The organism is Nitrospira sp. CR1.1, from assembly GCA_014055465.1.
GTDB lineage: Bacteria > Nitrospirota > Nitrospiria > Nitrospirales > Nitrospiraceae > Nitrospira_A.
On sequence record WIAF01000015.1, the window covers coordinates 1 to 57,671 of the forward strand.

The 57,671-nt window shown below is 55.0% G+C and carries 52 protein-coding genes and 1 pseudogene; 32 read left to right on the top strand and 21 right to left on the bottom strand.

The window, feature by feature from the left end; translation table 11 throughout:
* The 6 genes from GDA65_18675 to GDA65_18700 all read left to right on the top strand — a co-directional run.
* Window positions 1-881: hypothetical protein (locus GDA65_18675; GenBank protein MBA5864710.1), on the top strand; the 881-nt coding region annotated here is incomplete at its 5' end.
* A 100-nt stretch (window positions 882-981) separates the two neighbouring features.
* Window positions 982-1,614: a hypothetical protein gene (locus GDA65_18680; protein MBA5864711.1), complete on the top strand. Its 633-nt coding sequence runs from the start codon at window positions 982-984 to the stop codon at window positions 1,612-1,614.
* 100 nt (window positions 1,615-1,714) lie between these two features.
* Complete coding sequence (locus GDA65_18685) at window positions 1,715-1,975, top strand: hypothetical protein (protein ID MBA5864712.1); 261 nt, start codon at window positions 1,715-1,717, stop codon at window positions 1,973-1,975.
* A gap of 70 nt (window positions 1,976-2,045) precedes the next feature.
* Window positions 2,046-3,203, top strand: coding sequence for a hypothetical protein (locus GDA65_18690; GenBank protein MBA5864713.1), 1,158 nt, complete (start codon window positions 2,046-2,048; stop codon window positions 3,201-3,203).
* 11 nt (window positions 3,204-3,214) lie between these two features.
* Window positions 3,215-3,571: a hypothetical protein gene (locus GDA65_18695; protein ID MBA5864714.1), complete on the top strand. Its 357-nt coding sequence runs from the start codon at window positions 3,215-3,217 to the stop codon at window positions 3,569-3,571.
* Window positions 3,572-3,663: 92 nt separating this feature from the next.
* Window positions 3,664-3,816 (top strand): hypothetical protein, encoded by a 153-nt coding sequence (locus GDA65_18700; GenBank protein MBA5864715.1) that lies wholly within the window; start codon window positions 3,664-3,666, stop codon window positions 3,814-3,816.
* A 123-nt stretch (window positions 3,817-3,939) separates the two neighbouring features.
* Here the strand turns inward: GDA65_18700 and GDA65_18705 are convergent, their stop codons facing one another.
* Window positions 3,940-4,755 carry a hypothetical protein gene (locus GDA65_18705; GenBank protein MBA5864716.1) on the bottom strand — a complete coding sequence of 272 codons (816 nt, stop codon included), beginning with the start codon at window positions 4,753-4,755 and terminating at the stop codon, window positions 3,940-3,942.
* 376 nt (window positions 4,756-5,131) lie between these two features.
* Between GDA65_18705 and GDA65_18710 the strand changes: the two genes are divergently transcribed.
* Window positions 5,132-7,477 carry a PAS domain S-box protein gene (locus GDA65_18710; protein ID MBA5864717.1) on the top strand — a complete coding sequence of 782 codons (2,346 nt, stop codon included), beginning with the start codon at window positions 5,132-5,134 and terminating at the stop codon, window positions 7,475-7,477.
* Window positions 7,474-8,193 carry a response regulator gene (locus GDA65_18715; protein ID MBA5864718.1) on the top strand — a complete coding sequence of 240 codons (720 nt, stop codon included), beginning with the start codon at window positions 7,474-7,476 and terminating at the stop codon, window positions 8,191-8,193. The genes GDA65_18710 and GDA65_18715 overlap by 4 nt, the downstream gene beginning before the upstream one ends.
* Here GDA65_18715 and GDA65_18720 read toward each other — a convergent pair whose 3' ends face one another.
* The 9 genes from GDA65_18720 to GDA65_18760 all read right to left on the bottom strand — a co-directional run bounded on the left by GDA65_18720 (window position 8,194) and on the right by GDA65_18760 (window position 15,551).
* Window positions 8,194-8,442, bottom strand: a complete 249-nt coding sequence (locus GDA65_18720; GenBank protein MBA5864719.1) for a hypothetical protein — start codon at window positions 8,440-8,442, stop codon at window positions 8,194-8,196. It abuts the gene before it with no gap.
* 74 nt (window positions 8,443-8,516) lie between these two features.
* Window positions 8,517-10,091, bottom strand: coding sequence for a DUF4942 domain-containing protein (locus GDA65_18725; GenBank protein MBA5864720.1), 1,575 nt, complete (start codon window positions 10,089-10,091; stop codon window positions 8,517-8,519).
* A 223-nt stretch (window positions 10,092-10,314) separates the two neighbouring features.
* Window positions 10,315-11,370, bottom strand: a complete 1,056-nt coding sequence (locus GDA65_18730; GenBank protein MBA5864721.1) for a hypothetical protein — start codon at window positions 11,368-11,370, stop codon at window positions 10,315-10,317.
* Window positions 11,371-11,428: 58 nt separating this feature from the next.
* On the bottom strand, window positions 11,429-12,340 hold the full coding sequence (locus tag GDA65_18735; GenBank protein ID MBA5864722.1) for a hypothetical protein: 912 nt from the start codon (window positions 12,338-12,340) through the stop codon (window positions 11,429-11,431).
* An 11-nt stretch (window positions 12,341-12,351) separates the two neighbouring features.
* Window positions 12,352-12,555 carry a hypothetical protein gene (locus GDA65_18740; protein MBA5864723.1) on the bottom strand — a complete coding sequence of 68 codons (204 nt, stop codon included), beginning with the start codon at window positions 12,553-12,555 and terminating at the stop codon, window positions 12,352-12,354.
* Between the two features lie 21 nt (window positions 12,556-12,576).
* Window positions 12,577-12,894, bottom strand: a complete 318-nt coding sequence (locus tag GDA65_18745) for a hypothetical protein (protein MBA5864724.1) — start codon at window positions 12,892-12,894, stop codon at window positions 12,577-12,579.
* 34 nt (window positions 12,895-12,928) lie between these two features.
* Window positions 12,929-14,524: an AAA family ATPase gene (locus GDA65_18750; protein ID MBA5864725.1), complete on the bottom strand. Its 1,596-nt coding sequence runs from the start codon at window positions 14,522-14,524 to the stop codon at window positions 12,929-12,931.
* A 50-nt stretch (window positions 14,525-14,574) separates the two neighbouring features.
* Window positions 14,575-14,796, bottom strand: coding sequence for a hypothetical protein (locus GDA65_18755; protein MBA5864726.1), 222 nt, complete (start codon window positions 14,794-14,796; stop codon window positions 14,575-14,577).
* Window positions 14,797-14,840: 44 nt separating this feature from the next.
* Window positions 14,841-15,551: a hypothetical protein gene (locus tag GDA65_18760; protein MBA5864727.1), complete on the bottom strand. Its 711-nt coding sequence runs from the start codon at window positions 15,549-15,551 to the stop codon at window positions 14,841-14,843.
* 159 nt (window positions 15,552-15,710) lie between these two features.
* Here GDA65_18760 and GDA65_18765 point away from each other — a divergent pair, with 159 nt between their 5' ends.
* Window positions 15,711-17,120, top strand: coding sequence for a TraM recognition domain-containing protein (locus GDA65_18765; protein ID MBA5864728.1), 1,410 nt, complete (start codon window positions 15,711-15,713; stop codon window positions 17,118-17,120).
* On the opposite strand, the gene GDA65_18770 is transcribed toward GDA65_18765, so the two are convergent.
* The 6 genes from GDA65_18770 to GDA65_18795 form a co-directional block, all read right to left on the bottom strand.
* Complete coding sequence (locus tag GDA65_18770) at window positions 17,089-18,204, bottom strand: hypothetical protein (GenBank protein MBA5864729.1); 1,116 nt, start codon at window positions 18,202-18,204, stop codon at window positions 17,089-17,091. The genes GDA65_18765 and GDA65_18770 overlap by 32 nt on opposite strands.
* Window positions 18,201-18,731: a hypothetical protein gene (locus tag GDA65_18775; protein ID MBA5864730.1), complete on the bottom strand. Its 531-nt coding sequence runs from the start codon at window positions 18,729-18,731 to the stop codon at window positions 18,201-18,203. Before GDA65_18775 ends, GDA65_18770 begins: the two co-directional genes overlap by 4 nt.
* A gap of 65 nt (window positions 18,732-18,796) precedes the next feature.
* Window positions 18,797-20,908 carry an AAA family ATPase gene (locus GDA65_18780; GenBank protein MBA5864731.1) on the bottom strand — a complete coding sequence of 704 codons (2,112 nt, stop codon included), beginning with the start codon at window positions 20,906-20,908 and terminating at the stop codon, window positions 18,797-18,799.
* Window positions 20,909-21,717: 809 nt separating this feature from the next.
* Complete coding sequence (locus GDA65_18785) at window positions 21,718-22,947, bottom strand: hypothetical protein (GenBank protein ID MBA5864732.1); 1,230 nt, start codon at window positions 22,945-22,947, stop codon at window positions 21,718-21,720.
* 380 nt (window positions 22,948-23,327) lie between these two features.
* The gene (locus GDA65_18790; protein MBA5864733.1) at window positions 23,328-24,005 is read right to left on the bottom strand and encodes a hypothetical protein; all 678 of its coding nucleotides are present in this window, start codon (window positions 24,003-24,005) and stop codon (window positions 23,328-23,330) included.
* Between the two features lie 22 nt (window positions 24,006-24,027).
* Entirely contained in the window at window positions 24,028-24,378 is a 351-nt protein-coding gene (locus GDA65_18795; GenBank protein MBA5864734.1) for a hypothetical protein, read from the bottom strand.
* 265 nt (window positions 24,379-24,643) lie between these two features.
* Between GDA65_18795 and GDA65_18800 the strand changes: the two genes are divergently transcribed.
* Window positions 24,644-25,318, top strand: a complete 675-nt coding sequence (locus tag GDA65_18800) for a helix-turn-helix domain-containing protein (GenBank protein ID MBA5864735.1) — start codon at window positions 24,644-24,646, stop codon at window positions 25,316-25,318.
* A 102-nt stretch (window positions 25,319-25,420) separates the two neighbouring features.
* Here GDA65_18800 and GDA65_18805 read toward each other — a convergent pair whose 3' ends face one another.
* The gene (locus GDA65_18805; protein ID MBA5864736.1) at window positions 25,421-26,755 is read right to left on the bottom strand and encodes a hypothetical protein; all 1,335 of its coding nucleotides are present in this window, start codon (window positions 26,753-26,755) and stop codon (window positions 25,421-25,423) included.
* Between the two features lie 38 nt (window positions 26,756-26,793).
* Window positions 26,794-27,930, bottom strand: a complete 1,137-nt coding sequence (locus tag GDA65_18810) for a hypothetical protein (GenBank protein ID MBA5864737.1) — start codon at window positions 27,928-27,930, stop codon at window positions 26,794-26,796.
* A 102-nt stretch (window positions 27,931-28,032) separates the two neighbouring features.
* On the opposite strand from GDA65_18810, the gene GDA65_18815 reads away from it, so the two are divergent.
* Complete coding sequence (locus GDA65_18815; GenBank protein ID MBA5864738.1) at window positions 28,033-29,877, top strand: AAA family ATPase; 1,845 nt, start codon at window positions 28,033-28,035, stop codon at window positions 29,875-29,877.
* Between the two features lie 549 nt (window positions 29,878-30,426).
* Here the strand turns inward: GDA65_18815 and GDA65_18820 are convergent.
* Window positions 30,427-31,569, bottom strand: a pseudogene (locus GDA65_18820) (transposase).
* A gap of 362 nt (window positions 31,570-31,931) precedes the next feature.
* Here GDA65_18820 and GDA65_18825 point away from each other — a divergent pair.
* The 17 genes from GDA65_18825 (at window position 31,932) to GDA65_18905 (ending at window position 51,895) form a co-directional block, all read left to right on the top strand.
* Complete coding sequence (locus GDA65_18825) at window positions 31,932-32,744, top strand: hypothetical protein (protein MBA5864739.1); 813 nt, start codon at window positions 31,932-31,934, stop codon at window positions 32,742-32,744.
* On the top strand, window positions 32,734-33,522 hold the full coding sequence (locus GDA65_18830) for a hypothetical protein (protein ID MBA5864740.1): 789 nt from the start codon (window positions 32,734-32,736) through the stop codon (window positions 33,520-33,522). The genes GDA65_18825 and GDA65_18830 overlap by 11 nt, the downstream gene beginning before the upstream one ends.
* 373 nt (window positions 33,523-33,895) lie before the next feature.
* The gene (locus GDA65_18835) at window positions 33,896-34,741 is read left to right on the top strand and encodes an OmpA family protein (protein MBA5864741.1); all 846 of its coding nucleotides are present in this window, start codon (window positions 33,896-33,898) and stop codon (window positions 34,739-34,741) included.
* 113 nt (window positions 34,742-34,854) lie between these two features.
* Window positions 34,855-35,175 carry a hypothetical protein gene (locus GDA65_18840; protein ID MBA5864742.1) on the top strand — a complete coding sequence of 107 codons (321 nt, stop codon included), beginning with the start codon at window positions 34,855-34,857 and terminating at the stop codon, window positions 35,173-35,175.
* A 78-nt stretch (window positions 35,176-35,253) separates the two neighbouring features.
* Entirely contained in the window at window positions 35,254-35,535 is a 282-nt protein-coding gene (traL, locus tag GDA65_18845; protein ID MBA5864743.1) for a type IV conjugative transfer system protein TraL, read from the top strand.
* 5 nt (window positions 35,536-35,540) lie between these two features.
* Window positions 35,541-36,122 (top strand): hypothetical protein, encoded by a 582-nt coding sequence (locus GDA65_18850; GenBank protein MBA5864744.1) that lies wholly within the window; start codon window positions 35,541-35,543, stop codon window positions 36,120-36,122.
* Window positions 36,123-36,132: 10 nt separating this feature from the next.
* Window positions 36,133-36,906 (top strand): hypothetical protein, encoded by a 774-nt coding sequence (locus tag GDA65_18855; protein MBA5864745.1) that lies wholly within the window; start codon window positions 36,133-36,135, stop codon window positions 36,904-36,906.
* Between the two features lie 20 nt (window positions 36,907-36,926).
* Window positions 36,927-38,213, top strand: coding sequence for a hypothetical protein (locus GDA65_18860; GenBank protein MBA5864746.1), 1,287 nt, complete (start codon window positions 36,927-36,929; stop codon window positions 38,211-38,213).
* A gap of 20 nt (window positions 38,214-38,233) precedes the next feature.
* A complete protein-coding gene (locus GDA65_18865) occupies window positions 38,234-39,019 on the top strand; it encodes a thioredoxin fold domain-containing protein (GenBank protein MBA5864747.1) in 786 nt (261 codons plus the stop codon).
* 38 nt (window positions 39,020-39,057) lie between these two features.
* Window positions 39,058-39,789: a TraV family lipoprotein gene (locus GDA65_18870; GenBank protein MBA5864748.1), complete on the top strand. Its 732-nt coding sequence runs from the start codon at window positions 39,058-39,060 to the stop codon at window positions 39,787-39,789.
* 24 nt (window positions 39,790-39,813) lie between these two features.
* Window positions 39,814-42,327, top strand: coding sequence for a type IV secretion system protein TraC (gene traC / locus GDA65_18875; protein MBA5864749.1), 2,514 nt, complete (start codon window positions 39,814-39,816; stop codon window positions 42,325-42,327).
* The gene (gene lepB / locus GDA65_18880) at window positions 42,257-42,835 is read left to right on the top strand and encodes a signal peptidase I (protein MBA5864750.1); all 579 of its coding nucleotides are present in this window, start codon (window positions 42,257-42,259) and stop codon (window positions 42,833-42,835) included. Before traC ends, lepB begins: the two co-directional genes overlap by 71 nt.
* Before the next feature lie 45 nt (window positions 42,836-42,880).
* Window positions 42,881-44,086 (top strand): hypothetical protein, encoded by a 1,206-nt coding sequence (locus tag GDA65_18885; protein MBA5864751.1) that lies wholly within the window; start codon window positions 42,881-42,883, stop codon window positions 44,084-44,086.
* On the top strand, window positions 44,079-45,167 hold the full coding sequence (locus tag GDA65_18890) for a hypothetical protein (GenBank protein ID MBA5864752.1): 1,089 nt from the start codon (window positions 44,079-44,081) through the stop codon (window positions 45,165-45,167). The genes GDA65_18885 and GDA65_18890 overlap by 8 nt, the downstream gene beginning before the upstream one ends.
* Window positions 45,137-46,039, top strand: a complete 903-nt coding sequence (locus tag GDA65_18895; protein ID MBA5864753.1) for a hypothetical protein — start codon at window positions 45,137-45,139, stop codon at window positions 46,037-46,039. The genes GDA65_18890 and GDA65_18895 overlap by 31 nt, the downstream gene beginning before the upstream one ends.
* Window positions 45,963-47,384 (top strand): hypothetical protein, encoded by a 1,422-nt coding sequence (locus GDA65_18900; protein ID MBA5864754.1) that lies wholly within the window; start codon window positions 45,963-45,965, stop codon window positions 47,382-47,384. Before GDA65_18895 ends, GDA65_18900 begins: the two co-directional genes overlap by 77 nt.
* A gap of 44 nt (window positions 47,385-47,428) precedes the next feature.
* Complete coding sequence (locus GDA65_18905; protein MBA5864755.1) at window positions 47,429-51,895, top strand: hypothetical protein; 4,467 nt, start codon at window positions 47,429-47,431, stop codon at window positions 51,893-51,895.
* 438 nt (window positions 51,896-52,333) lie between these two features.
* Here the strand turns inward: GDA65_18905 and GDA65_18910 are convergent, their stop codons facing one another.
* Both GDA65_18910 and GDA65_18915 read right to left on the bottom strand, forming a co-directional pair.
* The gene (locus tag GDA65_18910; protein MBA5864756.1) at window positions 52,334-53,458 is read right to left on the bottom strand and encodes a hypothetical protein; all 1,125 of its coding nucleotides are present in this window, start codon (window positions 53,456-53,458) and stop codon (window positions 52,334-52,336) included.
* Window positions 53,455-54,483: a hypothetical protein gene (locus GDA65_18915; protein ID MBA5864757.1), complete on the bottom strand. Its 1,029-nt coding sequence runs from the start codon at window positions 54,481-54,483 to the stop codon at window positions 53,455-53,457. Before GDA65_18915 ends, GDA65_18910 begins: the two co-directional genes overlap by 4 nt.
* Window positions 54,484-54,859: 376 nt before the next feature.
* Between GDA65_18915 and GDA65_18920 the strand changes: the two genes are divergently transcribed.
* The 4 genes from GDA65_18920 to GDA65_18935 are packed head-to-tail and all read left to right on the top strand — an operon-like array spanning window position 54,860 to window position 57,663.
* Window positions 54,860-55,489 (top strand): hypothetical protein, encoded by a 630-nt coding sequence (locus tag GDA65_18920; protein ID MBA5864758.1) that lies wholly within the window; start codon window positions 54,860-54,862, stop codon window positions 55,487-55,489.
* A 15-nt stretch (window positions 55,490-55,504) separates the two neighbouring features.
* Complete coding sequence (locus GDA65_18925; protein MBA5864759.1) at window positions 55,505-56,149, top strand: hypothetical protein; 645 nt, start codon at window positions 55,505-55,507, stop codon at window positions 56,147-56,149.
* 44 nt (window positions 56,150-56,193) lie between these two features.
* On the top strand, window positions 56,194-57,165 hold the full coding sequence (locus GDA65_18930) for a hypothetical protein (protein ID MBA5864760.1): 972 nt from the start codon (window positions 56,194-56,196) through the stop codon (window positions 57,163-57,165).
* 6 nt (window positions 57,166-57,171) lie between these two features.
* Window positions 57,172-57,663, top strand: a complete 492-nt coding sequence (locus GDA65_18935; GenBank protein MBA5864761.1) for a heavy metal-binding domain-containing protein — start codon at window positions 57,172-57,174, stop codon at window positions 57,661-57,663.
* Window positions 57,664-57,671: the final 8 nt, after the last annotated feature.

Here is a 57,671-nt window from a genome sequence, read left to right on the forward strand (position 1 = left end):
CGCGCGACCAGGCCACGAACCAGGTGCTCGAAAGCCGGCTGCTCTTTCCCGCCCGTGCCACGTTTGCCTCGACGACGCCCCTGGGGACACCGCTCGTGGTGGCCTCGGCGACGGTGCCCACGACCACACCGGTGGCGGATGGCACGCTGTACTATCACCAGGACGGCCTCGGTACGGTGACAGAACTCACCGATATCAACGGCAGCGTCGCCAAAGCATATGCGTATGATGCGTACGGGAATATTCTGGAGTCACCGGGTACGGTGGAGCAGCCCTATACGTATACGGGCAGGGAGTTCGATCAGGAAACGGGTCTCTACTACTACCGGGCTAGATATTATGATGCGGCGACGGGGCGTTTCCTGCAGAACGATCCGATAGGTTTCAGAGGAGGGGATGTTAACCTTTACCGGTATGTTTCGAACAACCCTATCTATTTCAGCGATCCAGTAGGTTTGCAAAATACAGCTGTGTTCCCTGGGACTGCAGCTGGTTCAGCGGCTCAGGGGACAAGCGCTGGTGTGAAAGGAGCTTTACAAGGCATCGGGCTAGGTCTTGGAACTGTAGCTGGTGCAATAACTGGAGTAACTATATTTCCCGACTCCGCTGGCGAGGGATCCGACATAATTCCTCTTCCTGATACCTATCCCGATACTCTGCTTCCTGAAGACGATACTGTACCAGATATTCTTCTACCCCCTTATATAGACATCGATACGGAGATTGCATGCCCAGTTGACCCACTTCAGTACAGTCCGCATAAAAAGAAGAGGCCATCGACTTACGATAAGCATACTAAACCTCGACCTGGACGACCGACAGAGAAGAAGAAGCAACAACCAGGTTGGAAGCCATTCAACGACAATAAGCGGAGACCATAATCGTGCAACGATTGCTGGCAATTACTAAGGGAGCTGAACTTCAATGCTAGCGGGAATAACCCTTCTCTTTAAGTGTAGATCGAGGAGTGCGCTTTTAGGGATGTTGAATGATTATGTTGTTTCAGCGAGGTCCCTTAGGGACCTCAAGAAGCGCGCAGTAAATCTAGGCAAAAGAGAGTCCCATCGCATTGCTGTTGATACGAAAATGAGCTGCGAATATTTGGGGCTTTACGATACATATTATGTCTGTGGACCATTAAAGTCAGGAGCCCTACTTGGATATACGAGCACATGGGGAATCAAACAAAAGACACTTCTTCCGATGATGAACGAAATTCGAATCAGGAAGGCACTCTCGGGAAGCTCTAAGGGTGCTTACGTTATTGATGCCGTGTATGTTATCGGCTCTCAAAAGCCTCCAATCTTCAAGCGAAGAATAATTGAAGCAGCTCTGCTCGTTGAGCATGACGGCAAAAAAGATATTCTTGAAGTCGCAGGTCGACTAGCTAACTCCCCACATGTAAAGCGCAAGATAACGAGAGACTTGAGACGCCAGGTTTTACCTGAAGAGTTAGAGATCGCTGGTTTTTCGAGCATTCGCAGATGGGCGAGCCCTTCTGTAGGTTTAGGGAGGTGCTTTAAGTGTAATGTGAAACGCTATGCGAAAGAATTTATGATCAGCAGGCTTCTTCACGAGGAAAAGAAGCTGGTTTTCCCGAAACCCTTGAGGTAACCATGTGCGTTCTCCGTCTGATAGTGAATTGGGCTCCTCCTACGATCCCGCCAATCGGGAGACCGCAATTAGCCATTAGCTCACGACCACCAGCAGCCAGATCAACAGGGCCGACTATGTCTATAATCCCGTCGGCAATCGGACCAGTCTGACGGATCGACGGGGCGCGCAGACGTTTGGCTATGACCGGTTGGACCGACTCACCTCAGCCAGCTACCCCTTGCTACTCGATTCGCAAGCGTTTGCCTATGACGCGGTGGGGAATCGCACCACCGGTGGTGTTGTCGTGAACCCAGGGAATCAACTCACGGCGGATACTAACCATAGCTACCGATGGCGAAGACATTCTGCTGGAATATAATGGCAGCAACGTGCTGTAAGCACGCTATACCCACGGCCCTGGCATCGACGAGCCCTTGAGCCGGACGCCGATGGTGCCGGGCCTCGGCAGCGGGCAGACGGCTGTGCTGGCTTCCACCCCGGATGGCCTGCGGGGGCCGGTGGTGGATGATGGGATCAAGGTGAACGGCCAGGTGTCGGTGGGCTTTGTGTTCGTCTCGGGGATGCCGGCGCCGGCGATCGGGCAGCCGATTGATTCAACCGGCCTCGAACAGCCGATCGCGCCGATCGATGTCACGGCCGCCGCGGCCACTGGCACCCTCGCCGTGGACCTGATCGATACGGGGGGCATCGGGGGCAATGCCCCACTCTATCTGGTGACGCGCGACCAGGCCACGAACCAGGTGCTCGAAAGCCGCCTGCTGTTCCCCGCCCGTGCAACCTTTGCCTCGACGACGCCCCTGGGGACGCCGCTCGTGGTGGCCTCGGCGACGGTGCCCACGACCACGCCGGTAGCGGACGGCACGCTGTACTATCATCAGGATGGCCTCGGCACGGTGACGGAGCTGACCGATAGCAATGGCGCGGTGGCCAAGGCCTATGCGTACGATGCGTACGGGAATATCCTGGAATCACCGGGCACGGTGGATCAGCCGTATACGTATACGGGGAGGGAATACGATTCAGAAAGCGGATTCTATTACTACCGGGCTAGATATTACGATGCACAGATTGGGAAATTCACTCAACGTGATCCTATTGGTCGTGTCGGAGGTAACAACTACTATGAGTATGCCCTTGGAAATCCGACATTGCACTTTGATCCATTTGGGTTAAAGGCACAGATTGTGATTTGGGCCCCGGTTGGAATTGGCACATCATCGTTTGGCCATGTGTCCACCAACATCAATGGCACAACCTATTCATTCGGGCCAAATGGGATGACGAACGAGCCCACTTCCGTATTTAATCAAAGGAACTCGTTCCGGAGTTCGCTGGGGTTGGATTTGACCCTCACAGCCGAACAGGAAAAAGCACTGGAAGAATGTCTCAAACGGGACCAACCCGACTATAACTTTCTGACGAACAACTGCGGTGCGCCAGTTCAGAGATGCCTGAATTGGATGGGTTACGACATTGGTAAAGTATTAACACCATCACAGCTTTACGAAAGTATGACTGGAGTTGGCCTCGTAGGCGGTACGATCTTTTATCCCGGAGCGGCTGCCAAGCCTGCTCAAGCTAAATAGAGGTTTATTCTATGGCGATAAAAAGGGTGATCGGTCGAGGCATTTCGGTTGTTCTCTGGCTGATGATTCTCCATGTCTTCATGGGGTGCCAAGGTGAGGAGCTGGCCGAAATCGATGGTGATGTCAATGTGCTAGAGCATCCGTTGCCTCTCAGGTTTTCTGATCCCAAGACATATACTCATCCGCCAGATTCACTTCCCATCAATAAAGTGCTAGTTGTGCTCACGAAAGGGCAGATGGTTCCAGTCATGCGACGTATCTATGGGAAAGAGTTTCTGGCATATGAGATCCAATTGCCTGACAGTAGTAAAGGATATCTGTTCCATGGTGATGCCTTTCATCTTGTTGATTCGAGACGCGCTCCATAACTGCAACTGTTCGAGCCTGATATGGGCTACACCTATTATCCCGCCTCACAGGTCACCAGCATCCTGCTCAACTCACCGCGACCAGCAGCCAGATCAACAAGGCGGACTATGTCTACAACCCAGTCGGCAATCGAACGAGTCTGACGGATCGCCGAGGGTCGCAGACGTTTGGCTATGATCAATTGGATCGGCTGATCATTGCGAGCCATACGTGGCTGCCCGACGCTCAGGCACTTGTCTCTTAGGCAATCTCAGCTAGTGATGATGGCCTTCATCCACATGCTCACCATTTTAATCGTGCCCGATGGTCACCCTGTTCGTGACTCTTGATTCCACGACGTACGCGCCCTATCAGGGTCAGTCATTCTTTAGAAAAGTCCAGCTAAGGAATCCTCAAGTTTGTCACTGAGTACCTTGCTGGCTTCCGGAACGGACAGCCACATCTTTTGGTCAGACGCCACGATTCTCGCTTGGTGGAAGCGGCGAGTGCCTTTTCGGATTTCGCTGATCTGTTGGGTGACCTGTCCAGCTTGAGGCGGGGAGACACTTTGTTGATTCAGAAAGCCAAAAGCTCCAGGTTGTGACTGTGGTGTGCCTGGCCCTGGCATACTATTGGTCGTGACAGATTGTTGAATTTCTTCCTTGGTGCGCTCCTGTACCATCGCGTCGACCACGCAGGCGACGATAGAGTCCTCTGAGAATTTGCTCGCGGCAAATCCCCCAACCGCTCCTACCGCTCCGAGAATTGGAATCTGGCTAAGCGACGCCCCGCTGAGTGCTGCGGCCGAGCCAGCTGCGACTCCGATGGCCCCACCGAACCCGCCGGCGATCAAGGCATCGACGGTTTGCCCGGGCTTTAATTTATTGCAGAGTACTACCTGGCTCTGGAGGATGTACTGAGCTTTGTCGGGATTATCAACGATTGCATATCCCTTTGCTCTGATCTTGTTCGGGAGTTCAGCAAAGTTGATATTGGGGTTGTCGCTGGTGTTGCGATTTTGGAGATAGATTGTCTTCTCTTCCGACGGGGTGAGAAAGATGGCGTTACTGCTTGTGAGATTCACCTCATGACTTAGCGTCATGTGGCCAGCACACCCAACGATCGATCCTGTGGCGATAACGACACTAAGGCTGGCGAGAATTCTGCCGACTGAACAGTGGGTGCGACGGTTAATACGTGACATGCCTTCCTCCTGGGTATGTGAACGAGTGTGAACCGCTTCTGCTATGTATTACTGGATGGCAGTGGATGGTCCTTGGCGATACCCGTTTGCGTCGTCGTCACAGAGTGGATGAGACCGAACTAGTTGCCATGTGCCAATTTGAAACAATCAGACCGAAAGGAGTGTGTGTATGGAAAAAACCATGCGCAGGAAAGCTGGGTATTGAGTCACAGAACGTGTTTTTGTCATACTGCCGCCTGTGCTTGGGACGAGTAGTCGTAATACGTGTAATGTGCATAGAGTTGGCGTGACGTCCACGAGCGATTCTCTGACGGCAGAGTGAATCGGAGAGCGGCCTACTGAGTTGTGAGTTGGTGAGAGGGAGTTGGAGGGTAGTATGTCGTTGAGCGTCAAAGGCCAAGAATCGACGTTTGATCTCCGAGAGCTCTCCCTCGGTGATGCGTGTCGTTTAGGCTCGTGGGTACGAGATTTAGAGACAGTTGGAAAATCTTCCGAGGAGGTCTGTCAACTCATTGCGATGTCTCTGGCCCGGTCTTTCTGTTCCCAGGAGAGTCGTCAGTCTCAATTGTCTCTCGTCGAGGTCTTTCACACTCGTAATCTTGGTGATCTCCCAGCGCGCTACCAAGACCGATGGGTGTCTTCGGTTGATGGGGACCACGCCCCCGCTCAAACGCGAGTCCTTGCATTGATGGGCGTGGCCGGAGATTCTGCGGAGTGGACGATCGACAGACCTCCGTTCGGACTACATTGTGTCCCCATTCAAACGAAGTTCAGTTCCCAGGAAACTGCGTGGTACACGCAATCGTGGGAGGATTTGGGGCTGAGCAGTCCGGTGAATAATTTTGAGAAGAGTCTTACTGTCGCTAATTCACACAATCAATTGTTTGGAATCCTGGTGCATGAGATCCCACGCTCTTATAACCTCGCCGAAAGCAGAGCAGACTTTCTGCGGAGGCACGGAGTGAAACAGGTTATTTGCCTGGGTGGGCTGCTGCCTTCTGGAGGGAGCTACTGTGTCTTCCTCTACTCGAGGGTGACAGTCGATTCTAGGATCAGATCGTTGTTGCAAGTGTTATCAGGCAATATTTGTCTGGCGTGTTCTACTGGGGACGAGCAGTATTGGAGTGCTAAGGCTAAGAGTGGTGAAGGGAAGCCGTACTCCAGAGAGGTTGGATTCGCATTTGCTGAAGAGACTTATCGCCGGCTCTTGAAGCTGAATGAGTCGCTCGTGGTCGATCAGGAGAAGAAGTATTTCGAGGATGTCCAAGAGTTACACCAGACTGACCTCAAGATGCGACGGATTGCGGATGCTGTGCCCGGTGCGGTGTATCAATATGTTATTACGCGGGATGGATGTCAGCGGTTTAGCTATATCAGTCGTGGAGCCATGGATATGGTGGGGTATCCATCAGACGTCATTGTGTCAGATTATAGTGCGGTCTGGAAATTGGTCCTACCAGAAGATATGCCGGGGATCATGGCATCCATTGAAAACGCAATCCGCAGTGGATCGCGGTGGGCGCATGAGTTTAGGTTACGACTCCCCGATGGTCGCGTGAAATGGTTGCGTGGGGATTCTCTGCCTGAGAGGCCTACGGTAGACGGAACAGTACTGTTTCACGGTTTGTTAACCGATGTGACTGAGCGACGGTTGGCTGAAGCCAAGCTGAGGTTTACGCAGTTTGCGACGGACCATGCGGCTGATGCCATTCTTTGGGCTGGGCCTGATCGTCGCATCATGTATGTGAATGTACGGGCAACCGAGTTGTTGGGCTATTCACGCGAAGAACTCTTGAATTTGTCGATGCCGGATATTGCTCCTTTACAGAGCCGAATCGACATTCTTAACGATCTGACGCGGCTGAAACAGGGCGAAGTAGTACAGTATGCGACTACATTCCGAAGAAAGTCTGGAACGGTCTTTCCCATCGAAGTGTCGATGCGCTACTTGGAGCATGATGGGGAAGGGTATGTGTGTGCCATCGTGCGAGACGTGTCAGAGCGAAAGCGTGCCGAAAGTGTTATTCAGGAGGGAGCTGAGGCCCTGCGTCGCAGCCAAGAAGCGTTGAGGGCCCTCCATTCACAGTTGCTGACCGCGCAAGAGGACGAACGACGCAGGGTTGCCAGGGAGTTGCATGATGATCTGGGATCACGATTGGGAAGTGTGATTTTGAGGGCCGAAGGGAAATTGGTGTTGTTGGAGAACAAGAGCCCTGAGGCGGCGGTCATCAAAAATGTCACTGACGAGCTACGGGGAATCAGTGATCGGGTGCGAACGATTGCGCACGAGTTGCACCCATCGATCTTGGATAATCTTGGGCTCTCGGTGGCGCTCAAGAAAATGTTGAAGGAGTATGGCAGTTGGTCGGGGATGAAGATCGTCAGTAATATATCGATGGAGTTTACTGAGGCCTTGGATCGGGAGGTCGCGACCTGTCTGTATCGGATTGCTCAGGAAGCCTTGATGAACGTGAAGAAACACGCTGGTGCGCAACAGGTCATGGTATCCTTGGCTCGAGAAGAGGGTTGGGTGCAACTGAGTGTGAAAGATGATGGAATGGGGTTCAGTCCAGAGACAGAATCGCGTCGAACCAAGGGACTAGGGATTGTCGCGATGGAAGAGCGCATCCACATGGTGGCAGGGGAATTGGCGGTTCAGTCAGGGAAAGGGCGAGGAGCTGTCGTAGTGGCTCGGGCACCTTATAGGGAGCGTGAAGCATGACGACCAGTGTGAATTCTCCGATCAACTCTCCGGTAAAAACGATTAGCGTGGTCTTTGCTGACGACCATGCGTTGGTCGCGGATGGGATGACTACCATTTTACATGGAGTTAACCATAAGCAGCGTGACTATGAATTCGCCGTGGTGGGCCAAGCCTCTTCAGGCCGTGGATTGCTCGAACTTGTGAAGCGGGTTCCTGCGGATTTGGCATTTGTCGATATCTCGATGCCGGATATGTCTGGCCTTGATGCAGTTCCGAAGGTTCGAGAAATCAGGCCTGACATTAAGATCATCGTCGTGACCATGCACAAAGAACCTGAATACATGACTCGAGCGTTATCTGTGGGGGCGAATGGGTATCTGATGAAGAGTTGCAGTGCTCAGGAGTTCTGCCATGCGATCGATGAAGTGATGAGAGGCAACGCGTATGTGACGAGCCTGCTTGGTAGTCGTCCGACAGGGGCTCTGCCTGGTTCTGATGACGAAGAGGATCAACTCGCCTCCTTGGGGATGTCGCAGCGGCAGCGTGAAGTCGTGACGTTGCTGGCGTCAGGCAAGACGATCAAAGAGACTGCGTTTCAATTGGGTCTGAGTCGAAAGACCGTTGAACACCACAAGGCAATGTTCAGGGAGAAATTTGGCATTGAGACAGATGCCGACCTAACCAAGTTCGCGATCAAGCATGGTCTGACCGGGACCGATTGGATTCAGAAGTAACTACCTGGCTTTGCTTTCGGGCTTGGGTGGTGGCGCTTCGCAGTCGATGATGAGGTGCTGGCCGAAGCTCTCACCCGGGGTGAGGTCCCATCCCTGGATTACGGGTGTAAACCTCTCTATTGTCCTCTCCGTTGTTCCTTCCTCCCGTTCATTTGCTCTGTCTGTGACTTCGACGATCGGTTCGAGATCGACGCGTGTCTTTGTTGTGGTGCCCTTGATTGCCCAGCGCTTGTTGTGCTGTTCAAGCATGGTGTTATTGACGAGACCGCTGGCAACATATCCAAGGCCGATCGGCCTTTAGGCTTGGAGTCTGGGACTACTCTCTAGGCGCAAATCTGGCATGTCGGTACGGGCGATGGCCAGCTGTGGGGGTCGTTACTGTCTAGATGAGAATATGAAGCTTGGGAGTCCTGATCTCTATGGCAAGTGGTCCCAATCCACTGACGTCCTGCGGCTGCGGTCGTGTTGAAGGTGGCCAGCAGGTCCTCTCGTTTCCATTTGAGATGCACGGTTCCCTTTTTGAAATAGCGTATACGAAAAAAGGTACTCTCACAGGGGTGGGGGTGCACCCCATGATTGTGAAATGAGCGTTCCAGCGCGTCTCGCACCGTGACAATCTCTTCGAATGATTGTCCATCTAGCACGGCGAGGACGCGATCCAGATCGGAGTAAATCTCGCCGGCGTCACGGGCAGACCAGAGATCGAATCGTCCGATCCAAAATCGACAGCCGTATGGAAACACAAGCCGGCAATTGACCTTGTACGAGTCGTTGCTCTTCCAGCCCGCCTTGCCGTCCCCGCTCCCGATGTCTCCGGTGGTGTTGCCCTTGTAGTGTCGTGTGAGCGCGAGGAACACATTCCATACCGATTTCTCAAACAAGCGTTTGCGCTGTTGGAATATATTGGAGAGGGTGCCTTTGATGTTCTGTGTGGTAAAGGGCACGGTGCTATCGCGTTCAAGGTCTTGTAAGAGTTCTTCTGTCTGTTTCGTATCTAGCCACTTCCGGAAGTCCATTTGTTCAAAGACGTGCATCCAGGCGCTTCGGCGAAGGGCCCGTGCGAATTCGGCGCGCGCGGCGGTGGTGTTGGTTTGGGCCAAGCCAAGGATCTTTTTAAGATCGGACTCGTCTCGCGTCGATCGGCTCGGGCGAAGCTCCGTGCCGAGTGCGCCCATAAAGAGACTGGCTTTGCGGATGTGGGCGAAGGCCTTAAACATCTCTTCTAGGGATTGTGTGTAGTAGTGCTGCATATTTCCAAGGGTATCGCGAAGCGCGGGGATCGCTTCAGGTGTGCCGATGTCATCGTTAACAGATTGTTCGCGGTCGGCCGAATGCCAAAGATGGATGCGATCATCTTCCGTAGTCTTCTTAAGGTAGACGAGGGCGACCTGAGTATCGGTGGGCCGTTCCGCCGTGAGGAAGCAGGGGCCAAGAGGTTCGACCGAGCCATGTGCAGCAATAATCGCGGCCAGCCGTTGACGGTCTTCCGTGTAAGGATTATCGATGGTCTCTTGATTCAGGAGGCAGACGATTTCGCCGTTGTGCAGAAAATCCCAAGCGCGGAGAAGATGGAGGGCACCTTTGCTGAAGGGAGGATTCATCACAATGGCGTCGTAATAGGAGACGCCGTCGTAGGTCAACCAATCGTATCCGACGACGGTTAGCTCCTCATGGGCTTGGAGGATCTTCAAGAGATCTGGGTGGAGTTCGATCACGTCGACGCGATGGCGTGAACCGTGATCGTAGGGAGACCGAGTCCGACCGAATCCCAATATGGCTTTAGCGAGATCGCCTTTGCCGGCACTCGGCTCAAGAAAATGGACAGCATTGCGATCAATTTTCTGAAGCATTTTCGCTGCGACGGCCCCGGGCGTGGGGTAGAAATCTTCGCTGAACATACCGCTCCTTTTCGACAGACGCAGGCAACTGTGACTTGAATAGGTTGACGCTGTTGGGGATTCCGGAGTGCGGCCCTATCTAGGGCTTCATCGACACAGTGTCTACCAGGTAGGTCACGCCGTGGTCATTCAGCTCCTGTGGTCGTAGTAGTGGGTGTCATACCGTGAGTGTGACGGGGTGTCAGAGGTCACGGACGAGGCCATGGAATGTGACGCGGCTGCGCTAGCACGCTGGTGCATGGTGGAGGCCCGTTTTTGCCAAATCGAGCAGCGACACTCGCTGCGGATGCTTCAGCCAAAGCTTGTGAAGATCCTTTACGTTGGCGTTGTGATGGAGTAGCACTTCCATAACGTGATAGCCCATGTAAGTCAGCAGCGAGACCAGTTCTTTCTGGACGTGTGGCCCCTTCTTTCGTGAGCTGTTCTGAGGCGCATTTCCCACGGCGATACAGCTTGCGTCGTTATCTAACGCGACATAGATGATTCGTGAGGGGAGCCGTTTGAGATATTCCTGGAGGCGCTCAACCGTATTCAGCCCATTCAGGGCACAGAGGGTAAACGAGGGTCCGAATAGCTCATCGCCTGCAAGGCAATCCACGATGCTTTCCGTGATCAGAATTGGCGCGTTCCCGCGTTTAAGGATCCAGGGGCCCTTGAGGCCGCGGGCGACCCGCATCAGGGCAGGTGGGGCCTCGCCCAAGGCTCGTGCCATCAGCCCTTGCATGAAATGGATGTTGGGTGTGGGAAGCGGGAAGGCTACGTATGGGATGCCGTCGTCGCCTAGCCGCATCCATACAGCGCCAAGATGCTGGTTGTAGGGGAGCGCCAATTTATGGAAATACGACCGGAGCTCTTCCTCACGTTCCGGGGTCATGTTGGCTTGGGCGGCATAGTAGAGCTTCTTGGCGTGAGCAATACGCTCTTTGTCGGTTGGGGGGGCCGTGGAGGGGTTGCTCGGGGCCACCATACTCCTGACGGTGTTGTGCAGAATCCGGTGCAGGGCTTCTGCGAACGGCACATGGTCGAGGAGTTGGACGAGGTCGATGAGGTCTCCGTGCTGTTTGCACCCCTCATGTTCGTTGCGCCCGAAGTCATACCACACCCAGGTGCCATCCGGTCGCTGCGAGACAGAGAACGAAGGATTTCTATCCTCACGATAAGGGGCGTGAAAATCTGCATGGTGCGGCCTTCTCGACACCGGTTTGTGGCCCCGAGCGATGAGAAACTCAATGAGGTTGATACTGCGGGCGTGGGCGATGGCGTCTGGAGAAATGGACATGTGCGTTATCAGTACCGAGAAAGAGGGTGTGTCGCGATGAGGGGGCTAGTTCGTAAGGTTATGCCGCTTCGTCGAAGCTGTAGAGGCGTATCGGCTTCTTGATGAGGAGGGAGTCCAGTTGGGCCTTAATCGTACCCATCCCGTTTTGCACGACGTTAGCGATCGATTGATCACTGCGGAGCAATTGCGAGTCTACTCCACTCAGCACGTTTTTGGCGGTTGTGACGAGTTGAGCGAGCTCGATATCATTACCCAAATTGCGCGCGTCGAAGGTGTTCAGGAATTCCAGGAGATTGGTGAGCGTGCTGCTCTTGAAGGTCTTGGACTTGCCAGATTCACTCGGACTTAACCGATCGACCAGGTGGTTAACGAGCGAGCGCATGGCTTCTCGGAGGTAGGTATTTACGTCTTCGAGCATATTGTTCACCTTTTCCATTGACCGGCGTTCTTCTCGTTTAAGCATCGTGGCACTGATAGTCTCTAGGGTGCCGGGAAGATCAAACGTAATATAGGAGTAGGTGAGTCCGAACGCCGCCCGCACAGTGTCTGGATCGGGGTAATCTCTGGTGCGATAGGCCGCCTTGAGGCGAGACTCCTCTTCCACAATACGTTTATCGTATTGTGCGAGAAAGACATCAACGAGCTGTCGTAGCTCGTCTTCTGCGTTTGCAATAATGGCGTCGACCTCTGAGGCGAGCGAGACAGGAATGAGGTACATGCCTGAACGAAGGCCGGCCGGCAGAGTCAACTTCTCCAATTTGGTGCGGACGCGTGAGTACAGTCTCGTAATGGCCAGGTATTCCGGACAGGACAGAATAGATTTAGTCACACGGACACGACTGGGTTCCGTATCAATGGAGAGCACCGAGGCGCTGTCCATCCGTCGGTGAATGCCGAGTTTGCGATACGTGAGCATGAGGCAGAATGCGTTGGACCACAGTGAACTAAATGCCGATTGAGCATTGAGCATGATGACCTCGCTTAGTGGTGAAGATGTTCGTCAGCCTGATGATGGTGGTGATTGTGTGTTGAGCGCCGACTGCTTTGGAGTGAGCCGCCTGAGAGTGTGATGATCTGTTGTATAACGTCTTCTGCAGTGGCGTGGTTGGCTAGGCTGATCTCGTCGGTAATCAGTTTGATGGTTCCATCTGTTTCAATCTTGATGCGTATGCTGTCGGTCTGCATGGAAAGGTCACTCCAGCCGGGTTAGGAGAAACGAGTGAGCAGTAATTCTTGTTCTGCCCCCTCAACGCGTTCTAACGTCCACCCGAATTGTTCAGCGGCCGTCTGAATGATGGTTTGTGCATAGGCTTGCTTGAGCTCCAGAATCAGGGCTTCGTGTCGCTGGTCCAGGGTGGCTCTTCCTTTCGAAATGGAGACTTGCTGATTTTGTGGAGTGGTGAAGACCAGGACGTCGTCTTTGAGGGTGTGTTCCCACCCGAGAGAAGATCCCGCGGAGATGAGGAGGGGGACATCGGCCATATTCAACTCCACCGAGACTCTTTGTTCGAGATAGCAGGGCATGGCGTGTTCCTTTTCTCTAGGCGACAGCGCTGGCTTATTGCGCCAGGGTAATGGTGCGAGGACGTGTGTGATGCGGCGTGTCTCGGTTCTGGTCAAAAACGCCCTCACGGTTCGCACTCAGATAAGTCTGATGCGCCTGTGCTTCGAGTGCCTTGATGCTTTCCTTTGCACTGATGGCCGTGGGAACGATGTACTTGGCTGCCTCGGACAGTGGCATTGAGAGTTCCCAACTGAGCCGAGCGCAGCGCTCGATTTCTGCGCCTGTCCAGTTGTGATCATTCGGTCGGTCTGTGTCGGCGGCGAGACCGAACTTGGCGAAGTAGATGTTCCAGATCGCCTCGCGCTCATCCTGACTGGGGAGATCCACATACCAGGTGCCATAGCCGAACCGACGGATGAGTTCGGGTGGTAGCTGACTGATGTTGTTGGACGTGGCGATAAAGCAGGCTTTGTCCTGAGAGATAGCTGAGATGACATTCAGCGCTTGCCGCATCTGTTGTTCACTTGAGCCTACCAGTGAGGACTTGAGACCAGAGATGTCTAAGGCGATGGTGGGGATGTTCGCCTCGGCTCCCGTGGCTTTCGCAATGGCACTCTTCGAGGTGCCGTTGGGGCCGACGAGGAGTAAACCTGAGGCCTGGTGGTCCTGCATGTAGCTCAGAAGAATGCCGAGTAAAGCCTGAGAGACGCCTGATGTATCTGAGGCTTGTCCAGTGGATCCGGAGAGGCTTTTTTCAATCTCGTCTAGCCAGACGATGCAGCGGGGAGCGCGTTTGGAGACCAAAACCTGTTTGAGGAAGTGTTTGATGGTAGCGACTCCCCCGATTTGCGCGTAGCTGCTCCCTCCTCGCCAGACGCTGAGTCCTGGTGTCGCATCGATGATCTGTCGCTTGCGTTCCCACAATTTGTCCACGTTAAGTCCGCTCGCTTGCATGGACCGAGCGACTTCCTGTTCGGCGGTGAAGGCCCCAAGGCCAAGCGTGGCATCGACGGCCTTGGCCAATGTGGCAGGATCGGGTAATGGCAGCGATGCTGCTGAGAGCTGCTCTTTGACAATGGATTCCAGCTGTGTGGCCGTCGGGAGCGGCTCGTTTAGGAGCACCACGTCATTGGCGAGCTCCGGTGGCAGTTTAAATCCGATACCCAGGAGGACGATCGTACTTCCGTTCGTCTTGTAGAGGTCGCGGCAATTCCAGAGGCCTTGAATGAAGAAATCGTTTGAGAGGTAGCGGTGTCCGTTCAGGATGAATGTCAGTGTCCGTTGCGGCACCTTTTCGAGGACGCGGAGGGCTTCTGCAGGGTTGATGGTCGTATTTTGTTTGGAGGGCCCGACATTTTGGGTATGCCAGTTCTTACCCTCCTCATTGAGCGGGATCAGGCCATGCCCAATATCCCATTTTAGTATTGGGAAAGCATGGAGGCCGAATTCGTTGTCGGTATCAGCTTGGGAGGCGCTTGCGACATTGACCAATGACCAGGCAAGGGCTCGCATGGTGGCGGCTGGGTCCAGTGAGTTGACGGCAATAAGCGGCACACTGACGTTTCTGGCAGTACGAAAATCGATGGCCAGCGGGTATTGTTCTGACATGTGGATCCTTTTGGGTTCGGAGGGTAAGAGGTCGTGATCCATGAAATGGTGTTAGAGGCACGCTGGTGGCGCGGTCGTTTCTGGGGTAGGTATTAGCTGGTGATTGGGGTGTCCATGAGGGAACGAATGCGTTTGCCGGTCTCGATAAACGAGGCATGGTTGTCTGTCCGGTAGTCGCGATCACACTTATCGAGTAGTGTCATGATGATGGGGAAGCGGGGGTCTTCGGAATTGAGCGAGGCGGTCAACTGAGCAAGGCGTTTGAACCGTTGGAGCCAGATATTGTGTGGAGGGGTGGGCAGTGGGACTGACATAGACACTCCGTGTGATCTGAGTAAAGGGACTGTCTTAGCTAGGTTCAGCTGCAACCCGTGGAGCTCCCGCATGTTGAGCATGTTCGACACGTGCCCCGTCGGACGAGAGTGAATCGATGACACTCTGGGCACGGGTCGCCCTCGTAGCCTTTGATTCGGGCTTCTTCAATGTCGTTTGTTGGGTGCGAGGCCATGGTGTTGAGCGATGAAGATTCTTGCCGTGTTTGGTGGTTTGTGGATTTGGCATAGGGTTTGACGGAGTCTCCCCGGAGGTCGTCATGAGTAACCTGGACATGAGCGAGGTCCTGTCTGTCGAGGTAGTTGATCGCCAGATCACGCATGATGTAGTCGAGGATGGACGAGGCCATCTTGATTTGATCGTGTCCCGATACCGGTCCGTTAGGTTCGAAGCGCATCAACGTGAAGGATTCAACGAATTCTTCGAGCGGAACGCCGTATTGCAGTCCTAAGGATATCGCGATTGCAAAGCAGTTCATGAGACTACGAAATGCGGCACCTTCTTTGTGCATGTCCAGGAAGATTTCCCCCAGAGTTCCGTCTTCATATTCTCCTGTCCTGATATAGAGCTTGTGCCCGCCTATCGTGGCTTTCTGGGTATAGCCTGTCCGGCGATTCGGCAGGTTCCGATGTGTTCCTCTGGCCGTTACGAGCTGGCGCGGCTCGGGGGTGAGGGCGTGTCTATCGGCATCTTGGTTATCTCTGGGCTGGGCCAACATTTTTGTCGTGATCTCCATGGCTCTCCGGGTTGTTCTGATTTCGACTTAGTCGATATCTTTGTATTACCGATGTCTAAATGAGTGAGGGTGTGGGCGGCAGAAGGAGCTTGGATATGACCTACTCCTGTGTATGGCTGAGACAATGGTCTGGTAATACACGATGAGAAGGGGGGAGCCATGTCGGAACAAGGCATTGAGGAATTGAGGATCCGTAATCGAGCAGGGCAGCGAGATCCCATTGTGGACGGGAAGGTCTTGGTGGGATATGGCGCATGTTTGCAGGACCCTCAGCGAAGAGAAGGATACCTTGTGATCCGAGATGAGGATCGTTCTGGGCATGTGGGGATTTTTGGGACGACCCGTATCGGGAAAACGCGATTGATGGAGTCCATCCTCGAGCAGGACATCCGGAGTCACAAATCGGTGGTTGCAATCGATCCCAAAGGGGACATCGACCTCTTTTCAAAGGTCGTGCAGGTCGCTGCAGAGGCCGGGAGGCTGGATGAAGTGATGCTGGTGACGCCGATCTTTCCAGACTACTCCAACTATCTCGATCCGTTGGCGAATTACTATATGGAAGATGAGTTGGTCAGCCATATCGTCTCAGGGATCAAGGTGAAGGATGACTACTACCTCTCCATTGCGTCTGAGGTTTCCCAGGTGATCGTCTCGGGACTAATCAAACTCGCGACAAGTCGAGGGCAAGTCCCGACCATCTCCTTCAACGATGTCAATCAACGGGTGGGCTACACTGAATTGATCAATTTCCGAGATGTCTTAAAGGTTCTGAATGATACGGAGGAGCTGTGTGGCTTGATTGATAGAGTGTGCCATGGTCCCGGCATCGCGGAGCATTTCGCCAAGGTGTCGTCGTCCCTTCGCACGATGCTGAGCGCGCTGACTTTTGGGAATATTGGTCGGATTATTGGGAAGGCGCGAACCAATGAATTCATCACTCGTCTGGAGCAGGGCAAGCGGGTCATCTTGGTATGTCATACTGGGTCATTGTTGAGTCCTCGCGCGTCCCTCATCTTCGGACGGGTGTTTGTGTCTATGATTCAAAGTCTCGTTGGACGTCTTTTCGCGTCCGGCCGTCAGTTGGATCCTCCGTTGTGCGTGCATATCGACGAAGGACATAACGTGCTGTATCCGGGGATTCAAGAAATTTTCAATAAGGCCGGCGGGGCAAACGTTTGGCTGCACTTCTATGAGCAATCAGGTGCGCAAATGTCGGCTGAGATTGGGGCGGATCTGGCCCGAAGTATCAGCGACAATATCAACAGCTGGATTTATTTTCGAGTCAATCATGCTGAGACGGCGCAAAGTGTTGAGGATGCTTCTCCGCTGGTGCAACGGCCACGGTCAGTCGTGTCTGTGCAAGGCAACGTCACGTTGCATTTGAATGAAGAACGCTTGGTGTTGCGGGACCGCGTGTTGCATTTGCCAAAGCGGTGTTTTTACATGCGTACTCATGGCCAGTGGTACAAAGGGAAGACGCTGGATAGCAGTGCGTCCTACGTCCAGGTGAAGTTTCCTACACCTGCGGTCAATAGCCCTAAATCGGAAACCCCTCCCTCTGCCGCGTAAGCGTAGGGCCCGAGTCCGGATCGCCGATTGCGTCTTGGACTCGGGCGATCATTGAGCGTGTCACCATTCCGACACACGTCCCACCCGCAAACACCAACAGCTGATCCGAACCGCTGAGGAGCATCGCATCGAGCGCCCGTTGTAAAGTGTGAACCGGGTGCACGATTAGATCTGAGGACAAGTTGCGAATGAACGGGGTGATGGTCGTTCCGTTCGGAGCGAGCCACTTGGGGTCGGTGCGCACGTCTTTGTAATACACCAAGCCTGTGATCTGCCCGTGTTCGGCGGTGGGGTAAGCTCGGTACCCGTAACGAAGAAACTGGTCTTGCAGCTCTTGTAGGGGCGTATCGTGGGCCAGCGTCACCATGCGATCCCGCGGAATCATCACTTCCTGCAGCGGCCTGGTGAGCTGTTCACTCTGTTGTACGGTGCGATAAGCGGTCTCGGCGATCATGCGGAGAATGCCACCGATAATCGCAAGCCATAGCGTTTGGTACTGAAAGATTATGCCGAGAATGCCGATGGCCATCATGCCGCTGCTGATTTGTTTGCTCATTTGAGCGGTACGTTCAGTGGCGACCGCAAAGGAATGGGTTTGAGTCCACAAAACTGCCCGTAAGATGCGGCCGCCGTCCATTGGCAGGCAGGGAATGAAGAGATTGTAGGCGCCGAGTGTGAGATTAACTTTGTAGAGGGAGTTTGCCAGAGGGTCTGCCTTCAGCGCATAGAGGAGGATGGTAAGGAGAAAGGAGCAAGCTGGACCTGCGAGGGCGACCAGAATTTCCACCCGAGGGCTTGAGAGTTCCCGCTCAAAGATTGTCCAACCTCCGAGAATGTGCAATTCGATGGTCTTGACGGCGTACCCGAGTCGCCGGGCGGTGACGGCATGGGCCAGTTCATGCAAAAAGACTGAGACGAGAATGAGGAGGGTGGCGATTGCTCCAGATGCCCACTGGTAGCTGATGGGGAGGTCAGCCTGCGTGTCGTGAAAGTAATTGGCTGCGAGACTCCAGGTGATGAGGCCAAATCCGATGAGCCATGTGTAGTGGAGCCGTACATGGAAACTGGCGATGTGGAACGTCATTCCTTCTCATCCTTGCTTGGCTGGGGTGTGTGTCTGCGAACCCGTGTGAAGGAACGAGTGGTGCTGCTTCGAGGTGCTGTGGAAGCTGGCTCTCCCGTGACTTTAGTCTGTCGCTTCTCGATCGGTGGCAACTGCGCCACAGGTCGCGGGGGATGTGGTTCCATTCGTGGCTGATCGACGGGCGCCGTTCTGCCCTTCCACGAGCTTGCGGCAGATTCAAAACGCCAATGTCCCTTTGCGAGGTCTTGAGGTGAAGCCTGCCCGGCCACGTATTGGACGACTTTGAGGGCGTCATCGACCTCATCGGCAATCGCGACGAGGATCAAGTATCCCTTGGGGACGACGAGATAGAAGCCGCGATATTCCCGGTCTTTTGTTTCACCGCGTTTCACTTCAACAATGTCCCCGACCGCGGCATCGAAGGTGCATTCACCGACGGCCCCAAAACGGCCTACTGGGGTGATTTGAATGGCATAAAAACCACGTGCCAGAGATTTGGTCTCGGTGTCCCATGTCACGCGTGCCACAAAGGGGCGATCCTTCCGTTCGCATTGGGTGCGGAACTCGAAACGGAATATGCAGGGAGACTTCATCAGACTTGATCCATCGCGAATCCAGGAAGAATGTCGTCTGGGATCGGCGCGAGAAACCGACAGAGCGAGTCAAGGTTCTGCTGAGATGCGTTGTGATAGTGCTCTGACGGATATGTGAGGAAGAGTTGGTTCCGCGGTCGCGTAATAGCTACGTAGAGGAGGCGTCGTTCTTCTTCAAGGGCGTCCTCGTCATGCCAACTTCTGACGGGAGGAAACTGCCCATCGAGGACCCAGATAACAAAGACCACATCCCACTCCAAACCTTTGGCGCTATGGATTGTCGAAAGAACGAGGTGGTGTTCTGGGTGGGCATGCTTTGTACCCGGTGTGGTCGAAGGGTTCAACGTGAGGTCTTCCAAGAATGCCTCTAAGGTGAGTGATTGCCGCGCGAGATAGCAGAGTTGCTTCAGATCTTCGAGCCGGACTTTGGCATCTTCTGGATAATCGCGTTTAAGAATCGGCTCGTAGTGTTTGATTACGAAGGTGAGACGATCGGCTAAAGAAATCGTATCGTCCTGTGTCGTCCGGATAACGTTATTTAAAAGCCGGATAGTTGATTCCGCCTTGCCATGGACATGATCGAGCACGTCCAGAGGGTGGGGGGCCTCCTGCATGGTGGCGATGAGCCGCTCGGCGAGCTTCGGTCCGACGCGATCGAGGAGCAGGAGTAGCCGATGCCAGGCATTGCTGTCGAGAGGATTGTCTGCCGCGCGGAGATACGCGAGTACGTCTTTGAAGTGTGCTGTTTCGGTTAGCTGGAGCCCACCATATTTGACGAAGGCAAGCTTATGCCGTGCTAGCGTCAGTTCAAGGTTGTTCGAGTGGGCAGAGGAGCGAAATAAGACCGCCATGCGGTGGAAGGGAATACCCTCGTCGCGGCATTGCAGGATACGTTCCGTGAGTAAATCGCTTTGCGCCTGTTCTGAATAACAGGCGATTAGTTCCGGTGGCTGGCCGCCGTGTTTCGTGGTGAAGAGTCGTTTCGGATAGAGAGCCTTTGCATCATGGAGGACGGTGTTGGCCAGGGTGAGGATAGGAGCTGTGCTGCGATAGTTGTGTTCGAGTTTGTAGAGCCGCACGTCGGGGAAGGCGTCTTGAAACTCCAACATGTTTTTCGTATGGGCCCCGCGAAAGCCATAGATACTCTGGGCGTCGTCACCGACGACCATCACGTTGTGATGGTGGCTGCCCAGGAGCCTAATAATCTCGGATTGGAGTTTGGTCGTGTCCTGGTACTCGTCGACAAGGATGGCCTGATAGTGTGTCCCGAGTCTGCGACGGGTAGGCTCATGGAGGCAGAGTAACTTGTATACCAGGAAAAGCAAGTCGTCGTAGTCCACGCGATGTTGGCGCCATTTCGTTTCCGTATAGGCACGAAACAGAACGACGAGCTGAGGGGTGTGTGTTTCAAGCCAAGGGAAATCGCTGGAGACGGTATCCGCAATCGAGCGAAGCGTATTCACGGCCCGACTAAAGAGGGCCAGAATGTGTTGTTTCTTGGGAAACCCTTTCCGACGGGAAAAAGACAGTTTGCTCATCAACAAATGCACCAGTCCCTGCGCGTCGTCTTCATCCATGATGCTGAACTTGGGAGGGAGACCCAGTGCGCCTCCATAGTGCTTTAGCCATATCAACCCCATGGCGTGGAAGGTGCCGCCTTGGATCTTCAATGAGTGTTGCTGGAGAAGGAGTTGCGTCCTGTGGATCATTTCTTCTGCGGCTTTGCGCGTAAACGTAATGAGAAGGATTTGATCGGGGGGAAGCCCTTGGGTGACGAGGTGTGCAACGCGATGAATGAGCGTGTGGGTTTTACCGCTGCCAGCGCCAGCCAAAACCAGTGTCGGTTCGGCTGGGGCTGTCACCACGGCGAGTTGCTCTGGATTGAGTTGGGCATTCTGGATAAGGGGCGAGATCGTGGCGAGATCCAGCGAGACAGTTATTTGTCGCTCTTGGGTGATGCTATCTGGGGTCTGAATGCGTGCGTGCAGCCAGTCTGGGAGTGTTTGAGACGGGAGTGTGTGGGAGGATGGTTCAGACGGATCCTCCATCGGCAACGACGGATCGAGAGGGAGCGGGACCACGGATGTCGTGTTGGCGTCATGGATAGACATGAAGTACCTATGTGTTACCGGAATTGGACGGAGTGAGGTTTTCGGGAATTGGTGGGCGAGGGACGTTGGTCGTGTTAGGGGGTACGGGTGTCAGAAGCGGCAGACCTGGTCGTCTGGATTGTGAGTGGCGTGCTCAGGAACCGACAGTATCCGCCTGTTTGGGACTCAGGCGCGAAGAAGTCGCAAGCAATGCATGCCCGAGTTGTTAAGATTGTGTTGGTCGCAATAAGGCTATAGATGGCCCGTTGGAGTTGGTGGAGCAGATCTCGTACCCCGGCATCTGATCCACATTCCGCATACTGGTAGAAGCTGGTGGTCCACGATTCCAGTGAGATAGCTACAGTGTGTCCGGACGCCGTGAGTTCGTAGCTGGTCTGTTCAGGGGCGTGCTGCGGTAGCGTATGTACTTCATTGCGTTGCTCAAGGTTGAGGAGAGCGCTATCGATCGTGGATGGGTTGATCTTGGTAATCTGGTGTAGCTCGGTGCGCGAGAGGTGTCCGTCTTCATTGGTCAATAAGATGCACAATAGGAGTCGTTCGGTCAGTTCGATTGGTGTATCCAAACTGTGTGCGGCGGCAAAATTATAGAGAGTGATTTTGGAAAGTGTAGTGCGGAGCACAGACCGATGATCTTCGCCCGGTTGGGCGTGATCGACGGATGCGAACGATTCAGGAGAGGAACACTGCATGTGTAGATTCTCCAGTTTCCACAGTTCAGTAGTACAAGTATTAGATGTCTCGGACAAGTGGCCAAATGCCTGTTGCATCGGGGCGCTGACTTGGGGATTTCCCCATAAGCTTACGTAGCACTAGGTATCAGCAGAGAGCCCCTTGTGTACTGACAGCGTTTGTCGCGGTGTGTGGAGCGGCGAGGCTGTGGGGCTCGGGAGCACTTGTTCGAGCTCTCCTAGGGCCTGGCTAGTGAACTTGATATGTTCGAGAATCGTAGTCTGATCAGGGGCCGTCAAGGTGGCAATGCGCTGGGCAAAGGCCTGAAGCAATTGGATGGTTTTACGTGTGTGCAGCAGCCCAGAAATGAGGGGGCCTGCCTCGTCGATCGTCAAGCTCTGAGAGCGACCTTTGCGCTGTAGTTTGAGAATGCGCTCGGCCTTGTGGTCGAGATCGTCGCTCGTCAGTTGCCGTTGAAGGGACTGGAGCTCCTCGTGTAACTTTTCTTTTTCGTCAGTCTGTGCCCGCAGTTGACGAGAAAGCGAAACGTTGTGTTGTCGTACGTCCTCTAATTCCTTCTTCTGCTGTGCGACCTGTCTTTTAAAATCCTTGGTCAGCTGATTTATCTGGCGGATCAGGTGTTTGTGCCCCTTGGGAGTTGGTGTTTCCGAAGTGTCCGGTTCTTCTGCGGCGAGTTTGTTGTTCTGTGGTTCCGGGAAGCGCTGAATGCTCACCTGTTGTATTTGGGCCATCCACTTTGAGAGGAAATCACGTTGAGTATCGTGATTGGATTGTGTGAGTTGGAGTTGCACTTCAGGAGGCAGCATGGGAAGCACATTCAAGAGCTCTGGAATCAGCCGTTGCCTTAGCTTGGTGCGGTAGCGCTTTTCCTCATCCTGCATTTGTTGGCGGAGAGTGTCCGACAATTGGCGTCGATGGATGTTATCGAACAGCGCGGCGACCTTCAGTTCCAAGGTTGTCACAACGATGCAGGGCACTTCGGGGATGTTGAGTTCCTGCGCGATGCTCAGGCGGTGGTGTCCTGCGAGTACTACATAGGGTTCCGCGGAGGCTATGTCAGTGGGTTGTCGTTCGACTCGCAGCGGATCGTGAATTCCGGCCTCTTGGATGCTAACTTTCAGGTTCTCTCGCTCGGTTGGGGTGAGCGGGGGAAAGAGGGTGGCGTATTCTTCATGGACTCGGATTTGCGAGATGGGAATCATGATGATTTGCATGCCGGACTCCTTGTTGCTGACTGTGACGAGCGATGATTCTGTAAATGTGACGTCGGGACAGCTCATGCCCGCGACGATGAAGTTCCCGTTGGAGCTGATGACTGGTGATCGTGGGCTGTCGGCGGAGGATTCCATTGGCAATTTGTTGAGCGCTGGAGTCCGGCTCAGCGAGGTTTTTTGTCAGTCTACATTGGATTGCAAAGTTGCGATGAAGCGCGGACAAATAGTGCAGAGGGACCACATATTGCCGACCTCGATAGCGGCCCTGAGACGGGGTGGTAACGATGTACCACTGGGCCGGTGCATGCTGAAGAATGGTTTGCACGAGCCTTGGCAGACTATCGCGTTCCAAGGTTAACCATCGATAGAGCTTCCAATCACTGCAGGGAATATTGTGGGCACGGCAAATCTCCCTGAACCCGCTCATGGGCAGAACTGGCTCCATGGGCATCGGAGTAGGCCCTGCGTGGAGCCCCACCTCCCGGCAGATGGTTTCCGCGAGGCTTCGTGTCGTATCAGTTGGCATAGTTTCGACGTTTCCGTGCATGACGAACGGAGCTGCTACTGTCAGGAGAGAATCGCGTGATGGTCTGCTCCGACTCGGTCAACAGGTTGTGATCGAGGGCGGTTGGCTGCGGAATCGTCCTGGCGCGTTTGCGAGAGAACTCGATGAACCGATCGATGGCCGTGAACGCAAGCACCTCATCGGTGTTGGGTAGATCGGGCAGTCCCAGGGATTCAGGCGAGGCGTCGGGGGAGACGGGCGGTTCGTGAGTCGCCAGAGGAACAATCCTTCGGAAGATGCGACTTTTAAAGCCCTGGCTGTGTAAGCGCCGCTTTTCTTTGATGAATGTGGAATAGGGCAGCGTCTTGACGTATTGGTCGTCTTTATCTGTGATTTCGACCAATTTGTCCCGGCCATCAAATTCGCTTTGGTATGCTTTCTGGATATAGCGATAGAGGAAGGTTTGGAATTGGGCGTTGCCACGGGAAAAATCCCATTTCTCAGTGGCCTTTCTGACGGCCAGAAATCCTATCTGCTCTAAATCTTCAATTTCATAGGAGCGATCTAAATTGCAGTAGCGCTTCGCGATCGAGTGGATGATGGGTTTGCTCTGCTGAAACAGCTTGAGTAGTGGCGAAGTATCATCTGAGTCGATGGCGAGTTGTTGAGCTTGTGTTCGAAACGACATATGGTTGTCCTTTCCGATGGGGTTAGATGAGTGAGGCCGTGAGTTCCGGAAAATGAAAGAGCGTGTGGCAACGTTGCTGGAGACGATGATGGTTCCGTGCGTAATATGTGCGCGCGCAGGCTTGTGTGAATCTGTGCGCCAGGTCCCGGCGATGGGTCAGTGTGCAGGGATTGGGATGGTTGACATAGAGGGTGAGGATGGCTTTCAGGAGGTGCTGTGAGGGAATGATGTCGTTGTTGAGCAGCCGGCGCATCCAGACGTCGGTAATGCCTAATTGATTGGACATCGCCTTCGTACTGAGGTTGAGTTCGCACTGGATGAGTGCGAGAAGTTTTCCCGCTTCTTCAGGAACAGGATGGGACGTGACATTCATGCGGCTGTCCTTTCTCCTTTGGTGTAAGTGGTGATGATCAACATGAACAAATGTTTGTTTGTTCATCACTGTGTTACTGCCCTCGGGAATGTCAGCAGGACTATACGCAGGTTTCTTGGGGTCTGAAATTGGGAAGGTAGAGTAATCCCCATAGGCGTATGGACAATAGATTGGGGTTTTCCTATAATTTGCGAACAAGCGTTTAATCACTTCGCAAGCGACGGTTGCGCATCTGTCTAAGTCTGATTGGGAGAGTGCAGCGGGTATGGTGCTGGTCAAAGATTTGTTAGTCCGCATGCGGATTGCCCAGAATCTAACTCAAACGGAGTTGGCTGAAAAATTGGGGTGTACTGCCTCGCACATATCGATTATTGAAGGGGGAAAGAGCAGCGGGCGGAAAAAGATTCTCCCGAGTGATGATATGTTGCGGCGGATTGCGCAGTGCCTAGGTGGATCCCCGCTCGATGTGCAACGGCGAACGTACCAACTCCTGCTCGCCCGAGCTCGGGAGGTGTGTTCGCCAGAAGTTGCAGAGCTTTTAGATGATCAGATTCTTTCGGGTATGCCTGCTGCCTTTTTGGAGCGGGTCCGGCAAGACGTGAGTCAATATTCGGACGAGGAGCTTTCTCGGGTTACGGATCAGCTGCAGCTGGGTGGACGATTGAAGCAGGTGCTGTCAGGCATCGGTCGGTTGAGCCAAGCAGAAGTGGCGCGCTTGGCCCAGGTCTTAGGCCAATCGTCGGAGACCTACCTGGTGGATGCCGGGTATCTATCTGAATCCGCGAGATTATTGTTCGGACGCAATCCCAACTGTGTGAATATCCTTCAAATATTTGGGTCTTTACGCCCAGAAACGCAGGAAGAATTGTTGCGTTTTGGCGAGGCGTCCGGAAGTCTTTCAGTGACGGATGGCGCGCGCCTACCAGCTTCCCATGAGTAAGCGTGTCCCGGAAAGCGTTGCGCTCGTGTCATAAGTGCTCAAGGACGGCCTTGAGCCGCCCTTGAGGCACTCTCACATTCCCTTTGCCTGGTTGACAGTGGCCTAGAATTCCGGTTCCTCCTCTCCTGGTACTGTCCCAGAAGTGGTAAGGATTGGCAGTTCCTCCTCCTTCATCTCCTGGAAGGCTGAAAAGTCTCCACTAACAAGTTGGTCGATCAGCGTCGAAGCTTGTCGTTTCGTGTATCCCGCAGTCAGAGTTTTCACGTGCGGTTCTGGGATACCCATCGAGAGGACGTGGTCCATGATTTTCTTAAACTGAGGATCGGTCATGGTATCGGCTGCTGACCCTGTGTTCACAGGCGTGGCCGGAGGAGCGTTCGGGCTCGATGTGAAGAAAGAAAAGTCCTCAGCGAGGAGTTTCTTGATCAGTCCCGACGCTTCGCGCTGTGTGAGTGCGCGGACTTTCATGCGTACATCATCCTCTGTGAGTGCCAGGGATTTGGTCAACCGAAGCAAATAGTTGGTTTGAGCCACCGAGATGAGTGGTGCTGGGTGTGAGGATGCGGCCGGCGGCGCATTCGTAGCGGCTATCGTAGGCGAGGACATCGCTGGAAGCGTGGGATTGTGCGTCTCAGATTCGGGCTCTGCCACGACCTCCGCTGGTGTGTGGCTGGATTCATCTTCTAACTCCTCTTCCATGACGACGTGTGCGCCTGGATCCAGAACCGGGTTGATTTCAATCGGCTCCTGAATTTCCAACATCTTAATCTTTCTCAGGACCGTCTCCGTTTCCTGTTGGTGCCTGGTCGTCTCGTCCGCTGAGCCTTCATAGCGCAATTCGAGCGGATAATGAGTGGTCGGGCGTCCTTCGCGGCGTCTTGTGACGGGCACGCGACGGAGTTTCAGCGGGATCATGGCAATACGTCCGAGGGTGAGCGCGAGGAAATCGAAATAGGAGTTAATCTTCTCCATCGAGTTGATACTGCTGGAATCGATCTGAAACAGGCCGCCGCTGCTGACCTTCGGGATCATGAAGATGAGATTTGCGCGTGGTCCGCATTCTCCGGACTCGAGTTTCTCGCATGGACAAGATCGTGATTCAGTTTTCCAGGTGTCTTGATTCAGGCGACGAGCCACCTGATTGTTTCCAATGCATTGTAGTCCGGCGGATTCTCCATACCATCGGAGAGCTTGCGGGCAGTTGACCGTGGGATCGTTGGAGACGAACATCACCTCCAACTCCCTGGGTTGCGCCCCAAAGACCTTGGCTACTTCTTCTGGGACCACGAAATGAGGCGTTTCCTTGGGGTAGAACCCGTTGGGGCCGCTCACTTTTACGCCGAGACGGATCTTGCCGATGATGGGCATGCGGCGTCGGTTAGAAATGCCGTTAATGCGGTTCATAGGAATGAACGTGGGTTTGTCTGCGTCGGACATGATGCCTCCTAGTCATGATAATCAGCTGATGAATACAGTTACACGATTTGAGTCGTCGGTTTAGGCTTTTTAAGAGGGGACCGGCGTTTCGGTTTGGTTGCGTCGACGGCTTTGGACAGTCGGCCTGCTGAGAAACGGCTGTAAGTTTCCTTCACGGTTGCGCGCTCAATGATGGCTTTAGAGAGTTTGGTTTGATCCAATTTGCTCTGTTCATACGGTGATGACGCGATATAGTAGCCATACCCCTCCGCGCGCGTGATTCCCTCGGTTCGCAATTCCAACTTAAATTGCTGCTTAAGGGCGTCCAGCCGCTTTTGTTTCGGAGTGAGCGCTGCAAGCTCAGTTTGTAGGTCGAGATACTCCTCCACGGCCGGCACCAGCCCAGTACGAAGTTCCGCGATTCCCTCAATGGGGACCTGGTCGACCCCTTCCCAGCAAAACTGATACGGACAGTAGGCGCAATGGAAGTTGTCGGCATTGGGGTACGGGCGTGGGGGCAACGCGTCCTGATCACGGTACTGTTCCACCTCTTCAAAGCGTCGGAGTGCCTCTTGATACAAGCCCACGAAGTCTTGGTGGGGGTATACGCGTGTGCCTGTACTGTAGGTGATTTCCAGGACCGTCAGGCGGTCGTTTTCCCGGTCGTAGCGAACTCGATATTCAAGGAATGCGCTTTGGTTCTTGTTTTTGATGAGAAGGAGAGCTTCGTCGATATGAGGATTCAGTGCGGCCAAACCAACCAGATAGAAGACCACTTGTACGAGATAGTTAGTCGGGTAATTTCCTTCTGCATAGCGAGTGAAGGTGAAGTGTTCGACAGCCTTTAACTCCAGAAGGCGATCAATTCCCAAGAGGTCCGTGATGACGCCGTCAATGTGGCCTTTAATTGGGAAGGGCTGACCCTGGAAGGTCGTGGTCGCGCAGGTCAGTTCAAGCTGCTGACTGTGGAGATGAAACGTGCTCTTAGCAATCCAGTTTAACACCAGTTCTTCGTGCCACGTACTATCGTCGAGGACAACGAGGAATCGACCGCTTGGACTTTTTGCGGGAGCATGCCGGGCATGGTACGTGAGTTTCCGGATGCAGTGGTCTGGACCGGCATTCGAGGGACGAGGCCGGTACTCCCATTCCTGATGTTCCATGAGAGCGAGTGGATGAATGAGTTCAGCGAGCATAGGGCCTCCGGGTGAGTTCGTGCAGCGCGTCGATTGACCGGGAGGTCGTGCGGTTCGCTGAGGTGAACGAGCTGTGACATACCGTTTTGGAACCAAAACGGTATGTCACAGAGTTGCAGAGATGAGTGCGTGATGGCTGAAGCATGGGGAGGGAGAAGAATGGTCTGCTCTGGATCCTTAGAAGTGCGCGTGCAAGGGGAGGTCGTCTCAGCCGAGATGGCGGGCAGTCCTGAGGAAATGCCTAAGGTGGTTGGGGTGATCACGAGTCGGACCCGTGCGCGCCGTGGGTCTGGCGATTGGATCGAAATAGCTCGTAAGCATCGGGCGTTTCTTCCGGACGGACTGTCAGTCCCTTCGGTCGGAGAGGTGGGAGAGTGCTGGGGGCGAGTGATAGCCAATGGGCCCGATCCCTTTCTGATGGTGTCCAGGATACGATCACGACGATTCGAAGCCTGCGCGAGCTCATCGGAGTTGTTGGGGGTGCTCGACTTGCGTCGTTCGCCCCCACGTCAGGTCGTGAAGGTGTTTCAATTGTTGGGCCCGCTGGTGGAATGGCTGTGTTGTGCAGGCTGGAAAGCCGTGGCGCGCAAACTCGTCAAGGGAACGCTACGATCAGTGCAGGCCATCGCTGCAGATCCGTTTCTACTATATCGACGTCGAGGCCTCCCATTTCAGGCTGCGGTGGCGGCCGCACAGGTGTTGGGGCACGACTTGTATAGTGACGAACACTATAAGGCCGCAGTGATGGAGGCCCTTGCACAAGCCGATGAAGAAGGGATCGGAGGGCTTTCTGACGTTCATCTTGTGGCACGGTGCGCAGAGCTGATTGGACTGCCTGCGGATCGGGTAGCGTCGTCAATCACACTGCAGGCAGGACGTGCGGGGAAATGCGAGCAGGGCTTGTGGTTTTCCCCAGGGGTGTATTTTGTGCGGCAGAAAGCCCTGGCCATGATTCGAGCGAATCAGCAGGACTCAGGTAACGCGAGTCCCAGCGTGCAAGCCAGGGCGTTGCGCTATCGGTATACGGTGGTTACCGGTGGGGCTGGAAGTGGAAAGACTGAGCTAGCGAGGTCTCTCAGTGCTCAGGTGCGTGAGCGAGGAGGGACGGTGGCGGCCACGGCGATGACCGGGAAAGCGGCGACCCTCCTCGGGGAAGACGCCACGACGTTGCACAAGTTGCTGGGGTATGGAGGCGGCGGCTATTCGGTGTCGAGTGTGGGTGCCGACTTGGTCTTGGTCGATGAGGCTGGCATGCTGACCTGGCATATCCTGTATCGATTGTTGTTGAGCTGTCGCGGGCAAATCGTGTTGATCGGCGATCCGCAGCAACTAGCCCCGGTGGGAGCGACTCCTGTGATGGCGGAGCTGTTGACCGTCTTGCCTGTGGTGCACTTGGGCGAAGAAGGATCCAAGGGGTCGTTGCTGGTCAAGGTCCAGGTGATTCGCTTCGCATCCGAGGCGCTTTTGCTGCATCAGTTGCGGAAAGTGGTGTGTGGCTATCAAGACACTGGGGTTGAGTGGCAGGCGTTGTCCCCTGTGTACGCAGGAGGCCTTGGTGTGGATCGGTTAAACCGATTGCTGCAGGAGATTGTGAATCCGGACGGACTGCCATGTCACGGTGGGTTTCGAACGGGCGATCGCGTCATTGTCACGAAGACTCGATACGATGGCGGTCAGCGAGCAGTCAATGGTGAGCAAGGGCGGGTGCTTGGGGGAATGGGTGACACGATAGCGTTGCGCCTGGACTCTGGGCGCGAGGTAGCACTCAGGGCGGATGAGTTGCAGTTAAGCTATTGCATTACCGTGCATAAAGCGCAGGGGAGTCGCTACCAGTGCGTGGTGTTTATCATTCCAGAGCGGGAATGTGGGGCCTTTGCAGTCGAGGAGCGCATGCAATATGTTGGCAGAACACGTGGACGTGAGGCGACAGTCTGTATGGTGTATTAGTGTGGGGGCTGGTGCATGAGGCCCGGTCAATGGCGAGGTTTACAGCAACGGAGGCCCATGACCTTGCGTGCTTTTGGAGCCACAGTGGTAAAGCCGATGGCGACACGGAGCCTGGACCGTATTCTGATATTGGAATATCACGATACGAGTCAGTCGGGGAAGAATCAGATGGGTCTGTTGGTTGTCGATGGCCGGATTCGCCGGTATCCAACGAAGCGCTTCATGCGGTGGCTGACGAATGTGGAACGGGAGTTTAGGACTCAGCTAAAGGGGATGCAGCCGTACCTACCGATCCAGGGGGAGTGTTATGCGATTGTGGAGTATGTGCCGGGCGATCTTATCACACGGGATCTCCCGGGGATGCAGGATGCGGTCTGGCATATGTGCGAACGATTTGGGATTTTGACATCCTCCCCGGCCTGAAGACCGGAGATTCTTACGGCGCTCGGGCGAGTGATCGAACGGCGCCAGAGTCGCTTCGGTGGGTTCCTGCTTCGCAGAGGCTGCACGTTTCACCTTTGCAGGTGTGGCGTGACTGATATCCTCTCCACAGGCTAACTGGGCGTGTCCCGCCCTTAATACATTAATCGCCCCGACCACATCGGCGTGGCCCTCGAACCCGCATTCGACGCACCTGAATTCCGTCTGAGTCTGTCGGTTGTGCCTTGAGACGTGGCCGCAGTGTGGGCAGGTTCGGCTGGTGTTCCGTGGTGGCACAGCGAGCAGCCGTCCAGCATTCCATGCCAGCTTATACTGCAACTGGCGGCGGAATTCGAACCAGCCCTGGTCGAGAATGTGTTTGTTCAGGCCTGACTTAGCCCGAACGTGTCTACCCGGTGCTTCGAGGCTCCCTCCCGCTGACGCGGACATGTTTCTTACCTGCAAATCCTCGACGATTACGAGAGCGTGGTTGTGGCTGATCGCGGTCGTGGCTTTGTGCAAGTAGTCACGGCGGACATTGCCGATGCGGGCATGGATACGCTGGATGCGGGCTTTCGCCTTCTTCCAGTTGTTGCTGAATTTGGTTCTACGACTCATCGCCCGCTGCGCTTTGCGCAGGCGAGTTTCGTGCTGTGTGAAGCTGTTCAGTGGGGGCAAATAGCTGCCAGTAGAGAATGTTGCGAACCGTGCAATCCCCATGTCGATACCGACTGCGTCGCCATTGGGGAGGGGCGGCTCAACCTCTCGCTCTGTCTGGATGGAGACAAACCATTTTCCGCACAACTGGCTCACGGTGACGTTCTTGACCGTGCCGAGTACTTCACGGCTGTTGCGATATCGTAGCCAGCCAAGTTTTGGGAGGAATAGGCGGCTATTACCTTGTTCCAGCTTGATCTGTCGAGTATCCGGATAGCGGAACCTCTCACTCTGGCCTTTTTTCTTGAAACGTGGACAGGCTGCACGCTGGGCAAAAAAATTGGCATAGGCTCGCTCCAAATTCTTGAGCGATTGCTGCAAGGGGTGCACCGGTGCATCGGCCAGCCATGCCGTTTCCTGGCTGTTGCGCCATTCGGTGAGTAGCTTGCACAAGCCGGCGTAGCTCAATTTCTTTTCGCGTTGCTCATAGCGCTCCTTCTGCAGCGCCAAAGCCCTATTAAATACGAATCGACACGAACCAGCGAAGCGACGCATGTGGTTCTGCTGCTGGCCATCTGGCATCAATTCAAATTTGTAGGCCTGTATGCGCTTCATGACGAACTGCTAGTGATGCCTCTGAGAAGTGAGCACGATTATGTCCGCACGCTCTGTGAAAAGCTTCATGGGGGTATTGAGCTGCCTGCTGGACTGAGGTGCAGACTCATACAGGAGTTACTGGATCACACGGCCAATGGATCGCGCTGATCCACGGCTCTCCTTGCGAATTGTGCCTGGCTCATGGTCCCTGGAATGGGCCATTAGGGACCTGTCAGGGGGCGTGACACTGACATCTTCTCTCCTCTGCCCCTGACGTCTACTCAATCCAAAATCTCCTGCCTTTCCTGTCCTTGGTCCTTCGGTAATACGAGGGTAACAACCTTCTATGTTGTGCAATTCCTATAAGGAGCTTGGGACTAATGCGTGGAGGCAGGAAGTGGTTACTGGCGGTTGCGGGGGCCCTGGGGCTCGTATGCCTGGGGGGCAACGTGGTGATGGCACTCTCCCCGGCAAATATCAGTCCGGGCTACCCTACGTCTCTCGATGACGCCTACCCGGTGCCCACAGATCAAGTGGTGATCCAGTCGGCGATCCGGCCCGACATCACGCGGAATGATTCGGGCTCTGAGAGTGGGCGCTTCCGGGCAACTCACGATATTCGCTATGGCGCCACAGAAAATATGGAATTGACGGTCAGTGGGACGTCGCTCCGAGGTCCGCTCAATCCTGGGACGATGGACGATCCTCGGTCGATCCAGTTGGGAATTTTAGCGCGGTTCCGGAAACAGGCCGAAGAACGAGAGCTGCTGCCATCGATTAGCGTGCGCGTATTGGGTGAGGTGCCCTATGCGGGAGACCGAACGAATCCTGGCTTGCGCGGGGCGTTGGTCACGTCCTGGAATCTTGGGAATCGGTGGTGGCTCCATGGGAATCTGGGATATGAGGTCGTGCCGTCATTTCAGCCAGGCCATTGGGTCCCGCATCGTTCGAGCATTATTCTTGTGAACTTGGGATTTGTAAAAGCCCTGGATGAATCTTCTGCGATTGTGGGTGGCTTGCGATTCCAAGAAGACCCGCTCAATTCCAAGAAGCAAGTCGCTAGTCCGGAGCTGGGGTATGTCTTGGCGTTGGACAAACACTGGTTGTTCTCGTTGAGTGCCTCCCGTGATTTCCTCGGATCTGTTGGGCAAGCGGCGTTTCGTGGGTCAGTGGGAGTGATCTATGCCTTCTAGCGCAGTAGGAGGGCTGATGCTGGAGTACGCGGCTGATTGGCAGGAATCGTTGGTGCAACGGGCTGAACAGTGTGCGAGGTCCATCACGTATGTGGCGGGAGAGTTGATCCGTGAACGCTTTCGGCTTGGCGGTATAGTGGTTGAAGCCCTGGAACGGAGCCAGCATGGGGATGCTGTCGTCGTGAAGATGGCAGAACGTATGTCCGCAGCGGTCGGGAAGTGTATTCGTCCACACATGCTGTACGAGTCCGCGAGGATCTACAACGCCTTCGGAGGGCAGTGGGAGAGGATTGAAGCCCTGCGCGCCCAATTGAGCTTTCCCCTTTCCTATAGTTATCTCGTCCGATTCTGTCTGCCGGCCTTGACTATGGATAGTGCCTGGAATGCCGAACAGGTGACGTATTCCAACGACTCTGAATTACGGGGCTTCGAGAGTGCGGTCTTGCGTATCGAGGCGCGTGTGCAGGCTCATCGTACGCGGCAGCAGGAAGGTGGCAAGGAAAGATCGACGGATTTCGAAGCCGAAGGGTTCGTGGGGGCCTGTACGCAATCCGCAGAATTTCAAGAGATGGCCGTCAGAACCATTGTGCGGCGGCTTGATGTGTTGTGCGAGGCACTGGAAGGAAAAGCTCAGCAGCGAGGCGTCGAATTGGAGGCGCTGCGTGAGTCGCAGGAGGCAATCGCGAGGATTGCCTCCAGAATGGCGACCCTCGGCACGCTGATCCATGCACCGGTGATGCATGCAGTTATCCCAGATAATAATACGAGTGTCTTGTAGTGAAGCGAGGAGAGCAAACAATGGGACTGTATGCAAATTTGTTGAAACCGTGTCCTCGTTGTAACGGAGAGTTGTTTGGGTATCGTTCACACGATGGTGACGAATTCATGGATAGGTACCTTCATCAGTGTCTTCAGTGCGCGCGTTTATTCCAGCAATGTCCCGACGGGACCTTCCGGGCCTGGGGTGGGTGGGTGGCTACTGTTAATCTGATCGCTTCTTAACCCGCTGGCGTCTTTGCTTGGTTCCGTCGTCGCGTCGACGACGTCCCTTCCGATATCCGGCAACCCCTGTTTCCGTTCGATACACCGTGGCAGTCGGTAATACCAAAGATGAACCTGGCGACTCGGAAGCCGTGGTGAAAGGGGGGAGTATGACAGGGGGACGGACGACTTACATGCCATGGGCCGGTCTCGTTTGTATGGGACTGCTGACCGTCGGGGGCTGTACGACGCGACCTGCTGCGTCGCCAACAATGTCCGAGGCAACGCGACTCTGCGGGCAAGGCTACACCTTCCCGACTACGGTGGTTTCCGTCCAATCTGGTCCGCAATGGCTTCTGTCTCGTCCCGCTGGATGCCCAGAGCCAACACCCCTGACGCAGGTCCCAACCAAACCGTTGGTGGCGGATCTCACACCGAAACCGATTAAGGCGGTGATGCATCGGCTCCAGACATTGCCGACGTTTTCTGCGGGTGCGCTGGCAGGCCGTCAAGGTGACATGTCTCGCGCTGCGGTGAGCAGCGTGGACAAACCAGCACCTCCTGGTTTCACAGGAAGGACGTCCCCGTCCGCCTGTCGTCGCGATCCTGAGGTGCGGCATCGAACCGTTTTGTTTGCCATGGGTTCGGCTGCTGTACCGGAGCGTGCGCAACGAGACTTAACGGAACTGTCCACAGAGGAGGTCTTCTATCTGCGGGTGGAGGGATACACCGATCCGACGGGGTCTCGGGAGACAAACGAAGAACTTGGGACGGCTCGGGCACACGCGGTGGCGAAAGCATTGCAGGCTGGCTTGAAGGTCTCGACTCAGGTGGAAGTGGTCGGCCGCGGAGGCTGCTGCTTTATGCCGAACCATGCGGACAGTCGACGCGTGGAGATCACGATGCTGCTGCGAGGTAGGTGTGGAGATCCCCCATCGGTTGAGGAGCGATCCCAAATACCTCCAGTAACATCTGTTGTGTCCACTGGTGTCACAGGCGACTCAGTAAAACCATAAGGAGAGGCTGAGGAGGAGCATGGCTATGCTGGAATGAACTAAGGGCGCTCATTCGGTTTGGCAACCACACGTCTTGTAAACAGTGAGCGACGAGCCAGAGGAGGGGCTGGAGTATGGGCAACGTCTTGAAGAGAGTGACCGGAGAAATGTGGCGAATGAGTCTCTTGTTGGGGCTCATGGTGCTTGCCTCGTTTGTGGTTCTGGCCGTGCCCGCGTTCGCAGGTGCGGATGCGACGTTTGGTCCGCTGGTCACGTTGTTGACCAACTATATGCAGGGGTCGCTGGGGACGTTGTTAGCCCTGGTGGCGGGGGCGATCGGGTTGGGATCGGCGATGGCGGGCCGGTGGGCCGGCATGTTCACCGGATTCGGTGTGGCGGCAGCAGCCTTCTATATCCCCAACATCATTCCGACCATTACCACGGGACTGATGTAAGTGGGCGGTACAGGCATGGTGTCGTGACGGCGGGACAGATCATGGCCCCGCCGTCACAATGAAGCAGAAGAGGGACGGATGAACGGGACATTTATTCCACGATATCTCGATAGCCTGCCCCAGATCTTTTGGTGGGAGATTGATGAGTTGGCCGTGCTCTTTGTGTGCATCTTTCTCGGCATTGTGACGAAGTTCCTGACCTACCTGATAGTGGTGGGGATCGTGAGCACGTTGATTTTGTCGAAAATGAAGAACGGGAAATCCGAAGGATTCCTCTTCCATTGGGCCTATTGGTCTGGTGTGCCCACGTTTCAGCTGACGGGATCACCTCACGGAACAACCCGAGAGATGATGGAGTAACGACGATGACAATCGAGCTGTGGAAATCAAAATTGCATAACGCCCAGGTCTTGAATCTGGTGTTCGCCGCCCTGGCAACAGTTTTAGCGGTGGCGTTGGTGGCGAACGGATTTTTTCGGCAGAACGTCGCGGTTCATGTGGTGCCGATCAATCCGACGCAGGAATATTGGGCGAACGCAATGGGCGGCGACGAGTATTACAAAAAGTCCATTGCCATGGCCATGTTGCCCTGGATTGCCAATGTCACGCCGGCCTCTGTTGAGTTTCACCATCGGCAGCTTCTGCAGTGGGTACCGTCAAGCCACTATGGGCTTATGTCAGAGTCTCTCGGGGCGGAGGCCGTGTACGTGAAGACCAACAATCTCAGTCGTGTGTTTTTTGTGACGGCTAGTCGTGTGGACGGGGACGTGGCCGTGTTCGAGGGCATTGAGCGCCGATTTGTGGGAAAGAGCGAGATACGGGAAGAAGAGCGGGAGTACCGTATCTCGATGCGGTGGGATCAGGGCAGGCCGTGGGTGGTTGGGCTCTCTGCGGTTCATTTAGATCGTTCACGGCAGGATAGTCAATCAGATCCGGCAAAGGGGTAGGGGGAGACGTATGACATCCAGCGTGTATCGAGACTCGAAGCACCGGGCGATGGCGATGTGCGTCCTTGGCCTGCTGTTGTTTCTGTCTTGGGCCAAGTCGGTAGGAGCTGCGGTGGTGGTTGGTGATGAGGGTGCGACGTCCCTCACATTGTCTGGAAGAGATTTGAACGTCCTGACCTTTCCTGCCCCGATTACCATGGCGACGAGCTCTAGGGCGGATCTCAAAGCGAAGCCGGAAGGGCGTAACTTGATTGTCCAGGTGAAGACTGGCCCCGCTGATCTGGTCGTGATGGCCGGCGAGCAAACCTACGTCTTTGAGGTCGGGGTGAGCGTGTCGTTAGGCGCGCAGACCATTAGTATTGAAGATAGGCGCGTGGGGACTGTGGTCTATGACGCGGATCCTGCTCGCCAAGCCGCTGACTATGTGGATGGGCTACTCGAGACTTTGCAGATGGCTGCGCGGGGAGCGTTACCGAAAGGGTATCGGCAGTCGTCGATTGCCGAAGAACGGTATCCGAAGTGGCTTGAGCTGAAGGTGGTGCAGGGAATCGAGTATCGAGGGCCGAAGTACCGGGTGATTGTGTATCGATTGGTGAATACCGCGGGACACAAATACACACTGCGGGAACAAGAATTCCTGACCGGGGTTCAAAAAGCAATCGCCTTAAATCGCGAGGTGGTCGAGTCAGGGGAAGAAGTGGTGGTGTACCTGCTGGATGACGCACCGCCTGAACCGCCCAAACCCAAGCCCGAGCCGAAAGTGGATCCAGACGCAAAAAGCTAACCTCAGACCGGAGACCTAGGATGGCATCGATTAAACCGACGGAGAGCGCGATTCTCAACCCTGGCGACCCGATTCGTCCAGAGAAACCCGCTCCATCCAAACTGCTCGCGGGAGTGGTTCTGGTGGGTGGGTTCATCGTGCTGAGCATGGTGCTTCAGCAATTCCGAGGGAATCAACCGGGGATTGTCCGTGGGAAGTCTCCAGCCAAGACCGTGTCGATCAATCGCGAGGAAACCGACAAAGAAATTTATATGAAAGATGCCGGGGCCAGGATCGAAGCGTTGGAGCAGCAGCGGGATCAAATGCGGAGATTGTTGGAGCAGGACGGACGAGACAAGACCGACATTAAGACTCAGTTGAGTGACCTGCAGAAGCGGATTGAGTCAGTGGCGCGGTCTGGTGGCGTGGTCTCAGCCGGGACGAAGAGTGGCGCGTTGCCGCCGCTGCCGCCTCCGCTCAGTGCCACTCCCGTGGGTGGAGGAAGTGCGACGCCTGTCTCGGCCATGCCGGTTCCGAAAGGCCCCATTCCGGTGCAAAGCACCCCGAAACCGGCAGGCGGGACGCTACCGGCCCCTGGGGCCGGGGGCGGGGTGAACGAGGGGTTTCAGGTATTTCGGCCAGAGATAGTGCCTGGCGCCAAAAAGAACGAGAAGAAATTGTGGCTGAATACGGGGACGATTATTCCCGTCAAATTGCTTTCTGGCATGGATGCACCGGCCCGTTCGACGGGGGCGCAGGGTGGGGGCGCCTCCGCAAACAGTCCCTACCCGGTGCTGATGATGGTGCGTGACATCATGAAGCTCCCGAATGAGGCGAGGATTGATGCGAAGGACTGTTTCCTAGTGGGAGAAGGCTTGGGAGATTTGTCCTCGGAACGCGTGATGATTCGTGGCAATGCCTTGTCGTGCGTGAAGAAGAATGGGGAAGCGGTAGATATCGAATTGAAAGGGTTTGTGAGTGGGGAAGATGGCAAACAGGGAATGCGTGGGCGGGTTGTCTTGAAAGAGGGGGCATTGTTGGGTCGCACGCTGCTCGCTGGTTTTGTGTCAGGCATCTCCCGAGCCTTTATGCCCTACCAGTCCGGATTTTTCGTCGCACAAAGCCCGAGCCAAGCCTTCAACTTACCGCCGGCCGGGCCTGTGGCGATGTCGGGAATGGCCGGTGGTGCCGGTCGGGCGGCTGAATTGTTGGCTCGCCACTACAGCATGATGGCTGCCTCCATTTTCCCGGTGATTGAAATCGACGCGCAACGGGAAGTGGATTTCATCGTTGGGACAGGACGTGAGTTAGAGGGGTTCTTCCAGTAATTCGTAGTGTGAAAGGGGGCATGATGGCGATGAGACGATCCTATCAGCAGATAATCGCGGGGTTGGTGTGTGCCGTGTGCGTGTCGGTTGCGGGAGAGTCGATCCTGAGAGCCGAAACGGATGATGCCGTGAGGCCTATCAAAACGGTGATCGAGCAAAAGTTTCCTGGCATGAAAGTGTTGCGAGTGTCCAAGACGGAAATTCCTGGATGGCTCTTGGTGGAGAGCGACAGTGACCGGGTGGAAAACTATATGTACGTGCATGAGTCTGGGCGGTACGTGCTCTCCGGGGCACTCTTCGATATTCAAATGGGCCGAAATGTTACGCAAGAGTATGTGAGAGACCGTCAGCAGGCGCTCTTGGCCGGAATGGATACCTCGAAAACCATTCTGTTGTCTCCCATGCAATCGAAGTTGGAGCGTCCGGTGCTGGTCTTTGACGATCCAGACTGTCGGTTCTGTCAGCAGTTTCATCCGGAGGTGCAGAAGCTTGTTGAGGCAGGTGTTCCGGTGGCCGTGGTTCTGTATCCACTGGTACGGACGCATCCGGATGCCTATCGCAAGTCTGTCGCCATTTGGTGTGCTCCCGATCAAGCCGAGGCGCTGGGGCGCGCGCTGATGTCAAAACCGGTAATGGGTGAGGTAGGGGCTTGCAGTCATCCGATCGACGAAAACATCAAATTGGGGAAGCGTTTGGGAGTGAACTCCACCCCAATGGTATTTTTGCCAAATGGGCAATCGTTTGCCGGCTATCGTCCTGCCAGTGAAGTATTGGCTTTACTGCAGATAGAGGCCCAGCAGAAGTAGAGAAGTCGAGTGGGCGGATTCTGGAGGAGGCATGCGACATGATGTCTGGGTATATCAGGCGCTACATCACACGAGGCGGATCATGGTACGGCTTGGGATCTGGGGTAGCTATGGGCCTGTCTGTCCTTCTGGCGGGCTGTGGGGGCTATGAGTCTAATTTCAGTTGTAAGGGGTATCCGGATCAAGCGACGTGTGAGTCCGTCTCGGAAGCCTACGAGAAGCGGTTCTCTGCTGGGCAGAAGGTGACGCAGTACACGAAAGACCAAAAGGGCGTTGGACAAGACACCAGCTCAAGCTCTGGCCCTGGTCAGGTCACTCCTCCGATGATCTTCAGCGGCAAGACGGACAGCGCCATAGGCAAGCCGGTGATTACGCCGGTGTCGGCTCTTCGTGTGACGGTATTTCCATGGAAGGATACGAAAAAGCGCCTCCATGATCAGTCGCGGCACTATCTCATTGTCGACGAACCAGATTTTATTTTCGGACACATGGCGCAGGGGGTGAGTGCTGGGTCGAGTTCGGGGCATGGAAAGGATCTGTATCCGAGAATGGGGCGGATGGTCGAGAAACGAGACGGAAAGAGAACACCCAGTGGGAATGCGGCGGCGAACGCCATGACGGAGAATGTTCCTGAAGTTGGCCAACGTTCGGCGCCGATGTCCGTGAACCCTCTTGGCTCGGGTGGCATCATGCCGCAGGGATTTCCTCAGCTCCCTCAGACCGGGGCGTCCAATTATCTGACCGATGATGGGCCGCTGCCACCCCAGTAGTGGAATGAACCCAGAGGAGCGAATATGTCAACGATCCTTGAGTGGAAGGTAAAGCAGCTGGTCGATCGGACAGCCATCAGTGACTGGCTGCCCTATGAGGCTTGGGATGACACCAATCAGGTCTATCGATTGGATGATGGGCGCATCGGTGTGGTGTTTTCTAGCAAGCCCCTACTGGGATTGTCGGAAGAGTCTATTCAGAAGCTGACGAATCTCTTCGAGTCGGACCTGCCAATTGGAACCACGTTTCAATTCATGCTTCATGCGTCCCCCATTATCGAGCCATATCTGGACAATCACGTGATTCTGGCTCAACGAGGTCAGGCAGGGGAACGTTATGTAGCTGATGCGAGAAAGACCGCAGAGTTCTATCTGCATGCCAGAGATACACAACTGACGTCTAACCCACCTCTGCGCCCACGAGATTTCACGGTGTATGTATCCGTGGCGTTCCCAACGCAGGAAACGACGGCGCAAGGATGGGAAGACGAGCGGATTCATCAAGCGGTGTCGGGCATTGAGGGGCAATTGAACACGTTGGGATTATTGCCCGAGCGCGTAGGGCCGCTGCAATTATTGAGTCTCTTGCATGTGTTGCTCAATCCGGGCCACAGCTGGGAGAGTCGGCCGCCGGCGTACAGCGACCAACTGCCGATACGAGATCAGGCGGTCCGTCTCGATACGAAGGCGACGCTTCGCACCAAGATGATTGAACTGGACGGAAAGTTTCTCAAGACGCTGACTGTTCAGTCCTGGCCTGTGCAGTGGCATGGCGGGAACAATCGCGAGTTGATTGGGAGCTTGATCCGGTTCACCGATCAAATTACCTGTCCATTTTTTCTGACGCTGAATGTGTTGAAATTTGACCAGGTCAAAGCGAAAGGCAAGTTACGAAAGAAGCACGTCATTATTAATCAGCAGGCCAGTGGGTTTCTTCTGGGGCTTATTCCCTCCCTCAAGTTCAAATTGGATCATTTCAATGGCGTCCAAGCGCAACTTGAAAATGGCAGACAGCTCATAGGGTCCTATTTCCAGGTCGTTCTGTATGGGGATACACCGCGACATGTGGAGGAGCAGACAGGCGCCCTTCGAGCTCTCTATCGGGCGAAGGATATCAACTTGCAGGAAGATCACTTCATTGGATGGAAAATCCTTATGACGGGTCTACCCCTCGGACTACCGTCGGACGACAAAGCGCTCATTGATGGTCTGCGACGAATGAAGACTTATCATACCGAGGTCCCGGCGCATATTTGCCCCATTGTGGCTGACTGGAAGGGGGGCGGAGCTCCAGTGGTGCTACTGACGTCTCGTTCAGGTCAATTGATCACCATGGATGTGTTCGCCAATCAACAGACGAATTACAACATGGCGATCGCAGCGACATCGGGGGCGGGTAAATCGTTCTTTATGAACAATTGGATCAAGAGCTACTTGGGTATTGGTGGCCAGGTGTGGGTCATCGATGCTGGCTTCAGCTACGTCAAACTTGTGGAGTTGCTCAAGGGGCAATACATCCAGTACGGCGCAAACGCTCAACGCCTTTGTTTTAATCCGTTCAGCAAACTTGTGCATTGGGGGAGTAATGCCGGCGGGGTTGACGATCCAAGTGACCGAGCCGATGAACTGGCGACCCTCAAAGCGTTGCACGCGCAAATGGCGTCACCTTCGCGCCCTCTCTCCGATGTCGAGCTCTCGTTCATCGAAGAGGCGATCATGCGCGTACTCGAAGGAGAGGGATGTGAGGGATGTCCGGATTCGGTACACAAGGTGTTGAAGAGCATGACTGATCCTCGAGCCAGAGATCTCGCGCGTGTGCTGGCTTCCTATGCGAGGGGGGGTATGTATTCCCATCTCTTCAACGGGGCGAACAACGTCAATTTTGAAAATGACTTTGTGGTGCTTGAACTCGACGGATTGAATGAACAGAAGCAGTTACGGTCAGTCATTCTCCTGCAGATGCAGATGAATATCCAGGCAGTGATGTACAAAAAGGAGAACCGTGGCCGGCGGAAATTCGTCATTCTAGATGAGGCGTGGGATTTGTTGTCTCAGGGAGGCAATACCGCTGCGTTTTTTGAAACCGGCGCGCGCCGGGTCCGGAAGTCCGGTGGCTCAATGATCACCATCACGCAGGGCATCAACGACTACTACGACAAGATGCGGGATGTTGGGCGCTATTTGCTTGAGAATGCGGAATTTGTGGGACTGCTCAAGCAAAAGACCGAAAGCATCGCGGCGTTTAGGAACAATGGGCGCATTGTATTGTCGGAAATGGAATACCGACTCCTGTCATCCGTCACAAAGACCACGGAGTACTCTGAGATTTTTATGATCACCCCATTTGGGAGAGGCATTTGCAGGCTAACCGTGCCGCGTGAGACACAGCTGTTGTTTACGACGAATCCGGATGAACTGTCGATGATTGATCGCGTGAGAAAAGAAGGACCAAAGGAGCTCTCCATCGATGAAGCTATTCAATGTATTATCGCTGCTGAACGTGCTCAAGCGGGCGCCGACAATCCTCGACTGGCTTGATCGGCATCGCTGGACGCATGTGGGGTTGATGTTGTTCTGTGGTGCGATTGTTACTGCCGGCGTTATCGCCCCTTGGTATGAGGTCGCCGCTCGCATGAGCGGGAGTTGGCCGCACCATAACTTTTTCCTCATTCAAAAGGGGCAGCCCGTAGGACGAGGGGATCTCGTGGCGTTCATCATGCGGCGGGACTACGTGGAACGCGTGCAGCCAGGCCATTTACACCGTGACTATGCGGACGTGGGGAATCGGTGGATGAAACGAATTGTTGGAGTGCCGGGTGACCATATCGTGATCAAAGAGGACGAGGTCTATATCAACGGGCAATCCGTGGGTCGTGGATTTGGGATCGATCGTTACGGGCAACGGATCGATTTAGCGTCACTTCCGGAAGTTATTCCGGAAGGGGAATACTATGTGGCGCTGCCACACCCGCGGTCGTTCGACTCTCGATACTATGGCCTAATTCGGAAGGCGGATATTCTCGGCACGGTGACACCACTCATCTAGCTAGGTCGGTAATACTCCATACAGACATTCTGAAATGGAGGTACCGTGAACGTATCGAGCGGTATTGTCTGTGTGGTAGCGGTCGCAGGGCTCTCCCTTCTGAGCATCGGGGCTTCTGTTTTCGCGGGAAACTCGCAATCAGCAGTACGTCCAAGTATCCCATCTCCTGAGGAGATGGCGCAGGACATCGCAAGGTACTCGCGCCAAGCGTTGCGGCATGGGCGTCCTCAGGAGTCACCAAAAGAAGTGCGCCGCGACGGCGTCTACCTTCTACTCTCCTTCTCGTTACCGAACGACACCTTCAAAGACTACCTGCGAGAGGCGAAATTACTTGGCGCCAAGGTGCTCTTGCGTGGACTGGTGCAGGATTCGTTCAAGGTTACACAGGAGCGGATCAAGCATCTGTTCTTCACCGGGGATCATCCAGATGACTCACTGCTGGTTGGAATCGGGATTGATCCAGTCATTTACCGGACGGTTGGTGCGGCAGAAGTTCCGGCCCTGGTGTTTGTGAAAGACGAGAAATTCCTAATAGCGAGCGGAGGAGCTTCGGTCGCGCATCTCCTGACGTTGTTGTCGAAGGAACAGGCCGGTGTGACGCCATGGATCGAATGGTTCGAGCGCCGGCACCGAGGGTTTCTTCAGGGGGGGCCGACGGAAGAAGCTCCGCCACAGGTTCCGACCATTGGGCGGAGTGTGAAGGTACAGGGCGACGCACGTGGAGCCGACATCGCGGAGCGGGACATGATCGATGTGATGAAGGAGCGGTTGGCGAAGGCGGACTGGCCGGATATTCAACGGCGGTCTGGCGACGCCCTCAAACGTCAGTTCGCAAAGGGCCCAGGGTTGGCCCTTCCGCATGCCGAAGAAGCGAGGGTCGTGCTCGTTGATCCAACGGTCGAGTACCCCGAGGATATTAAGGACCCCACGACGAACACGGTGTTGATCAAGTCCGGCACCAAAATTAATCCCTTCGACAAGGTACGGTGGATTCGAACTCTGGTGTTTTTCGATGGCACCAGTTCCTCGCAGGTAGGTTGGGTGCAGCAGTATTTAAAAGAGCATGATCCGAAGTTTGTGAAGCTGATCATCTCTGACGGCGACGTGCAGAAAGTGATGGAGCAACTTCATCAGCGGGTCTATTGGGCGAATCCTCTGCTTGTCAGTCGCATGGGGGTCGGTGCGGTACCCAGTATCGTCTCTCAGCTAGGTCGGCATCTGCGGGTGGAGGAGGTGGCGATTCATGAATAAGGCCTCGAAAAGAGGGATACAGCATATGCTGCTGCTGGTCTGCCTGAGTTGTGTCCTGATCAGCGTGGCGACTCTGTGGCCGTCGGGCTCCGCAGAGGCGGTGTGCACGACAGGGACCAATGTGTTGGCGAATAGTCTCGCTACGACGTGTTGGGAGTGCATGTTTCCCATTTCTCTCAGCGGGGTCACGGTGTTTAACCTGGGAGAAGATTTTACCGAACCGGCCATCGGTCCTGGACACGCCCCGTTTCCGCCGCAGTTGTGTGGGTGTGTGTGTCTTGGTCCGATCTGCATTCCTGGGCTACCTCTGGGCATCTGGGAGCCGAAGAATCTTGTCGAGGCGGTCCACGATCCACTGTGCTTTCCGACGCTCGGTGTGTCTTTGGCCGGGGGGTTCAGTTACATCGGGCGTGGCATGGCTACGACACAGATGGACTCCGAGCTAAATTATGCCTTTTTTCATGTGCATTATTTCGTTTTTCCCCTATGGGCCATCGTTGGTATCGGAATGGACATTCTGTGTCTGAATCCTACCGGGATTGCAGACGAAATCGATTTGGCCTATGCCTCCGAGATTGATCCCTTGTGGGACGACGACCTGATTTCACTCATTCTCTTTCCGGAGGCATTGGTCCTGGCCAATCCGGTGGCACTCGCGGCCTGCGCGGCCGATTCGGTAGCTGCAGCAGTCGGTTTCCCAATTGATCCGCTGTTCTGGTGCGCCGGGAGCTTTGGATTCATGTATCCGCCGACTGGGCATGTCTCAGGAGCGGATGGGGACCTCAAACCTGCCGCGCTGTCGATGACGCGATTGTTAGCGAAACTGGCCCGCGCGGGAACAGAGTTTTGGACCTCCGCTAATGGTCCGCTGCTGTGTGAGGACATCCCGACCGCACTCATTGTGAAAAGCCAGTACAAGTTTCAATTACTCTGGCCGATTCCAAACACAGGACTCCCTCCCCCGTGCTGTCAGCCTCTAGGACGGACACTCATGATGTGGGGGCTCGGGAAAATCGTGCCAGCCGTTGGAGAGGATTTTGTGTGGCTGCTATGGAAACGACAAAACTGCTGCATGCTCTAGCTTGGTATTGCGTGACCTTCTGCTCGGTGGGAGGGGTGAGTAGCGCTGTGCTGGCCGCTGAGCCTCCTGGGTCTCAGACTTTTATCGACCATCCCAGGCAGGGGTGGTTCTCTTATCAGGACCCGTCAGCCGAGGCAGAGGAAGACGGAGAAGAGAATCCTGCCCCCGTTACGATGGATAGCTTACCACCAGAGGCTTGGCTGGACCCGTCGAAGTACCGAACTCTGTTTAAGGGGCTTTCGGTCGAAGGCGTGAAGTTGAACGCCCTCCCGATGACGGTATTGCGTGAACTGGTGTCGGCCAAGAAGGAACGCGCATTGGATCATCCTTCGGTCGAGAATGTAACGACTTACATCAAAGTGCAAAAGGAAGCGTATGACCGCTCGCAACGCTTCACCGATGCATGGCAGATCGCCATGTACACGGACCCCAAACTCGACTATGCATCGCAACACCCCACGTCCACCTATGGGCATAGCGTCGAAGCCGAGATCAAGCGGAACACCGAAGAGCAGCTTCTGGCGGGCACAGCCGACCGGGTCGGACTGTTCTTCTTCTTCACCTCGACCTGCCCGTTTTGTCAAGAACAGTCCAAGGTATTGAAGGTCTTTGCCGATACCTACGGACTGACGGTGAAACCTGTGTCGCTGGACGGGGTGGGATTGCCGGAGTACCCGCAGCCCGTCACTAACAATGGCATGGCGGAGAATGTGGGCGTGCATATGGTGCCCATGATTTATCTGGCAATTCCTGAGGAGAACTTCCTAAAGCCGCTCGGAGCCGGTCTCATGACGAATGCGGATCTACGGGAGCGCTTGCTGGTGTTGTTGCGTAACCGAGGATTGTTGGGCGAGCGACGGTCTCAGGGATAAAGGACACACGATGCGAATCAAACTGATTCTGGTGGGAGTGTGTATGTGGGCAGTACTGGTCTGGCCTCCCCTGGTACAGGCGCAGTCAATGAATGATGCCCTTACGAACATGTTCACGTCGTGGGGTGTCGGGATCACGAGTCCTCCAGGTGCCTACGAAAGTCAAAGTCGAGGCTACTTCAGCGGCGGCGGGGTCTCGGTCCGTTTGTGGCAGGACCCGATGCGGTTGTGGTCGATTGCCCCGCCGCGATTGAGCGTGGGCTGCCAGGGCATCGACGTTTACCTGGGCTCGTTTTCCTACGGCAAACTAGATCGGTACGTCCAATTGCTGCAGCAAATCGGGACCGGTGCCGTCTTGGGGTACGCTTTCCAGCTGGCGATGAAAGCCATTTGTGAAGACTGCGCGGACGTGCTCAACAAGATTGAAGCGGCTGCGAGAGCGCTCAATGCTGCGGGACGGATCCAACCCTGTCAAACAGGGATTGAATTGGGCAAAGCGCTAGCCGGGAACGAAGCCTCCAAACAAAAGCTCGCGAGTCGATTCGGCGATGCCTGGCAGAAGATGAAGGAAGCGGGCGGCGCCATTGGAGACGTGTTTGAAGATCGGGATACCGTCAAGAACCAGTCGAATGCGGATGCGGCCTCAGCATTGAAAGGCACGGAATACGATGTCACTGGCAATCTGGTGTGGGATGTCCTGACGCAGGCTGGCCTGGATCAGAATCTGATCGTCATGGTGATGTCGGTCACCGGGACCGTTATAGTCGGTAACGATGGCGATGTTCAAACCCGCGATCCGACGATGACCTTCGAACAGCTGGTCGATAGTCATCTGGGCGACGTGGTGAAAGTGTTTAATTGTGGGGGCGACTCGGAATGTTTGAGCCCCACGATTACTGACGCGACCGATATCGAAGGATTCGAGAGTCGCGTGTATACGTCCATGAGTAACCTGATCGAAGACCTCTACTCCGGCTCAGCTATCAGCGCGACAGATCAGCAAATCATCAACATGACCCCGGTCCCCATTCTGACCATGCTCGCCGATTATGGGCGTCCACGGGATGTCGGCAATCAGATTGCGCGATTGTCTTCAGAAGTGGTCGCTGCGGACATGGGGTATCAATGGGTGAAGTGGGCGGCCACCGAAACGTCCAGGAACGTTAGCTATATCCAAAAGGTCAAACCCGAGTGGCCAGGCAATCTGCAAGACTTTCAGGGGCGGCTGCATCAGATCCTAAGGGGGGCTAGTGAGAGTCTCGCGAAGCGGCAACGTATGGTGAATAACATCAACCAGCTTATGCAGTTGACGAAGACTCAGGGCGAAATGCGATCGCTGCGGTAGTCGGAGTAAGTCTGTCTGCGATGTGAGGGAGAGGATAGCGCATCATGTGGACGATCTATACGTTTGGCAACGGCGATGTGCTGACGCAGATTCTACTGGGCATCCGGATCATGATGACCACCGGACGCTTCGAAAGCTTGATGGAGCTCGCACTTCTTGTCTTCGCGATGTTCGGACTCGTGTATTTTGTGTTCAATCGGCGCTTCTTGGTCCCGCTGGTCGTCGGGGCATTTTTCATTCTCTTTGTCAGTGTCCGAATCACGGTCGACGTGTCCGTGGAAGACCAAGTCAATCCCGATGTGCCGGATCAAATTGTGAACAGTGTGCCGCTGGCGATCGCGTTACCGGCATACCTCTCGGGGCAAGTAGGGTACTACACGACTCAGCTTGTCGAAGCGTCGTTTCCGATGCCCGTGCAATATACCCAGGGACAAGCGTCATTCAATCGCCCGCTATTCGATCTGCAAAAAGTCCTCAATGCGAGATTGCAAGACTCGGATCTGGCCCGCAATACCGATTCATATTTTATGATGTGTGTATTTCGGGAGGTGGGCCTGCTCCAAAAGAACCTCGGTACGCTGATGAATTCTCCGAATCTGCTCAATGATATCGGGGCTACGAATAACGCACTCACGGCACTTGGATATACAGGTGGGACGTTGGAAGCGGCCCCGCGGGTGTGTCCCGACTTCTATAGTTCTCTCATCCTTCCTGCGTATACCACGGGGCAGCCTGACTACGAAGGGGCGATGCGGCATTTGCGGACACAGTTGCAGCTTGATCCGGCCACCGGCGATGAGGAAGGGCTCACTGAGGACATCCGGGCGAATCTCTTGTTATCCGTCGGGCAATCGGCCCGAGACATGATTAATAATGTGCTGCTCATCCATGCGTGGAAAAACGCCGAATCCGCCGATGCCAAACGGCGCGCGGCGACTGCGGACACTGTGCTTCTGCAGCAGCAGGCGATCCAAAAGGACTTAAAGTTCCAAAGCTACTCGAAGTCCTATGTCGCTCAAAAGGTCGTACCGCTATTACGGACCATTGTGGAAGGGGTTGTGTACATCATGACCCCGTTCCTTCTAGTGCTTGCCATTTCGCCTGGGATGTCACGGTTGATGGGCACCTATTGGCGCTTGTTCATGTGGCTCCAGACCTGGTCGCCTCTGTATGCCGTGCTGAATTTTGTCATGTTTTGGGAAGCGCGAAGCCGGCTCGGCGCGATCCTGAGCTCAAACGGGGTTGGCCAATCCGTCAACTATGCAACGTTAGACAGAATCAATGAACATGTCGCCATGCTGAATTCCACAGCCGCAGATTATGTGTGGCTCGTGCCAGCGATCGGTTTCGGTCTGATGTGGGGCGGAAGCCAGGTGTTGGGATCGATCCTGGCAGGATCGCGGACTGCGGAAACCGTCGCTGGGCAAGTGGGAGGACAGTTCTCACGTGGGCTTGGTGCCAATTTGGAGGAAGGCCCGTCCTATCGACACGAACAGCGTGGGGCCCAGTTCGGCGAGATGATCGGCCATGACGTCGAACCACAGATGACTGTGCCGACTGGTCAGGGTGGGTTTCGTGTGGATAGTCAATCCGGCACGAGTGAGATCCACGACTCCCAGGGCGGCATCACCAGTATTGGCGCGAACGGCATTCAGAACTACAAGGGGCCAGAAGGACAGTATTCAATGGATTCAAAGGGGCATCTGCTGAGTGGGGTGTTCCGTCACAAGATGTTTGATCCACAGTCCGGGAAGCAGGTCGATGCACAAACCTCGGTGTTTGGTTCGATGGTGGAGCATCGCTTCGATACGATGGGGGAGGATGGCTCCAGGAAGAGCGTGCTTGTGCAGGAAAATCAGGATACCGGAGAATTAGTGGCGCGCACGGAACAATCCGTTCGGAAAGGCCTGTCCGAGACGCGTACGATTGCTGAAGATGGTAGTCAAAGTTTTGCACGATCGGGGAATGTGCCGTTGTTTTTGGAAGTCGCGGGCGAGACACGTCCCGATGCCGGATTTGTCCAGATGATGGGTGAGCGTGGGCCAGGCGAGCGGGTAGACACCCTCACACAGTCGACATTTCAGAGCACGATGGGTGCGAAACAATCGTATACCGGGCGACTGGTAGAACGCGATGGACAGTTTCATTTTCTGGCGACCGAGGGCGGGGCCGTCCGAGGATTTGACAACAAGGATACGGAGGCCGGCGTCCACAGGGAATCGTTCGTTTCCCCTGACGGTTCCAATTATTTTGTGGAGACTGGGCAAACGGAACAGATGGTCTTAGGGAAAGATGGGGTGACTCGGCCGATGGAGGGATATGTCAGGGCGTTTGGGTCAGTCGATCGCTCGGACCCGGTGCATCCGCGAGACATCTATTCCAGTTACAGTCTCACCAGTGATGAGGGTGGTCACACGCACACAGTGACAGGAACATTGGGCACCGATGCATCAGGACGACAGTTCTTGGTGGAAGCCACGGAACATTTTGAGTCAGGCACGAGCGGTGTTGCCCACGACACCCACACGGTCGGTTCCTACACCCTGAGCGGCACGTTCACGGCTCTGAGTCATGGGGAAGCCAATCAACCAGGAGTGCCGACAGCCTTCTTTGGCTCTGCCATCGACAATAGCAAGCCAGGTTCTCCGGCGTTTCAAGCCAACGCGTTGTTGTACGACGGCCAGGTAAGCTTCTTTGACGGCCGGGAGGGAGGTACCAAGAGTATTTCCGGGGAACGTAATCTAGTGGATGGCACCCATTTGTCTGGGCAGTTCACCCAGCTAAATGTGATGGGACAAGATGGACACCAGGTTGAGATGTTTCATGGGTATGCGCAGCAACCGGGGGCTCCGGCCCGCGATGTCACAGGGCTGATTGATAACGGTAGTCTCGTCTCGTTTAAAGGAGCCTCAGGAAACGAGTTCCGAGATGTTATTGAACGAACTGATTCTGGAGATCTTCAATCTATCGGCGCTCAGGAGACATATAGTGCTCCTGGAGGAACTCACTCCCTATCAAATTTTCAGGGAGTAACCGTTAATCCTCAGGGGGACGCCTTCAAAAGATCATCCACAAACCTGGACGGGGTGAGTGTGTATAGCGATCAGATGAGGGGATCGCGCCAAATGACCGTCGAGTTCGAGCAGTCCCTGCGTGGGTACAACAACGAGGTACAGTCGATCGATAAAGAGTCAGGCTGGCGTCGGATCAATGACGGGCATCGCGATATGGATGTGTACGCCAATCTCTACTACGGCCCGACCAGTAGTGAGACTGGCGGACGCAAGCTACTGGGCGGGACGATTACCAATGTGACCGACAACACCTATTCCACTTTTATGAAAGATGGAGAAGGCAACGAGGTGTGGGGAATTGCCAGGTCACTGGAGGATCCAAACAGCGGGGCTATGAGCGGCTCTATTGATCAGACGGTGAAGGTCGTGGCGGCGAAAAACGGAGCGATAGACACACAAGTCCTTGGTCCTATGAAGGATGATGGCGGCCAGCGCGAAGTCTTGTATCATTCGGTGTTGGGCGGATTGGACTCACAGTACTATAACAATGAGCGTAAATCCGGCATTTTCACCGTGCCTGATCCTATGCATCCCGGGCAGACCAAGGAGCTACAGGGGACGTTCTACTATAGTCCTCAGTCTGGCCAGTTAATTGCGTCAGAAGTAACGGACTTGCAAACAGGGAAAATCGGCCAGTACCGTACTGATGCACAAGGGCAAGAACACTTCCAGGTAGTGGAGTATTCACAGTCGCCCGATGGGGCGAGCGTGATTGCAAATACGAAGGAGCTATCGAAGAATGAGTATGCGGCACATGGATTTGCGGTTAACGATGTACTTGACGGTAGCGGGAATGTGCTGAGTTCGTCCGGTCACAAAGGCTCCGATTTTCATGACTTCAATCGTGTGCAATTTCATCATGACAGTGGGGCGAATCTAACGATTACACAAATGGCGTTTGCGGCCAAAGGCACCGATATTACAAACCCTACGCAGACGGACGAGGCGATTGCTTATGGGCTTGAATTTGGTCGGATCGGAATGGATGGGGCTTCGCGATATTTGATCCTCAAAGGACGAATGGGGAAATTTGGTGGGGGAGGAGTTGGAGGAACACCGGTTCAGCCAGGTGGTGGACCTGTGCCGAATGGCCCTGGTGGAGGTGGGGGACCGAGCGGTCTTTTGGACTCGCATCAAAATATGGGCGCCTGGTGGAAAGAATATTCCGGAGTGATGGATAATGCTATCTCGTTTGCCCGCAGTTCTGTCGAACATTTGGAAAAGACCGGGCGTGCACAAAGCATGTCTCCCGAAGAATTACAGAACTTTGCTGCCAATGCCGCTTATAATGCGGTGCGCACATCGGCCCTTGGCATGATGGGAGAAGAAGCGTCGAGTGCGTTTGGGACTATGCCGAGGTGGCAGGAAGGCCAAGAGTCGCTGTTGAAGATTTCAAAACCGTCTTCACAAGGTGTGAATACCGGCAGCAACAAGTAACTGACTACGATTACCAGCCATATCTAGGGAGGCCGCAATGCGGCTGCTTCGAGCGCGTATTTTTCTAAGCCTAAGTCTTCTATTTTTGTGCTCAGCGCACCATTCTTTAGCAGAAACTAGAACAGATAGCTGGCTAGGTGCATTTGTGGGATCAGCAATTCCTGGCAAGGTGCCAGGCCATTCAACGATCGCCGTTCTTTCAAAACGCTTTAGGCCATCTTTCGAGGGCAACGCCTTAGCGGTGTTGGATGAACTTGTGAGCTATTGTCGCGATATGACAAAAGGGCGTGCGCTCTTAAACACTAGGATTGAGACATCTGTTGGGGATATGTCGAAGAGTGGATCCGATAAACAAGCCATCACGATGTATCCAGGTTCACTTCTGATCACTGTGTATGGTGATTGCGTGCTTGAGGTACAGGATGCGAAGTGAGATTGCTATGAGCAGGATTGATATCCTTTGGGGAAGATCGTTTGCATATAGGCCTTCACCATCTGCGCATCCTCTTTCCAGTCGCTACTATACCGTAGGACGTCGTATCTGATTCGTTCCGCCCTCTGAATATCCACGAATTCTAGAATAGCTATTCCCTGATTGGCGGCCCCTTTTCTGATGGTGAGCGCCACAGTGGCGGGTATCCATTTGCCAAAGTGAACAGCCGTCTGGTCACTGATCCGCCCGGATTGGTGGAGTAGCAGCTCATCCTGTAAGTCTTTAGCGAAAGTTATTGGTGCGACCACACAGATGTGGCGTTCCAATAAGGCCTGTGTCACCAAACGTCCCCATGCTCTCAACGTAGGTGGTGCAGCGCCATCGAGCGGTTCGAGGACTAGTGCGACGATCGGTGGCCAGCTCGTACCTGCCGTGTGCGGTTCGTCTGGCAATGGGCCACTTGGTGTCATCTCGCTAGGGGTAAGGCGATGAGTCCAGAGGACGCGATTGTCGACGAGGATAGACAGTGTGGGAAGCGTCGACGGGTCGCGCTCCGTCCCCGAACGGAGTGCGTGTTGAGGAATGGACACCTCTCCATCGGGATTCACGTCATAGACCAGTGGCGGATGTATCGCATCGTCCCATGCCACTCTCAGTGTGGCGTAGCGCACGGGCTCTGTTGTGGTGTGTGTCTCGTAGCGGTGTTCGATTTCGGTGGCAACCCGCGGTGATCCGGCAAGAGGTTCCTGCATCAGGAGCCGTCGGCAGGCGGGAGCAAGAGATTGTGAGCCTAGGTGTCCGGCTGAAATCACATAGGCAACAGTCAGTACCGGACAATGAACAGCGCCGGCAAGGGGAGCGGTAGGCGAAAACACATAGCGTCGTGCCTCGACCTTCATCGGCGTGTCCGTCTCGAGGGTGATTTGGGAGCGTTGTGTCACGCGAATGGTGAGGCGTTGCTGATCGTGATGGGGTGTAAGGGTAACCTCTGGTACATCGATCGGAGTGCGCGCGATTTCTCGAGTCGAGGTATTTTCTCCCTGCACCGGGGTGTTGGAGAGTATGAGAGACGAACAGCCGACCGCACTGGTGGCGAGGAAGCAGATGAGGAATGTGCCATATCGTGTCATGGTGTGACGAACCATCCCCGTGTGAGAGTGGGACCATGGGGCAGGACGAGATCGGTGACAACTGCCGCCAGAGTTTCGGCCGTTGGCGCGACGGCGTTGATCGGACATTCGAGGACAAACTGAGCCAGCACTTGTGCGGTCTCAACAGAGACAAGAGTCGTGGTGAGCAGCAGCCCCTGATCTGAAGCAGAGGCGATGTCGATGGATACGAGCAGATTTGCTCCGGTGCCCATGCCGGCTGACGGTTGTCGCTCATCATTAAAGAACGGAGCGAGTTGCCGGACCTGGACAGGAACTAGTTTCCGATACCGTTCGTTTCGGATGACCAGCGGAAGGCCGCGCTCCTTCATACGGCCAATAAGCCTGTCTACTATCAACTGGGACTGTTCGTGTCCCCAGTCATTGTTGACCGCCAGCCTGAGGCGAGGCTGCTTCGGCCAGCGATCTTGGGGGAGCACTGCGAGATCGTGCTGCAGCATAGCGGTGAGTACGTGCCCGTCGATCGGCAACTGTGTGGTCGGGCCGGGGTTGCCGACAGTTGGACTGTAGGAAATCTCGACGGTCCCGTCAGGGACGTCGGCAGGATTCACGCCCTGTTCCCGTAAAGCCATTGCAAGCCATCGAAGGCGGATGTGCGTCCCTTGAGAATCCTGACTCACAGGGACGGCAATCCCAATGCGGTCCCGTCCATCGGCGGCAAAAGTGAGCCGAAGGTCACCGTCCACAATTATCCGCGTAACAGTCTGAACCTGGGGATCGAGGTCATCAGCGATCCGAGTTCGGGTATCGGCGCGGCCAGGCACGTCATATCCGGCGGCGGCCAGGCAGTATTGCCATGGTGAACTCCATCCCGGCTGGTTTGGTGTTCCCATGGAAAAGAGGGTATTCAACAGGAGATTTGGGGCACAGAGTAGTCCCCCTCCCACCATCGTGACAAGATTGAGCCGACGTTCATAGGTATATCCTCCCCAGACTTCTTCTCGCCTGATCCGATTCTTCTCCTCAATGGTTTGGGTGACTCTCACCGTCCATCCCAGGCCATCACTGTGGGGTGATAGTGCCAATCGAGGATGTTCTACAGCCGTCGTTGAGCTGGTTTCACGCGATTCTTTGAAGTCCTGCAAAGTGGTCGGCGTGAAGACGGGGGCACAAGATACCAAGGTGACGAGCACAAGGAGGACCACGCTGATCGTCCAACTAGACCACTGCCAAGCAAGGTACGCAAGAGAGCGGATCTTCTCTCTAGATGAGGATAGAAGCGGAGTGGGAGTGATCCGGTAATACCTGTTGGGCATAGTTGTGAGACCGAGTCTCGAACTACACGCATGTGGCAGGTGCGTATACGGGTCGAAAAACTATAGCACAGGCGAGTGACGAATGGTGCAGGTGGGAGACTTAGTAATGGCTCGGGTCATTCGGATGGATCCGGGACACAGCGCATATCTGCTGTGGGCGGATTCCATCGGGAGGTATGCCATCTTGCCGCATCAGTATGCCGACCGTCAGTACAAGGTACGCGACTCATTGATGGGAGCTGTGTACAAGGTCGGTGACGAGTTTCCGATGCTGTCGCAGCGATCGATGCACTACTTCCGGCGTATTGCGGAGTTAGTGCTGGCTCCGGTGTTGGCGGACGACCACGTGCACATCAAGCGTGTGGCGACGGCTCAAGCCGCGTCGTTTGTGAAGATTGCGGTCGAGACTTATCGCACGGGGGAAGATGTCATCGCGACCTGCAAGCCTCTGTTGTACGAGTTCCGGACCTACACATCCCGCACGATCGCACTCGTGAAGTATCGCATGGAGGTGGAAGCCTACATTCGCGAGGCATTAGCGCCGGCCCCGAGCCGGTCAGTGCGACGAGTGGACGTGTATCGGGAAGAACATCAGGCGCGAGTCATTGTTGAACGGGGCACGATCGCACAGTTTCTTGGTCGCAAGGGGATGAATGCTGCGGTGGCCAGCAAATTGACCGGGTATGGACTGGTGCTCGTGGACGAAGCGGATCTGGGAAAGACAGCTCGGGCGTAATCGAGGAGGTGAGGCATGGCTCATGGGGTGGACGCAGAGCGACAACTGGGGATGGTACGGCGCGAGGGCCAGTCTCTTCGGAGCGCGTCTCCGACGAATGGACGAAGGCCCGATCGGGCGGAGGAGAACAAGCGGCGGCTGGAAGATCCGAATTCGGTGCTCCTTTTACCACAAACAAAGGCGGGGATGGCCTGTGTCTCCATGCTGTACATGTTTGACAAGGTAATTCATCGTCTTCGGCGGGCAGCAGGATCTCATCTCTCCATTGAGCAAGTGCGCAACGAGTTGGCTCGTGTGGAGCAATGGGTGGCGCGGGCAAAGGTGATCTTGCGAGAGCTTGGAGTGGGGGAGTTCGAGTTGCTCCCTCAAGACCCATATCCCGACCTAAAAGAACGGAGCGTGAAGGCGGCGTGGCGCAATGCGCGTGTCATTACGCCCCGCGTCGGAGACACGGTGAGACTGGTGCCGGTGATTCGCGCCCTAGATAACGCGCTCAATAGCATTCGTCTCCGAGCGGAAGATCTCACTCCGTATGTGAAACATTTTCAGGCCGTCGATGAGCTTGTAGTGGCCTTGCACGATGTCATCGGGCATGTCGCTCGCGTGACGGTGACAGAGTATGAGCCGCGGGGCGCGGTGAAAGCATTTTTGAACCAATAGGGAAAAGGGAGGTAGTCACCCCTCTCGTATGAAAGGAGCACGGTATGTGGCAACGCATGGCAGCCCTTAGTCTCGCACTGTTGTCCGGTTGCGTCAGCACCGGTGAATATCAGGATTTGGAAACCAAGTACCAGCATCAACTCGCGGTGAAGGAAGTCATGGAGACCGAGCACGACGAGCTGTCCCAGCGAGTCGACAATGTATCCCAGGTGTATCGGCATGTTGCGCAAGAGCAGATGGGACTAAAGGCCCAAGCGGAAAAACTGCAGGGGGACATCCTGACCGTGAAGGGGGTGGTGAAAGACACCCAGAATCAGTACGAGTCCCAGCGGGCGCAGTTTGCGCAGCAGGCGCAACAACTGTCCGGAGTCGACGCGCGCCTGCAAAATATTGCGGGGAAGATCGAAACCCTCACAGAAACGACGGTCGCCTTAGCCAATCGCTTCGAACGTGTTGAACTGTCGATTGGGAAACTTGGGAAGTCTTTGCAGGCTAGAGGGGGTGCTCCCGACGTCCAGAAAACGCGCGTCCAGTTGGGTGAGGGTAAGTCAGGAAGTGCTCCCAAAACTGAACCGGTCGCCAAGGCTGGCAGTCCGAATATGGAGGGGAGCGTAGGCGCTGGGGGCTCGGGTGTTGAGCCGAGCGGGACGAGCCTGGCGGTCGCTCCAAGTCCAGTGGCGACGACCACTGTCCCTGCCAAACCGGATGTGCCGATGCTCGTTCCTCAGAGGGTGATAGAGGCTAAGGTCGAATCGCCTCGAACCAAGCCCGATGCGGACAAAGGATGGTTACGACGATTTCTGGATGGCTTCCGTGGGGGGAATGGGCAAAACGCGGAACTGGTGTCTCCTCCTCTAGCTTCTGGGATGTCCGGAAAAGCTTCAACTGGACGTCCCCTTCTTCCGGCTGTCGATGGGGAAGTGATGGCCGCGCCCGTGAACACATTGACGATCAGTATCGACGCAGATGCTCCGAAGAAGGCCGAGGTGTCACCGTCTGATACCGAAAAGCGATAGGCCCGAATGAAAATTCTTACGGTGGATGTCATTCCCGGACATACCTATCGGTATTTTCAGGCATTGATTCAGATCGAGACCGTCGGGATCGCTTCCTGGCGGGATGCCGTTGTCCGATTCACCGATTTCTGGGGAGGGCGCGCGAAGACGTATGACAGTCCGATCGTCCATGCGACTCAGAGCATGGTGAATAGGCTTGCGCAAAGCGCTGCGGCGTTGGGAGCTGACCTGATCATTGGTTTCGACATTCAGATTCATCAGGTGACGGCACGATACTGGGGGTGGGGTATGGCACAAATCATCATGCGGGGAACGCCGATTCAGTTTATGGATCGTGACGCGCTTGGGACGATTTTGGCCGGTGAACTGTCCCCCTTCGTTGCAAGGGACCAGTCCGCTCGACATCCGCCGGACGGAAATTCACTGGGAGAAGCGGTAGGGATGGACGAGATGACGGTGCCCTCATTGGATACGGCTCGGTTAGGCACGCGTCGATAGGGGGAGGC

What these genes read in the sequence shown, in the direction of transcription:
- GDA65_18765 (MBA5864728.1), top strand. Translation starts at nt 15,711, where the DNA reads ATGTCGGAACAAGGCATTGAGGAATTGAGGATCCGTAATCGAGCAGGG.
- GDA65_18780 (MBA5864731.1), bottom strand. Translation starts at nt 20,908, where the DNA reads ATGTCTATCCATGACGCCAACACGACATCCGTGGTCCCGCTCCCTCTC.
- GDA65_18935 (MBA5864761.1), top strand. Translation starts at nt 57,172, where the DNA reads ATGAAAATTCTTACGGTGGATGTCATTCCCGGACATACCTATCGGTAT.
- GDA65_18805 (MBA5864736.1), bottom strand. Translation starts at nt 26,755, where the DNA reads ATGTCCGACGCAGACAAACCCACGTTCATTCCTATGAACCGCATTAAC.
- GDA65_18925 (MBA5864759.1), top strand. Translation starts at nt 55,505, where the DNA reads ATGGCTCATGGGGTGGACGCAGAGCGACAACTGGGGATGGTACGGCGC.
- GDA65_18795 (MBA5864734.1), bottom strand. Translation starts at nt 24,378, where the DNA reads ATGAATGTCACGTCCCATCCTGTTCCTGAAGAAGCGGGAAAACTTCTC.
- GDA65_18740 (MBA5864723.1), bottom strand. Translation starts at nt 12,555, where the DNA reads ATGCAGACCGACAGCATACGCATCAAGATTGAAACAGATGGAACCATC.
- lepB (MBA5864750.1), top strand. Translation starts at nt 42,257, where the DNA reads ATGAAGCTATTCAATGTATTATCGCTGCTGAACGTGCTCAAGCGGGCG.
- GDA65_18710 (MBA5864717.1), top strand. Translation starts at nt 5,132, where the DNA reads ATGTCGTTGAGCGTCAAAGGCCAAGAATCGACGTTTGATCTCCGAGAG.
- GDA65_18720 (MBA5864719.1), bottom strand. Translation starts at nt 8,442, where the DNA reads ATGCTTGAACAGCACAACAAGCGCTGGGCAATCAAGGGCACCACAACA.
- GDA65_18910 (MBA5864756.1), bottom strand. Translation starts at nt 53,458, where the DNA reads ATGACACGATATGGCACATTCCTCATCTGCTTCCTCGCCACCAGTGCG.
- GDA65_18835 (MBA5864741.1), top strand. Translation starts at nt 33,896, where the DNA reads ATGACAGGGGGACGGACGACTTACATGCCATGGGCCGGTCTCGTTTGT.
- GDA65_18890 (MBA5864752.1), top strand. Translation starts at nt 44,079, where the DNA reads ATGAATAAGGCCTCGAAAAGAGGGATACAGCATATGCTGCTGCTGGTC.
- GDA65_18705 (MBA5864716.1), bottom strand. Translation starts at nt 4,755, where the DNA reads ATGTCACGTATTAACCGTCGCACCCACTGTTCAGTCGGCAGAATTCTC.
- GDA65_18920 (MBA5864758.1), top strand. Translation starts at nt 54,860, where the DNA reads ATGGCTCGGGTCATTCGGATGGATCCGGGACACAGCGCATATCTGCTG.
- GDA65_18860 (MBA5864746.1), top strand. Translation starts at nt 36,927, where the DNA reads ATGGCATCGATTAAACCGACGGAGAGCGCGATTCTCAACCCTGGCGAC.
- traL (MBA5864743.1), top strand. Translation starts at nt 35,254, where the DNA reads ATGAACGGGACATTTATTCCACGATATCTCGATAGCCTGCCCCAGATC.
- GDA65_18850 (MBA5864744.1), top strand. Translation starts at nt 35,541, where the DNA reads ATGACAATCGAGCTGTGGAAATCAAAATTGCATAACGCCCAGGTCTTG.
- GDA65_18830 (MBA5864740.1), top strand. Translation starts at nt 32,734, where the DNA reads ATGCCTTCTAGCGCAGTAGGAGGGCTGATGCTGGAGTACGCGGCTGAT.
- GDA65_18900 (MBA5864754.1), top strand. Translation starts at nt 45,963, where the DNA reads ATGCGGATCTACGGGAGCGCTTGCTGGTGTTGTTGCGTAACCGAGGAT.
- GDA65_18730 (MBA5864721.1), bottom strand. Translation starts at nt 11,370, where the DNA reads ATGTCCATTTCTCCAGACGCCATCGCCCACGCCCGCAGTATCAACCTC.
- GDA65_18870 (MBA5864748.1), top strand. Translation starts at nt 39,058, where the DNA reads ATGATGTCTGGGTATATCAGGCGCTACATCACACGAGGCGGATCATGG.
- GDA65_18680 (MBA5864711.1), top strand. Translation starts at nt 982, where the DNA reads ATGTTGAATGATTATGTTGTTTCAGCGAGGTCCCTTAGGGACCTCAAG.
- GDA65_18815 (MBA5864738.1), top strand. Translation starts at nt 28,033, where the DNA reads ATGTCACAGAGTTGCAGAGATGAGTGCGTGATGGCTGAAGCATGGGGA.
- GDA65_18750 (MBA5864725.1), bottom strand. Translation starts at nt 14,524, where the DNA reads ATGGATCACGACCTCTTACCCTCCGAACCCAAAAGGATCCACATGTCA.
- GDA65_18785 (MBA5864732.1), bottom strand. Translation starts at nt 22,947, where the DNA reads ATGGAATCCTCCGCCGACAGCCCACGATCACCAGTCATCAGCTCCAAC.
- GDA65_18755 (MBA5864726.1), bottom strand. Translation starts at nt 14,796, where the DNA reads ATGTCAGTCCCACTGCCCACCCCTCCACACAATATCTGGCTCCAACGG.
- GDA65_18800 (MBA5864735.1), top strand. Translation starts at nt 24,644, where the DNA reads ATGGTGCTGGTCAAAGATTTGTTAGTCCGCATGCGGATTGCCCAGAAT.
- GDA65_18690 (MBA5864713.1), top strand. Translation starts at nt 2,046, where the DNA reads ATGGTGCCGGGCCTCGGCAGCGGGCAGACGGCTGTGCTGGCTTCCACC.
- traC (MBA5864749.1), top strand. Translation starts at nt 39,814, where the DNA reads ATGTCAACGATCCTTGAGTGGAAGGTAAAGCAGCTGGTCGATCGGACA.
- GDA65_18770 (MBA5864729.1), bottom strand. Translation starts at nt 18,204, where the DNA reads ATGACGTTCCACATCGCCAGTTTCCATGTACGGCTCCACTACACATGG.
- GDA65_18725 (MBA5864720.1), bottom strand. Translation starts at nt 10,091, where the DNA reads ATGTTCAGCGAAGATTTCTACCCCACGCCCGGGGCCGTCGCAGCGAAA.
- GDA65_18760 (MBA5864727.1), bottom strand. Translation starts at nt 15,551, where the DNA reads ATGGAGATCACGACAAAAATGTTGGCCCAGCCCAGAGATAACCAAGAT.
- GDA65_18695 (MBA5864714.1), top strand. Translation starts at nt 3,215, where the DNA reads ATGGCGATAAAAAGGGTGATCGGTCGAGGCATTTCGGTTGTTCTCTGG.
- GDA65_18840 (MBA5864742.1), top strand. Translation starts at nt 34,855, where the DNA reads ATGGGCAACGTCTTGAAGAGAGTGACCGGAGAAATGTGGCGAATGAGT.
- GDA65_18715 (MBA5864718.1), top strand. Translation starts at nt 7,474, where the DNA reads ATGACGACCAGTGTGAATTCTCCGATCAACTCTCCGGTAAAAACGATT.
- GDA65_18905 (MBA5864755.1), top strand. Translation starts at nt 47,429, where the DNA reads ATGTGGACGATCTATACGTTTGGCAACGGCGATGTGCTGACGCAGATT.
- GDA65_18810 (MBA5864737.1), bottom strand. Translation starts at nt 27,930, where the DNA reads ATGCTCGCTGAACTCATTCATCCACTCGCTCTCATGGAACATCAGGAA.
- GDA65_18825 (MBA5864739.1), top strand. Translation starts at nt 31,932, where the DNA reads ATGCGTGGAGGCAGGAAGTGGTTACTGGCGGTTGCGGGGGCCCTGGGG.
- GDA65_18930 (MBA5864760.1), top strand. Translation starts at nt 56,194, where the DNA reads ATGTGGCAACGCATGGCAGCCCTTAGTCTCGCACTGTTGTCCGGTTGC.
- GDA65_18865 (MBA5864747.1), top strand. Translation starts at nt 38,234, where the DNA reads ATGATGGCGATGAGACGATCCTATCAGCAGATAATCGCGGGGTTGGTG.
- GDA65_18895 (MBA5864753.1), top strand. Translation starts at nt 45,137, where the DNA reads ATGGAAACGACAAAACTGCTGCATGCTCTAGCTTGGTATTGCGTGACC.
- GDA65_18735 (MBA5864722.1), bottom strand. Translation starts at nt 12,340, where the DNA reads ATGCTCAATGCTCAATCGGCATTTAGTTCACTGTGGTCCAACGCATTC.
- GDA65_18745 (MBA5864724.1), bottom strand. Translation starts at nt 12,894, where the DNA reads ATGCCCTGCTATCTCGAACAAAGAGTCTCGGTGGAGTTGAATATGGCC.
- GDA65_18790 (MBA5864733.1), bottom strand. Translation starts at nt 24,005, where the DNA reads ATGTCGTTTCGAACACAAGCTCAACAACTCGCCATCGACTCAGATGAT.
- GDA65_18855 (MBA5864745.1), top strand. Translation starts at nt 36,133, where the DNA reads ATGACATCCAGCGTGTATCGAGACTCGAAGCACCGGGCGATGGCGATG.